Origin of the sequence: Methylobacterium organophilum, from assembly GCF_022533465.1 — a bacterium.
In the GTDB taxonomy this organism is placed as follows: Bacteria; Pseudomonadota; Alphaproteobacteria; order Rhizobiales; family Beijerinckiaceae; genus Methylobacterium; species Methylobacterium organophilum.
The window spans coordinates 5158059-5213952 of record NZ_CP092848.1 but is presented as its reverse complement, the minus strand read 5'-3'; the positions used below and the strand labels follow the sequence as shown (position 1 = coordinate 5213952).

Here is a 55894-nt window from a genome sequence, read left to right as displayed (position 1 = left end):
CATGCGCTCGAAGGGCTCGGTCGAGACCGTCGAGCCGAGATAGGGCGTCAGCGGCCGGGCGGCGGCGGCAGGTCCGCGCCACTCGGGATGATCCTCCGCATAGGCGAGCCAGGCCGCGCCGATGGCGTTGCCGTCGTCGGCGGGCGCCGAGGGCACGTGCAGCCGCCGGAAGCCGGAGCGCCCGAGCACGCGGCCATTGTAGGAGGAATTGAGCCCGCAGCCGCCGCCGATCACCAGATTCTCCGAGGGGGCCAGCCGCTCGGCTTCGGCGACGAGCACGTCCATCAGCTCGCAGAAGATCTCCTGGCCGCTGCGGGCAAGGTCGGCCCAGCCCTGCTCGGTCAGGTCGGGCGGGCGCCGGGCGAGGATCTCCGCCGTCACCGCCTGAACGACCGGCGTGTCGGCGAATTTCAGCCGCCCGTCTTCCACGCTGTAGAGGCGGCGCAGCAGCTCCATCAGATCGGGATCGGGCGTGCCGTAGGGGGCGAGCCCCATGATCTTCCATTCCTCGCCCTTGATCTGGTCGAAGCCGGCCAGGTCGGTGACGAGACCGTAGAGGAAGCCGACCGAGCCGCGGCCCCGGTGCCGGCGCACCTCCTCGATGCGGCCCTCCGCCAGCCGGTAGAGCGCCGCCGCACCCGTCTCGCCCATGCCGTCCACGATGAGCGCCGTGGCCTTGTCGAAGGGGCTGCCCCAGAGAGCGTAGGCCGCGTGCGCGAGATGGTGGGGGTAGCGCCTCTGCGCGGCCAGGCTCACCCGAGGCGTCCCGCCGAAGCCGCGGGTCTCGTTGTCGAGCGCCATCAGCGTGCCATGCCCGATCCGGGCCTGCATGGCGTGGAGATCGGCCACCAGGATGCGCTCGGCCCGCTCCGGCACGAAGGAGCGGTTGAGGGTCGAGGGATGGCGGCTCAGCGCCATCAGGTCGAAGGCGCCCGCCGCCGCCTGGCCCTTCAGGAACTCCGTGAACTGCTCACCCCAGGAGGAGGCGATGACGAGCTCTGCCCCCTCCGGCACATGGGCCTTCAGAAGGCCGACCATGCGGATGCCGGTATCGGGCTCGCAGTTCGGGGCCCGCTTGTATTGCAGGAAGCGCTCCGCGCCCTCCGCGAAGAGCACGGTCCCGTCCGGTCCGACGAGGGCGAGGGCCGGATCGTGGAAGGTGGTGGCGAGGCCTAGATAGTAGCGCATGGCGCGCAGTTACAACTGGTGCGCGCGCGGGACAACGCGGCTCAGGCCCGCGCCGCCTCCTCCACCCGCCGGGGGGCGCGCGCGAGCAGCAGGGCGCCGGCGAGCCCCGAGAGCAGGGAGCCGCCGAGGACGCCGAGCTTGGTCTCCGTCTCGTGCAGGCCGTCCGTGAAGGCGAGGCCACCGATGAACAGGCTCATGGTGAAGCCGATGCCGCAGAGCAGGGCGACACCGTAGACCTGCCGCCAGCTCGCCCCGGCCGGCCGCGCCGCGATGCCGGTCAGAACCGCGAGCCGCACGCTCGCGAAGACGCCGACCTGCTTGCCCAGGAACAGGCCGAGCCCCACGCCGAGGGTGACGGGATCGACCAAAGCCGAAGGCGGCAGGCCGAGGACACCGACGCCGGCATTGGCGAAACCGAAGACCGGCACGATCAGGAAGGAAACCCAAGGGCTCAGCCCATGCTCCAGCCGGTGCAAGGGCGAGGTCTCGTCCTCCGGCCGGCCCGGGCTCGGGCGGATCGGCACGAACAGGGCGAGCAGCACCCCGGCGACGGTGGCGTGCACGCCCGAGCGCAACACGAACACCCAGAGCACGAGGCCGAGCAGAAGATAGGGAAAAAGGACCCGCACGCCGAAACGGTTGAGGGCGAGGAGCGCGAGCAGCACGCCCCCCGCGCCGGCCAGCATCGGCAGGTCGAGGGAGCTTGTGTAGAACAGGGCGATGATGAGGACGGCCCCGAGATCGTCGACGATCGCCACCGCCGCGAGGAAGATCTTGAGGGAGACCGGCACCCGCGGGCCGAGCAGCGCAAGCACGCCCAAGGCGAAGGCGATGTCGGTGGCGGCGGGAATCGCCCAGCCGCGGGCGGTGCCGGAACCGAGATTGAAGGCGAGATAGACGAGGGCCGGTGCCGCCATGCCTGCGGCGGCGGCGATGCCGGGCAGCACCCGGTCCGGCCAGGTCCGCAAGCGTCCGTCCAGCCCCTCGCGCTTGATCTCGAGACCCACCAGCAGGAAGAACACGGCCATCAGGCCGTCATTCACCCAATGCAGAAGGCTGAAGGGCCCGAGCTTCGTATGCAGGGCGTGGGCGTAGTGCGCGCCGAGGGGCGAATTCGCCACAACGAGCGCCAGCGCCGCCGCCACCATCAGAACGATCCCACCCGCGGCCTCGTTGGTGAGGAAGCCGCGAAGAGCAGAGAGCGGACGGCGCGTGGACGGGGACGGAACGGTCATCGAGGGCGGAGTGCCCGGCTCGGACGCGGAGCGCAAGGAGGACCGGCCGGTGCCGCGCATGGTTGCGACGCGATGGCCTTACCCCCTTCCGCGATAGACGCTGCCGCACGCTTCAGACGTGGAAGGGCCACGTCGTTTCAGTGGGCCAAGGTCGTGCCGGGATCGCGCTTCGGCACCTGCGGAGCGGACCCGAAGCTCAGGGACATTCGCGAAGAACCGCGTTCGAGATCCGGATCGTCCGTGTTGCGCAGCTCGCAGGCAACCTGGGCGAAGGTGTCGTCCATAGGGACGTTCGCCAAGGCGAACTCCACCAGTTCCGTGTCTTGTCGCAGCCCCGCTCGTGCGTTCACCCGTTCGATTGGCTCGGGGGAGACGTGCACCGAAACGCACGCCTCCTTCCCGGCGCCATCGCGGTCGGTCAGGCATCGCATTGCCGACCTGCGATTGTCGCTCACATCCGAGACGATGCCGCATTCATTCAACCGCCGATCCAGGTGGCATGGAATCGCCCGGCCATGCGCCGAGCAGGATCGCGGCGGTTCCCTGCTCGACTTCGGTCATGACGCAACCTATCGCGCGTCCGTCGGCCTCGTGCGGCTGACGGCAAGAGGCGCCTACCTCCGCAGGATCTTGGTCACCAGCCGGCCGATCGGCGTGCTGGAGCCGGCATTGCGGTCGTCGCGGGCAACGGGGCGGTCCTCGGTGCCGAGGATCTTGGTGACGAGGCGTCCGATCAGGCTCATGGCAGACCTCCGGCAAGGGGCTGAGACGGCGCATGCCGTCTCTCGGGCAGCAGCTTGAGCGTATAACGGCTCCAGGGGAGCGCCCGTTCCAGAATGTGGCGCTCAGGCGCCTCTTCCGGAAGAGCGGGCGAGGTTACGGATCACCACCAGCACATAAGCCAGGAACGGGATCGCGAGCGCCACCGCGAAGCCGTGGGGCTTGGCGAGGTCCATGCCCCCGCCGATCACGGGCGGCCCGAGCATCAGCCCGACATTGTAGAGCATCACGAAGGCGGCGTTGGCGCCCGCGAGATCCGGTCCGCGCAGGGTCGCGCCGAGATGGGCGAGGCCGACCGTGTAGAGCGTGCCGGCAATACCGCCCCAGGCGAAGAGCAGGCCCGTCAGCCACGGTAGCGAACCGGAAAGCGCCGGGATCGCGGCTGCCCCGGCAGCGCCGAAAAGGCAGGCACCGAGCAGCACCCAGCGTCGGTCGATCCGGTCCGCGAGCAGACCGACGGGGATCTGGAAGGCCACGTTGCCCAGTGCCACGGCGCTCACCAGGGCCGCCGCCGTCTTCGCGTCGAAGCCGACATGGAGCGCATAAAGCGGCAGGATGGCGAAGCCGCCGGCTTCCACCGCCCCGTAGAGCGCGGCGGCGAGCACCGCGACCGGCGCGGTGCGCAGATAGGCGAGCACCTTGCCGCCGCCGCCATGGCCGAGACGCGGGGACAGGTTCCGGGCCAGCAGCAGCGGCGTCAGGCCGAGGAAGAAGAGGCCGGAGCCGGCGAGATAGGGAGCCCAGCCCTCCGTGCCGAACACGGCGAGCAAAGCCGGCCCGATGGCGAAGCCGATGGCGAGCACCGTGGCGTAGATGCCCATCACCAGCCCGCGCCGCGCGGGAGGCGCCGCGTCGTTGATCCAGTACTCGGACAGCACGAACAGCACGCCGAGCGTCGTCGAGAAGACGAAGCGCAGGGGAAACCACCAGGCCAGCCCGTAAAACAGCTTGAAGCCCGAGAGGCAGAGGCCGCCTACGAGGATCGCCAGCACGAGCAGGCGCACCACGCCGATGCGGGCGGCGAGCCGCGGCACGAAGGGCACGGTGAGGATGCTGGCGAGCCCGGCCACAGCGGTGTTGACGCCGATGAGCCCGCTGGAAGCCCCCATCCGCTCCATCTCGAGGGAAAGGAGCGGGATCGACAGGCCGAGCCCGGTGCCGACCACGGCCACGCAGGTGATGGCCGCGGCCATGGCGCCGAGGCGTTCGCGGTCGGACCGGGGGGAGGGGGCGAGCATGACCTTCACGGGCACGTGAGCGGACGGTCGCGCTGCCTCATCAGGCTTCACGGGCCGGAGCAAGCCGGGATGGAGCGGGTCAGCCCTGCCCGAACGGCGTTCCGGTCACGCGGCGTGCCGATCCGCACTCGCGCCGAAATGGCCGATATAGCGGGCGGCGATCGCCGAGACCGGCAGCACCACGAAGACGTCCGTGGTGCCGAACTGGCGGTCGACCACGGCGCCGTCGCCGAAGGTCGCGCCGACGCGCAGATAGCCCTTCATCAGCGGGGGCAGGGCGTTCAACGCCTTCTTCGGGTCGATCGCCTCCGGCGCCAGCCGGTCCATGGCGACGTAGCGCTCGGGCAGGGCCCGCACCCGCCAGGACTCCGGCGCCCGGGCATGGTGGTGCAGGAAGCTGAGCGGCAGGGCGAGCCGCTCGGGATCCGTGCCCTCCAGGCTGGCGCAGCCGAGCATCGCATCGATGCGGTGATGCAGCACGTAGGTCCAGATGCCGTGCCAGAGCAGCTCCACCGTGCGCTTGGTGCGGTAGGGCTTGAGCACGCAGGAGCGGCCGAGCTCCAGGAAGCGCTTGCCGGGATGGCGCTCCAGCAGGGGGGCGAGGTCGTATTCCCCGGCCGAGTAGAAGCCGAAGGCCGCATCCGCCCGGTCCTGGCGGAGCAGACGATAGGTGCCGACCACCTTGGGCCGCGCCTTGCGGAAGGGCTTGGCCTCGGTCGCGGCGTGGTCGATCACCAGCAGGTGGTCGCAGACCGCGTCGTAGGCGTCGATGTCGCGCCGCTTCAGCGCCGCCATGCCGGAGGGGATCGCCGACATCTCCTCGTAGAACACGCGGAAGCGCAGGCGCTGCGCCCGGCGGATCTCCGATTTGGTGGTGGCGAGGCGCACCTCCAGCGTGCCGATGCGGCCGAGGCAGGGGTCGAGGCCCGGATCGACGACAAGCTTCTTCGCCCGGGGCTTCAGGAGGATCGGCGCGCCGCCGGGCAGCATCAGGTCGCCGCCCTCGAAGGTCTGGCGGAAGCGGGCGAAGGGCGCCTGCACCTTCGTCTCCCAGCCGGCCTTCCACGCCGCGGTGGCATCACGCGCGGAAAAATTCGGCAGCATGGTCGACCCGTCCCGTCGAGGCCCGGGGCCGGGCGAACATCGTCCGCGCCCCCTCGTTGCCGGCGACAACAACACGAAGGCCGGCACGCTTTTATGACGGGAGAATGCGTGTTTGGACAAGGGGTTGGACCGATGGCCGCGCGGCGATTCCGGCGACTCTCCCCTCCCGCCTGCCACGTAGCCGACGAACGAAACCGGCTAAGGATTTCAAGGCGTTGCGCAGGGGCATGACGCGTCGCTGCGCCTCGCCATCCGGCTCCGCGGCGACCCGCCCCTTGCCAGCGACCATCCGGGCATGGTTCCTCCGGCAGCCTTGAGGCCGGACGGGAGCGTCCGCCCGCCCGCGAAGGCCCGACCATGGCTCTGTCCCCCCGCACGCGCCGCCTGATCCTGCCCGTCGGCGCCTTCCTCCTCGGGCTGGTCGGCGTCAGCGCCGCCGCGGTGATCATGCTGGTGCCCCAGGCGCATCAGGCGACGAGCGGGATCGGCGGCCCCTTCACCCTCACCGACCAGAACGGGAAGACCGTCACCGACCAGGACTTCCGCGGCGCGACGCATCTCGTCTTCTTCGGCTTCACCCATTGCCCGGATGTCTGCCCGACCACGCTGCAGCAGATCTCCGACGTGCTCGCCGCCCTCGGCCCGAAGGCGGAGGGCATGAAGGTCGCCTTCGTGACGGTCGATCCCGAGCGGGACACGCCGGAGGCGCTGAAGGACTACCTGTCGAGCTTCGATCCCCGCATCGTCGGCCTTACCGGCAGCCCGGAGCAGGTCGCCGCCACGGTGAAGGCCTATCGCGGCTACGCCAAGAAGGTGCCGGGCAAGGACGGCGACTACGTCATGGAGCACACGGCGCTGGTCTACGTCATGAATGCCCGCAACGACTTCGTCGGTGCCCTCAACCTCAACCGGCCGGCGCAGGAAACGGCGGCGGAGCTGACGAAGCGGCTCTGACCGTCCCCGTCCGCCGCCGCAGGTGCAGGGCGCCGCTGCGGGAGGTCCGCGAGAGGCCGTGCTCGGTCTTGTTCCATCGGAAGGGATGGTGGACCAGCTCGAACAGCGCGAGCCAGGCGGCGAGCCCGACGAGCAGGAAATACACGGGCATCAGCGGGACGCGCGGCAGCAGGTCGATCCAGCCGCGGCGCAGGCAGCCGAGAAGGCCGGGCAGCAGCATCGCGCCGGCGCCGCCGAGGAACACGGCATAGCTGCCCAGGCTGGTCAGGGTCGCGAGCAGCCCGAACTCCGCGCGGGCCGGCCCCGCGATCATCTCGTAGAGGCTCGCGAGCATCAGGAACGGATAGAGCAGGGCGGAGGCGACCGTGCCGGGCAGGAGCGCCCCGGCATAGAGGAAGCCCAGGGGCCCGAGCCGCCGCCACGCCTTCCGCAGCCCGCGGCCATGGGTGAAGCTCGTCTGCAGGTAGCCCTTCATCCAGCGCGTGCGCTGCCGCAGCCAGGCCCCGACGCGCTTGGGCGCCTCCTCGTAGGTGGAGCTCGGCAGATCGCCGACCGTGTAGCCGGCGAGCGCCAGCCGGATGCCGAGATCGGCATCCTCGGTCACGTTCCAGGGATCCCAGCCATGGAGCCGGCGCAGCACCGGCGTCCGGAAATGCGTGGAGGTGCCGCCGAGCGGGATCGGCATGCGCCAGCGGGCGAGCGCCGGGCCGAGCACGTCGAAGAGGGCCGCGTATTCGATGGCGAAGAACCGCGTCAGCCAGCCATCGGCGGCATTGTCGATCACAAGGCGGCCCTGCAGGCAGGCGATCGTGGCGGGGGAGCGGGCGAACTGGGCCGCCGCAGTCCGGAGCTGGCCGGGATCGACCACGTCCTCGGCATCGTAGACGACGAGATGGTCGCCCCTGGCGAGGGGCAGAGCGATGTTGAGCGCCCGCGGCTTGGTCCGCGGCAGCCCCGGCGGTGCGACGATCACCTCGAACCGGGCCGGCAAGGGGGCCGCCGCCAAGGCCGCCGCCGTTTCGGAATCGCCTTCCTCGATCAGGAACTTGATGTCGAGCTTGGCCGCCGGATAGTCGAGCTTCGACAGGGTGTAGATCAGGCGCGGCACCACCGCCGCCTCGCGGTAGAGGGCGACCAGGACCGTGTAGGTGGGCAGCATCGCGTCGGCGAGAGGCCGCGCCTCGAAGCGCCGCGGCTCCAGCGAGGCGGCGACGCCGACCGCCGCGATCCGGATCGACAGCATCGCGATCAGCAGGATCTGCGTCGCCGCGAGCACCAGATGGCCGATGAGAAGGGGCAGCCGCGCGGTCACGAGCCCGAGCAGGATCGTGAAGCCGACGAGGGCGAGATGCGTCAGATGCGGACCGGGTCGGCAGGACCATTCGGGATGGTGGCGGCCGAGATCGTCCGAGGCGTCCGCGGCGATCCTGTCGGCATGCAGGGCGAACACCGCCGCGCGCAGGCGCGTCGGTGTCGTGATGGCCGGGGGCGAGGCCAGTTCGCGATGCACGTCGAGCAGCCGCGCGACGGCGTAGCCGCGGGGCGCCGCAACCAGGGCATGGGCCGATCCCGCCGCCAGCGGGGCCGCACCGGCGCGGAGGGCCTGCGGGTAGGGTGTGTCCTCCGAGAGCGCGAAGGCCTCCCCGAGGAAGGTCACGCCGAGATGCCGCGCGAGCGCCCGGTAGAACGCCTCCTCGGAGAGCAGGCCGGTGTTGAGGAGGGTCGTCGCGGCATCCGCGCCGCCCTGGCGGGCCTGCTCCGCCGCCTTCTCCAGAATCGCCCGCGACACGCCCTGCGCAGCGAGGAAGGCGATCTCCGGCGGGAGCAGGAGGGAGGCATGCTCCGGCGGCGCGAGCAGGGACACGGGACCGGCTCCCGGCGGCTCCGCGACGTGCTAGGGAGAGGCGTGAGCCCGATCCGCCCCACCGCCGTCCATCGCACGCCGCCGCCTCGCCGGCGGTCAATCCGCGCCCGCGCGGCGCGCACCATGCTGCTGGGGTTGCTCGCACCTTTGCTCGGGGCTGCGGCAGATCCGCAACAGGACAAGAAACCGGAGGTCGCGCCCGGCGCCGAAGTCACAATTCCCAATATGTGGAACCCGCGTGCCCGCGGCGAGCGGATCGATGCCCCGCAGCTCGGACGCGCGGTCCGATTCCTGACGGACGACGAATTTCCGCCGCTGCATTTCGCCGGGCCGGACGGCACGCCGACCGGCTTCTCCGTCGAGCTGGCCCGGGCGGTCTGCGAGAAGCTCGCCATCGCCTGCACGGTGCAGGCGCGCCGCTTCGACACCCTGCTCGACGCGCTGGCGGACGGCCAGGGCGACGTGGTGGCCGCCGCCGTGCCGCTCACCGGGGGTCTGCGGGCCCGCTTCCTCGCGACGCGTCCCTATTTCCGCTGGCCGGCCCGCTTCGCCGCGCGCACCGGCCGCGACCTGCCCGAGCCCTCCGCCGCGGCGCTCGCCGGCAAGAAGGTCGGGGTGATCGAGGGCAGCGCCCACCAGGCCTATCTCAAGGTGTTCTTCCCCAAGGCGGAGGCGAAACCCTTCACCGACCTCGCGGCCATGGAGGGCGGCCTCAAGCGCGGCGAGATCGACTACGCCTTCGCCGACGGCCTGAGCCTCGCCCTCTGGATCGGCGGCCAGGATTCGGAGAATTGCTGCGCCTTCTTCGGGGGCGACTATCTGGAGAACCGCTATTTCGGCGAGGGAATCGGCCTCGTGACCCGGAAGGACGACGCCGCCCTTTCGCGCGCCCTCGACGACGCGCTCCAGCGCGTCTGGGACGACGGCCGATACACCGAACTCTACCTGCGCTTCTTCCCCGTCAGCCCGTTCTGAGCACCGGCCCGCGTTGACCGGGCCGGCCGCGCTCCATAGTTTGCGCCCCTCGCGACGCCCTCCGTGCCGCCCCGCACCGCGCGCCTTTCGCCGCTTCCATCAAAAGCTTGCCGATCATGACGACCCCGTCCGCCTTCGATCCCGCCATTCTGGAGGCCGCCGCCACGGCGGCCGCGTGGCCTTTCGAGGAGGCGCGAAAGCTCGTCGCGCGGCTGGAGAAGAAGCCGAAGGCGGAGGTGCTGTTCGAGACCGGCTACGGCCCCTCGGGCCTGCCGCATATCGGCACCTTCGGCGAGGTGGCCCGCACCTCAATGGTGCGTCACGCCTTCCGGGTTCTGACGAACGACAGCGTGCCGACCCGGCTGATCGCCTTCTCGGACGACATGGACGGCCTGCGCAAGGTGCCGGACAACGTACCGAATCGCGAGAAGCTCGCCGAGGCGCTCAACCTGCCGCTGACCAAGGTGCCCGATCCGTTCGGCACGCATGAGAGCTTCGGCCACCACAACAACGCCGAGCTGCGCCGCTTCCTCGACGCCTTCGGCTTCGACTACGAGTTCCGCTCGGCGACCGACTGCTACAAGGCCGGCCTCTTCGACGACACGCTGCGCCTCGTGGCGGAGCGTTACGAGGCGGTGATGGCGATCATGCTGCCCTCGCTGCGGGCCGAGCGCTCGGCCTCCTACTCGCCCTTCCTGCCGATCCACCCCGTCACCGGCCACGTGATGCAGGTGCCGATCGACGAGGTGCGGGCGTCGTCCGGCACCATCGTCTGGCGCGATCCTGCCACCGGCGAGGCCTACGAGACCCCGGTGACGGGCGGCCACGTCAAGCTGCAATGGAAGCCCGACTGGGCCATGCGCTGGGTCGCGCTCGGCGTCGATTACGAGATGGCCGGCAAGGACCTGATCGATTCGGTGAAGCTCTCCGGGCAGATCGCCCGGGCGCTCGGCGCCGAGCCGCCGGAAGGCTTCAACTACGAGCTCTTCCTCGACGAGAAGGGCCAGAAGATCTCGAAGTCCAAGGGCAACGGCCTGACCATCGACGAATGGCTCGCCTACGGCACGCCGGAATCGCTGGCCCTGTTCATGTACAACAAGCCCCGCGAGGCCAAGCGCCTGTTCTTCGACGTGATCCCGCGCCATGTCGACGAATACGGCAATTTCCTCGAGCGCTACGCGAAGCAGGACGCCAAGCTGCGTCTCGGCAATCCGGTCTGGCACCTGCATGCCGGGGAGCCGCCCGCCCCGGAGACGATCGACGCCTCGGGCACGACCATCTCTTTCGCGATGCTCCTGAACCTCGTGGCGGTCGCCAATGCCGACACGCCGGAGGTGCTGTGGGGCTTCATCCGCCGCTATGCGCCGAATGTCGGCCCGGAGACCCATCCGGGGCTCGCAGCGCAGGTCGCCGGGGCGCTCGCCTATTACCGGGACTTCGTCCGGCCGGAGAAGCAGTACCGCGCGGCGACCGACGAGGAGGCCGCGGCCCTGCGCGACCTCTCGGAGACGCTGGGCGCCTATGACGGCGCGATCGATCCGGAAGCGCTTCAGGCCATCGTCTACGAGGTCGGCCGGCGCCATTTCCCGGACCTGTCCGGCAAGGCCAAGAGCCCGGACGGGCGCCCGGGCGTGTCCAAGACGTGGTTCGCCTCGATCTACAACGTGCTGTTCGGCGAGGCGCAGGGGCCGCGCTTCGGCTCCTTCATCGCCCTCTACGGCGTGCCAGAGACCCGGGCGCTCCTGGAGAAGGCGCTGGCCGGCGACCTCGTCGCCGAGCACGCGGCCTTCCTCGAGAGCCGGAAGGCAGCCTGACCCGATCCATCCGGAACGACGGTACGACAAGAAAGGGACCGGATCGGTGCGATCCGGTCCCTTTTTCTTTGTTCACGCCGCGAAGTAAGTCGCTGCGGCAGCTCGGCCGGGCCGCTTCAGCCGTTCACCCGCTCCACGCGGCTGACCGAGCGCTTGGTGCGCAGCTCCGAGATGATGGCGTTGAGCTGCTTCAGGTCCCAGACCGAGAGGTCGATGCCGATCTCGGTGAAGTCCTGGGTGCGCCGCTTCATCGAGACGTTGTCGATGTTGCCGTCATGCTCGGCGATGACATGGGCGATCTGGGCCAGCGTACCGGGCTCGTTGATCGATTCGAGGGCGAGGCGGGCGGGGAAGCGCTCCTGCGAGCCCGCCTCCACGTCCCATCGCACGTCGAGCCAGCGCTCGGGCTCGTTGTCGAAGGCCGCGAGCGCCGCCGACTGGATCGGGTAGATCGTGATGCCGACGCCGGGCGTCAGGATGCCGACGATGCGGTCGCCGGGCACGGCGCCGCCGTTCGGGGCGAAGCTCACCGGAAGGTCGCCGGCGAGGCCGCGGATCGGGATGCCGCTGATGCCCTCCCGCTCCGCCTCGGGCGTCCCGCCCTCGGCGGGGGACATGACCCGCATGGTCTGGTCCTTCCGGCTGAGCCGCCAGGCGCCGTTGGCCGGCGAGGACTGCGTGCCGGGGGCGCCGACGCGCCGCTCGTCCTTGTAGTCGGGATAGACCGCCTTCACGACGTCGCCGGAGAACATCTCGCCCCGGCCGACCGCCGCGAACACGTCCTCGGTGCTGGCCCGGGCGAGCCGGGGCAGGGCCCCCTTCAGCTTCTCCTCCGAGAAGCTGCGGCCGGCCCGCTCGAAGGCGCGGTCGAGGATCTGGCGGCCGAGACCGGCATATTGCCGGCGCACCGCCACCCGGGTCGCCCGCCGGATCGCGGCGCGGGCCTTGCCGGTGACGACGAGGGATTCCCAGGCGGCCGGCGGCGAGGCCCCGTCGGAGCGCGCGATCTCGACCTCGTCGCCGTTCTGGAGCTGGTGCAGCAGCGGCACCATGCGGCCGTTCACCTTCGCACCGACGGCGGTGTTGCCCACATTCGTGTGGACGGCATAGGCGAAATCGATCGGCGTCGCGCCCCGGGGCAGGGCGATGAGCAGGCCCTTGGGCGTGAAGCAGAAGACCTGGTCCTGGAACAGCTCGAGCTTGGTGTGCTCCAGGAACTCCTCCGGGCTGTCGCCCTCGGCGAGCAGTTCGATCGTGCGGCGCAGCCATTGGTAGGCGCCGCTCTCGGTGGCGAGCCGCGGATGCACGCTGCCGTCCTCGGCGCTCTCCGGCTCGTCCTTGGAGAGCTCCTTGTAATGGGCATGGGCCGCGATGCCGTATTCGGCGATCTCGTCCATGGCGGCGGTGCGGATCTGCAGCTCCACGCGCTGCTGCTTGGGCCCGATCACCGTGGTGTGGATCGAGCGGTAGTCGTTCTGCTTGGGCGTGGAGATGTAGTCCTTGTAGCGGCCCGGCACCATCGGCCAGCTCGTATGCACCACGCCGAGGGCGCCGTAGCAGGCCGCCACCGTCTCGACCACGACGCGGAAGCCGACGATGTCCGAGAGCTGCTCGAAGGCGATCGACTTGCGCTCCATCTTCGACCAGATCGAGAACGGCTTCTTGAGCCGGCCCTTCACCGCCGCGCGGATGTCCTGCGCCGCGAGTCGGGCCGTCAGGTCCTGCTCGATGGTCTTGATGAGCTCGCCGGACTTGGCCGAGAGGTCCTCCAGCCGGCGGGTGATGGTCTCGTAGACCTCCGGCTTCAGGTTGCGGAAGGACAGGTCCTCCAGCTCGTCGCGCAGCTCCTGCATACCCATGCGGCCGGCGAGCGGCGCGTAGATGTCCAGCGTCTCCTCGGCGATGCGCGCGCGCTTCTCCGGCGTCATGAAGTGGAGCGTGCGCATGTTGTGCAGGCGGTCGGCGAGCTTGACGAGCAGCACCCTCACGTCGTCGGCCACCGCGAGCAGGAGCTTGCGGAAGTTCTCGCCCTGCACCGCCCGCTTCGAGACGAGATCGAGCCGCTTCAGCTTGGTCAGGCCGTCGACGAGAGCCCCGATATCCGGCCCGAACAACTCATTGATCTCGTCGACGGTGGCCGCGGTGTCCTCCACCGTGTCGTGCAGCACCGCGGCGACGATGGTCGCGTCGTCGAGCCGGAGGTCGGTGAGGATCGCCGCCACCTCGAGCGGGTGGGCGAAGAAGGGATCCCCCGAGGCACGCTTCTGCGTGCCGTGGGCCTTCATGGCGTAGATGTAGGCGCGGTTGAGAAGGGCCTCGTTGGTCGCCGGGTTGTAGCGCTTGACCCGTTCGACGAGTTCGTACTGGCGCATCATCCGCCGGGAAGACCCTTCACGCTCGACCTGAGACACTCGCCGATTGTCCTGCATCGCCGCCTCCCGCGCCAGAGGCGCGATGCGTCATGTCGCAGATGGGAAGCGGGGCCGGCATGCGCCATGCGCGCCTCGCGCATCCCGGCACGAAAAAGCCCGGCCGGAGCCGGGCTTCCCGCGATCGTCGCAGGGCTGGGGCCTTATTCGGCCTCGTCGTCCGTCTCGGTCGGCGGAGCGAGGTTCTCGAGGCCGCGCAGGAGATCCTCCTCGCTCATCCGGTCGAAGGCGATGTCCTTGTCGTCGGAGCTGGACTGGGGCGCCACGGCGGCGGCGGCCGGCGAGCTCGACAGCAGCGGCACGGTCTCGGCCTCGGGCTCGTCCACCTCGACGTATTTCTGCATCGAGTGGATCAGCTGCTCCTTGAGATCCTCGGCGGTGATGGTCTCGTCGCCGATCTCGCGCAGGGCCACGACGGGGTTCTTGTCGCGGTCGCGCTCGACGGTGAGCGGGGCGCCGGCGGCGAGCAGCCGGGCGCGGTGGCTGGCGAGCAGAACCAACTCGAAGCGGTTCTCGACCTTCTCGATGCAATCTTCGACGGTGACGCGAGCCATGCGAAGCGGCTCCTTCTCGAACGGCGTACGGATTTTGGCGAAATCAACCGGCTCCTTACACCGCATCGCCGCGAAGGAGCAAGCGGATGCCGAAATCCCGCGCCACCCTGCGCGCGACGTCACGAAGATTTCTTGTCGACACGGCAGAGCGAACCGGTCGGCGGACACGTTAACCTCCGATAAGGAGAGGCCGCTTCGCCCGTCATCACAGGCCGCTTCGCTCATGGAGACGCGAATGGACCGCCCGCCGAGCCGCCGTCGCCTCATGGCCTGCGCCTGCCATTGGGGAGCGGCCGCCTTCGCCGCGACGGCTCTGCCCGCCTCTCTCCACGCCACGGAATTCTCCAGCCGCAAGACCGAGATGACGCCCGACCAGGCGCTCGCGACCCTGCGCGAGGGCAACCGCCTCTTCCGCACCGACAGCCCGGTCCGGGCCGGGCAGACCCGGGAGCGCCGCATCGAGATCGCCCTGGGCCAGACCCCGTTCTGCGTCCTCGTCAGCTGCTCTGATTCCCGCGTCTCCCCCGAAACCCTGTTCGGGCGTGGGCTCGGCGAGCTGTTCATCGTGCGCAACGCCGGCAACGCGGTCGACCTCGCCGCGCTCGGCTCCATCGAATACGCGGTCGCGCAGCTCGGCATCCCCCTGATCCTGGTGATGGGCCATAGCCGATGCGGCGCCGTCGAGGCGGCGGTGGAGGTGGTCAACCGCAACACCGTCTATACCGGCGCGATCGGGCGGATGATCGAGCCGATCCTCCCCGCCGTCCTCTCCGTGAAGGACAAGCCGGGCGACCTCGTGGAGAACGCCATGCGCGCCAATGTGGACCGCATCGTCACGCGGCTGCGCACCGCCTCGGAGCCGGCCCTTCTCGATCCCCTGCGCCAGGGCCGGCTGCGCATCGTCGGCGCCTCCTACAGTCTCGACACCGGCACCGTGGACTTCTTCAACGAGGCCTGACCGGCATGTCCGCCAGGGCCAAGATGTTGTGCGGCGCATTGTTGACACCCGCGCCCGACGATGCGAGTGCGCCGCGCTCCCCCTTCGCAGACGTCCGGCCAGGTTCGAGCGTCCGCGCATCGCGGAATCGGCTTTCATGACGCGCGCTTTTCTCTTTCCCGGTCAGGGCAGCCAGGTCGTCGGCATGGGCAAGGCCCTCGCCGAAGCCTCCTCGGCGGCACGCCACGTCTTCTCCGAGGTGGACGACGCGCTCGGCGAGAACCTGTCCAAGGTGATGTTCGAGGGGCCGGCCGAGACCCTGACGCTCACCGCCAACGCCCAGCCGGCCCTGATGGCGGCGAGCCTCGCCGTGCTGCGGGCGCTCGAGGCGGAGCGCGGCCTCGATCTCGCCCGCGACGCGGCCTTCGTGGCCGGCCATTCGCTCGGCGAATATTCCGCCCTCGCGGCCGCTGGCACCTTCTCCATCGCGGACACGGCCCGGCTGCTGCGCATCCGCGGCGAGGCGATGCAGAAGGCGGTGGCGCCGGGCCTCGGCGCCATGGCCGCGCTGATCGGCGCCGATCTCGCCACCGCCCACGCCATCGCCGAGGAGGCGGCGCGCGACGGCAGCCAGCAGGCGGTCTGCGACATCGCCAACGACAACGGCGCCGGGCAGGTCGTGCTCTCCGGCCACCGCGAGGCGGTGGAACGCGCCGTCGCCCTGGCCCAGGGCCGCGGCATCAAGCGCGCCGTGATGCTCAACGTCTCCGCGCCCTTCCACTGCGCTCTGATGGGGCCGGCGGCCGAGGCCATGCGGGAGGCGCTGCAGAGCGTCTCCATGAGCGCCCCCAAGGTGCCGGTCTACGCCAATGTCACTGCCGGTCCGCTCAGCGATCCGGCCCAGATCCGCGAGGCCCTCGTCGCCCAGGTCACGGGCACCGTGCGCTGGGCGGAGAGCGTCGCCGCCATGGCGGCCGCCGGCGTCGACCGCTTCCACGAAGTGGGCGCCGGCAAGGTGCTGACCGGCCTCGTCAAGCGCATCGCGCCCTCCGCAAGCGCCAACGCCATCGGCACGCCCGACGACGTCGCCGCCTATTCTTGAGACTCAGACGGATCAGCCCATGTTCGATCTCTCCGGCCGCAAGGCCCTCGTCACCGGCGCGACCGGCGGCCTGGGAGGCGCCATCGCCCGGGCGCTGCACGCCCAGGGGGCCCATGTCGCCCTGTCCGGCACCCGCCGCGCCGTGCTGGAGGAGCTCGCCGCCGAGCTCGGCGGCGAGCGCGTTGCGGTGGTCGAGGGCAACCTGTCCGACAAGGACGCGGTCGAAGCCCTGGTCCCGGCGGCGGAAGCCGCCCTCGGCGGCCTCGACATCCTCGTGAACAATGCCGGCATCACCCGGGACAACCTGTTCATGCGCATGAAGGACGACGAGTGGGATGCGGTCATCGCCGTCAACCTCACCGCGGCTTTCCGGCTCTCCCGCGCCGCGGTGAAGGGCATGATGAAGCGCCGCCACGGCCGCATCGTGAATATCGGCTCGGTGGTCGGCGCCACCGGCAATCCCGGCCAGGGCAACTACGCGGCGGCCAAGGCCGGCCTCGTCGGCATGACGAAGGCCCTCGCCGCCGAGGTCGCGAGCCGCAACATCACCGTCAACTGCATCGCCCCGGGCTTCATCGCCTCGGCGATGACCGATGCCCTCAACGAGAAGCAGCGCGAGACCATCCTCACCCGCGTGCCCATGGGACGGCTCGGCGCCGGCTCCGATATCGGCGCCGCGGCGGTCTATCTCGCCTCCGACGAGGCGGCCTACCTCACGGGGCAGACGCTGCACGTCAATGGCGGCATGGCGATGTTCTGAGGGCGGACGCCGCTCTGCGATCGCCGCATTGCGGCGGCCGCCACCCCTGCGTTAACCCGACTTGTCGACCGAAAAACCACGCCGATGAACGGTTTCTGAACCTCCCCTCGCCAGCGCCGGAACGCTGTGTTAACACCCGCGCAGCCGTGCAAGGGGAGTTGACGTTCGGCGGGTTGCGGCACTTCGACGACGCGCGTTCCGACACCGGCCTGTCCTGCGAAAGAAGCCCGAACAAGGGTTAGGGCGGCCACGGCGCCTTCACCACACGCAAAACCATCACGACCCAAGAAGACGAGGACCAAGAACGATGAGCGATATCGCTGAGCGCGTGAAGAAGATCGTCGTCGAGCATCTGGGCGTCGAGCCCGAGAAGGTTACCGAGGGCGCGAACTTCATCGACGATCTCGGTGCCGACAGCCTCGACACCGTCGAGCTCGTGATGGCCTTCGAGGAGGAGTTCAACGTCGAGATTCCGGACGATGCCGCCGAGACGATCCAGACGGTGGGCGACGCCATCAAGTTCCTCGAGAAGAACTCGGCCTGAGTTCGGCAGGTCCGGTGTTCGAGCGGGGCGGCAACGCCTCGCTCACGTCGGACGTTCCTTCCCTCCATGGATCGGTATTTCAGGACAGCGCGATGCGTCGGGTAGTGATCACGGGTCTGGGCATGGTCACGCCGCTGGGAAGCGGCGTGGAGCATACCTGGAGCCGCCTGATCGCCGGGGATAGCGGCGCCTCCAAGGTGACGGGCTTCCCGGCGGACGATCTCGCCTGCCGGATCGCCTGCACCATTCCCTTCGGCGACGGCTCGGAGGGGACCTTCAATCCCGACACCTGGATGGAATCCAAAGAGCAGCGCAAGGTCGACCCCTTCATCGTCTACGCGATGGCGGCGGCCGGCCAGGCCCTCGACGACGCGGGCTGGCACCCGAAATCCGATGAGGATCAGTGGGCCACCGGCGTGCTGATCGGCTCCGGCATCGGCGGCATCGGCGGCATCTACGACGCCTCCGTCACCCTCCACGAGAAGGGTCCGCGCCGGATCTCGCCCTTCTTCATTCCCGGGCGCATCATCAACCTCGCCTCGGGCCAGGTCTCCATTCAATACGGGCTGAAGGGCCCGAACCATGCGGTCGTCACCGCCTGCTCCACCGGCGCCCACGCCATCGGCGACGCGGCCCGGCTGGTCGCCCTGGGCGATGCCGACGTGATGGTGGCCGGCGGCGCCGAATCACCGGTGAACCGCCTCTCGCTCGCGGGCTTCGCCGCCTGCCGGGCGCTTTCCACCGGATTCAACGACGCGCCCACCCGCGCCTCGCGTCCCTACGACAAGGACCGCGACGGCTTCGTCATGGGCGAGGGCGCCGGCGTCCTGGTGCTCGAGGAATACGAGCACGCCAAGGCCCGCGGCGCCAAGATCTACGCCGAGGTCATCGGCTACGGCCTTTCGGGCGACGCCTACCACATCACCTCGCCCTCGCCGGACGGCGACGGTGCTTTCCGCTGCATGAGCGCGGCGGTGAAGCGGGCGGGCATCGACCCGGCCCAGATCGACTACATCAACGCCCACGGCACCTCGACGCCCATGGGCGACGAGCTGGAGCTGAAGGCCGTGGAGCGCCTGCTCGGCGACGCCGCCGGCAAGGCGTCGATGTCCTCGACCAAGTCGGCGATCGGCCATCTGCTCGGCGCGGCCGGTGCGGTGGAGGCGATCTTCTCCGTGCTCGCGATCCGCGACAACGTGATGCCGCCGACCCTCAACCTCGACAATCCCTCCGTCGAAACGGCGATCGACCTCATTCCGCACGAGGCCAAGCGCAAGCCGGTCGACGTGGTGCTCTCGAACTCCTTCGGCTTCGGCGGCACCAACGCCTCGCTGGTGATGCGCCGCGTCGCCTGACGCCGGCGGCCCCCTCCGGGGCTGCGGACGGGAATTCAGCGAACCGAACGACGGCTCGGCCCGAAAGGCCGGGCCGTTTCGTTGTGAGCGCGGTTCCTCTGTAGGGATCCGCGTCCCGGGGGGCGCTCTCTTTCCGGGGGGCGCTCTTGCAACCAGGGGACGGTCAGGGGGCGTAAGCCCTCACCCGCTCGGACAGGCCGGGAATCGCCGCCGTCGGGACGGGACGCCGCTCGAACGCGCCGCTCAGCGGATCGGTGTCGCTTCCCCCTTCCCGATGGACGCGCTCGACGGCGACCGCGTCCCAGGGGCCGCCGATCGCGAACAGGGTGGCCGGGCGTCCCGCACCCTCCGCACCCCGCGGCTGCAATTCGGCCTCGGCGCTGAGGCGGCGGTCCGGCAGGGAGATGCGGCCCCTCAGGGAGGCCTCCAGCGCCCGCGCGGACAGCACCCCTTCGGCGATCTCGCCGATCCCGTCCGCGAAGCGGATCGAGAGGGCGGCGCGCTCGAAGGGCGTGCGGCCGTTGCGGCGGGCCAGCGCCCCCTGCGCCACGGCTCCGCCGCGATGGACCACGTCGTTCAGATCGAGCCCGGTAAGCGTGCCCGATTCCACGGTCAGGGTCGTGCGGCCGTTGAGCCTCCCGCAGAGCGCCGCCACGTCGGCGCCGCGTCCCTCGAAGGCGAAGCTGCCACGGGTCTCGCCGGCCATCCAGGCCGGGGCGCCGCTGAGCTCCAGCAGGGCGCCGAGATCGATTCCGTCGACGGTGCCGACGGTGCGCAGATCGGTGTCCCCGTCACGGCCCTGCGCCAGGATCAGCCGGCCCTTCAGCGTGCCGCCGCGGAGGCCGGCCCGGGCGAGGGAGGCCTCGATCCCGTCCTCGCGCACCAGGATGCTGGAGGCGAGATCCTCGAGAACCAAGGGGCCGAGCCGGGCGCTTCCCGCCGAGATGCGCAGGTCGAGGTCGCCGCGGGTGAGGGGAGCGAGCGCCAGGGACTGGCGGGTCCAGCGGCCGTCCTCGGCGGCGTTGTCGAGCCCGGTCAGGTGCATCAGGCCGGCGAGGAGGGGCGAGAGGTTGAGCGTGTCGGCGGCCAGGGTCGCCTGAATGCCAGCGCGGCTCGCCCCGAAGGTGGCGGATCCGGCGCCTTCCAGGACGTTGTCGCCCGCACGGACGCGCAGGTTCGGCACCTCGAAGCTTCCGCTCTTCGCCTCGAAGCTGGCTTCGAGGCCGAGATCCTCGACCAACGGCGAAAGCGCGAGGCCGCCGCCGGCCCAGGCCAGCGTCTCCGGCACGGACCGGACATCGATCGACGCCTGTCCTTTGGCGTGCCATCCGCCCTGCCAGCCGAGACTGCCCTCCGCGTTGAGGGTGCCGGCGGGCCAGGTCGCCAAAGCCATGAAGGGGCTCGTCTGGCCCAAGGCGAGCTCGCGCGGATTGACGCCCTTCAGCACCAGCCGGACGGCCGCGCCGTTCCAGGTGAAGCCGGCCGCGATGTCGAGGCTGTCCCGCAGGAGAGGCCAGGAAAAGGCGAGATCGACCTCGCGCGCGGTCTGCGGCGAGCCGTCCCGCGGGTCGCGGCCGACGAGCGTGGTGCGCCCAAGGGTGATCCGGCGGGGGGCCGCGGCACTGTTCCCCGAGACATGCTCGCTCAGCCGGGCGAGCGGCCCGACCCAGCGGTCGTCACCCTCGTGGGATTGCAGGATGACCGTGCTGCCATCGAGAGCCAGCGCAGCGACTTCGATCCGACCACCGAACAGGGCGAGCAGTGAGAATTGTAGAGAGAGAGTGCCGTCCCGGGCGATGAGCGGCCCGCTCGGCCCGGCGGTGAGGCGCACACGTGATGCGTTGAGCCGCGGCAGGGGCAGCAGCGCGATCTCTGCCGGCCCATCGGCTTCAAGGGCGAGGCCGTATTCCTCGCTCAGGCCATTGCTCACGAACTGTAGGAGAGCTGGAGAACGAACGGACCAAGGCAGGCAGGCCGCCAGGAGCCCGAGGGCCGCCGTCACCAGGCAGAGGGCGGAGAGGGCAGGTCGCTTCAGCACACCGACTCCAGACGCCGGATCGCGGGCGCCGCGCAGATCCCCCAAGCGCGGCCTAGTCATTCGGAGGTACCTCGTCCGAGAACGCGGAGACCGCAGAACGCCTTCCCATAGCCGTTGCGCAGAGGTTTGTCTCGCGCAGCAGAAGCGCCGCCCCGTCATTCGGCACGCGATCCAAGCGTTTCATGGCCCCGAAACGACACGCGAATTCGACGCGAGTGGGGCGCGAGGCGCGGCCAAGCCGCAAAAACGGTGCATAAACCGCGGGATCGGGTCCGGCACACCCGAAGTCAAGCTCGAACTAAAGCGATCTCTCAAGCGTTACTTCTGAAAATCAGGAGATCAGCCAGGAGATCAGCTATGCCGATACGCGCGACCATCGCGGCGCTCGCTTTCGCGGCCCTCCTCACCACCCCTGCCGGGGCTCAGACCCCAAGCGAGACCGGGACCGGCGGCGGTCCCTCCTCGACCTTCTACGCCCCTAACACCTCCGCGGTCGGCCGCGTGATGCCGCCGAGCCGAGGTTCAGCCCCGGATGCTGACGTGTCCTCGACGGCGCGGACGCCGCGGGAAAAGCAGGCCGACAACATCATGCGCGGCATCTGCATCGGCTGCGGCGCTCAGTAAGGCCTCTTACCCCTCCGTAATCGGGTTCGCCCCGGCGCCAAGAGCGCGTTTTTGCGTCCTCCGCGCGTTGAGCGACGACACGGAACAGGTTCTTAGGAAGCGCCCGGATCACACGAACCGAGCAGAGGATCGCTGGTACGAGGATCCCGGACAGGATCGTCGGGTACAGTAAGCCGACGATCCTCGCGATCGCCATCAGGGAGTGCATTCACCTCCAGGGCCGATCGCCGGCACAGCCGGTATCGTGTCAGCTATCATGAGCACGTCGATCACCGAACGATCGCCTTCCTGCGCGACCGGCTCTGCTTGCGCCACGGCGCATTCCCGTGCGCTCTGCAGCCAGGAACTGGATGATCGGCAACATCCGCGGCACGTCCCTCTCTCGATGCCTTGGGCGATACGGTTCTAGCGCGCCTGCCGGCAGGAAAGGGCTTGCGGGCACCCCTCCACGTCGAGCCCCCGCCCGCGAGGCATGATCGGTCTTCGGCGGCGAGCCCGTGTGGGCGGAAGGCCACGCGATCGGTCGGGCGGGGGCCTCAAAGGTCTTGCATCCGCCCGAATTTCTGTCGAAGAGGGCGCCCGTTCACTTGAAACTTGCAGGCAGGACGTGCGGCTCTCCGGCGCCGACGGACGTGTGCACGGGGACTTTACGATCGATGAGTGAGACGCCGCGGGAACTCGGGTCGGCGGACATCCAGAAGGTTCTGGAGCTTCTGCCGCATCGCTACCCGTTCCTGATGATCGACAAGATCATCGAGATCGACGGCGACGACAGCTGCATCGGCATCAAGAACGTCACCGTGAACGAGCCGCAATTCACCGGCCACTTTCCCGGCATGCCGGTCTTCCCCGGCGTGTTGCTGATCGAGGCCATGGCCCAGACCGCGGGCGCGATCTGCTGCCGCCACATCATGACGAACGACCTCAAGACCAAGCAGGTCTTCTTCATGACCATCGACAAGTGCAAGTTCCGCCGGCCGGTGGTGCCGGGTGACCAGGTGCGCTTCCACATGAAGAAGCTGAACCAGCGCAAGACGATGTGGTGGTTCCGCGGCGAGGCCCGGGTCGAGGGCGCCCTGGTCGCCGAGGCCGAGGTGGGTGCCATGCTGGTGACGGAATGAGCGCCGTGCATCCCGGCATCCATCCGAGCGCGGTCGTCGAGGACGGCGCGAAGCTCGGCGCAGACGTGCGCATCGGCCCCTTCTGCCATGTCGGCCCCGAGGTGACGCTCGGCGACGGCTGCGAGCTGATCAGCCACGTCGTCGTCGCCGGCCGCACCAGCATCGGCGCACGCACCAAGATCTTCCCCTTTGCCTCCCTGGGCCACCAGCCGCAGGACCTGAAGTTCCGCGGCGAGGAATCCACCCTGGTGATCGGCGCGGAATGCCTGATCCGCGAAGGCGTCACCATGAATCCCGGAACTGCCGGTGGCGGCCTGGAGACGGTGGTGGGCGACCGCTGCGCCTTCCTCGCTAACAGCCATGTCGGCCACGATTGCCGGGTCGGCGATAACGTCGTCTTCTCGAACAACGTTATGCTCGCCGGCCATTGCACGGTGGGCAACTTCGCGATCCTGGGCGGCGGCGCCGCCGTGATCCAGTTCGCCCGCGTCGGCGCGCATGCCTTCGTCGGTGGCCTCTCGGGGCTCGAGAACGACTGCATCCCCTACGGCATGGTGCTCGGCAACCGCGCCGCGCTCTCCGGCCTCAACATCATCGGCCTGCAGCGCCGCGGCTTCTCCCGCGAGGACATCCACGCCCTTCGCCGAGCCTACCGCCTGCTTTTCGCCCCCGAGGGCACGCTGATGGAGCGGGTCGAGGACGTGGCGGCGGAGTTCGACACACATCCGGCCGTTCAGGAAATCCTGGCCTTCATCCGCGAGGGCGGCAAGCGCTCGATCTGCACCCCGCGCGGCACGCCGGCGGCCGCTTGACGGAGGCCGTGGCGGCGCCGGCGCGCGCGGACGCCATCGCCCTCATCGCGGGGGCCGGACGGCTGCCGCAGCTCGTCGCGGATTCCCTCGACCGGGCGGGCCGCGCCTATCGCGTGCTGGCCGTGCGCGGCTTCGCGGAGCGGTCGATGCGGGCGCGGGCCGACGCCACCGTCGACCTTCTCGACATCCCCGGCGCCCTCGCCATCCTGAAGGATTGGGCGCCCGCGGGGATCGTGCCCGCGGGTAGCGTCGCCCGGCCGAACCCGGCGGCCCTCCTCAACGCCGCCCATGCCCTGCGCAACCGCGACATGCTCAAGGCCATTGCCGGGGGCGACGACCGGCTTCTGCGGGGCGTGCTCTCCCTCCTGGAGGAGAACGGCCATCGGGTGATGGGCGTGCACGAGGTCGCCCCCGATCTCCTGAGCCCGGAAGGGCGCCTGGGCCTCTACGCGCCCGATGCGGCGGCGGAGACCGCCATCGAGACGGGCCGGACGCTCCTCGCCAGCCTCTCGCCCTTCGACGTCGGGCAGGCGGCGGTGCTCGCCGGCGAGCGTGTCCTCGCCATCGAGGGGCCGGAGGGCACCGACCGGATGCTCGCTCGCGCCCGGCGCCTCGGGCGGCGCGCCTTCGGCTTCGGCCCGGCCACCCGGGCGAGCGTTCTCGTCAAGCTGCCGAAGCGCGGCCAGGACCTGCGGATCGACCTGCCGGCCATCGGCCCGCGCACCGTGCGCAACGCGGCGGCCGCGGGCTGCGTCGGCATCGCCATCGGGGCCGGCTACACGCTGGTCGTCGACCGACCCGAGACCGTGGCGGCGATCGACCGGCACGGCATGTTCCTGATCGGTTTGAAGGTCGATCCGTGACGCACCGGCGCATCTGGCTCGTGGCAGGCGAGGATTCCGGCGACCAGCTCGGCGCCAAGCTGATCCGCGCCCTGCGCGCCCTCTCCGACGGGCCACTCGCCTTCGGCGGCGTGGGCGGCGAGGCCATGGCGGCGGAGGGCTTCGCCTCGCTCTTCCCGATCGACGACGTGGCAGTGATGGGCTACCTGCCCGTGCTCGCCCGGGCCCGCACCCTGTTGCGGCGTATCCGCGAGACGGTCGAGGACGTGGTCGCGGCCAAGCCCGACGTGCTCGTCATCATCGACAGCCCCGGCTTCACCCACGCCGTTGCCTTACGCGTGCGCAAGAAGCTGCCGGATCTGCCGATCGTCGACTACGTCTCCCCGAGCGTCTGGGCCTGGCGGCCATGGCGTGCCAGGGGCATGCGCCCCTATATCGATCACGTGCTCGCCCTGCTGCCCTTCGAGCCCGAGGCCCATCGCCGCCTCGGTGGCCCACCCTGCAGCTATGTCGGCCACCCCCTGATCGAGCGCCTCGCCGACCTGCGCCCGACCCCAGAGGAGGAAGCGGTTCGCGCGGCCAAGCCCCCGACTCTGGTGGTGCTGCCGGGCTCCCGCCGCTCCGAGATCGAGCGGCTGATGCCGGTCTTCGGACAGACGCTCGCCGAGCTCGCCCGGCGCGCGGGTCCATTCGAGGCGGTGCTGCCCGCGGTCAGCCGCCACCGCGCCCTGATCGAGCGCCTGGCCCTGGCTTGGGAAAGGGCGCCGCGCATTGTCCATGGCGAGGCGGCCAAGCTCGCGGCCTTCCGCCGGGGGCGGGCGGCGCTCGCCGCCTCCGGCACCGTGACGCTGGAGCTCGCTTTGTCCGGCATGCCGATGGTGGTCGGCTACAAGGTCTCGCGGATCGAGGAGGTCGTCGCGCGCCGCCTGATCCAGGTCCCGACCATCGTGCTGCCGAACCTGATCCTCGGCGAGAATGCCATGCCGGAATTCGTGCAGGCGGAGTGCGAGCCGGGCCGACTCGTCCAGGCGCTGCTGCCGCTCCTCACTACCGGGCCGGCCCGCAACGCGCAGGTGAGGGCGCTCGCCCGTCTCGACGACCGCATGCGCTTGCCCGGTGACGAGGAGCCGAGCCGGGCCGCCGCGCGCATCGTGCTTTCGGCGACACGCGCACGCTGACGCCGAAAACACTGCCTGCTTCGACGCGCTTTCTTTCGCCGATCCGAGAACGACTTCGGCGGTGAGCGCTCTAGCGAGTCGGGTTCAATCCGGCGACGAGGCGGACGAGGTCGACCTGACCCTTGGCACCGGTCTTGGCGTAAGTGGCCTTGAGCTGCTTGCGCACGGTGTCCTCGCGGACGCCCTGGACCGCTGCGATCGTCTCGATACTCTTGCCCTCGCCGATGCCGCGGGCGACCCGCGCCTCCGCCGGGGTGAGGTCGAACAGCCCCTGAAGCAGGTCGGCTCCCGGCACCGAGGCCGGCAGCACCGGCACCAGGGTAAGCAGCACAGCGCTGCCGGAAAAGATGTCCTGGGCGGCCCCGCGGATCGGCACGAGATGGGCGACCATGGCCGGGTCGCCGTCGCTCTCGGGGATCGGGATCGAGCGGGCCACCCGCGCCCCGCCGGCCGCGAGCGCCCGCTCCAGCACCTCGTCGGCATCCGGATGGGACAGGCCGACGCGCTGGCGCCCGTCGCGCACCACCCGCGGGATCATCAGCTGGAGCTGCTCGTTGGCGGCCTGGATCCGGTTCTCGTGGGATAGGATCGCGGAGGGCAGGCCGACCAGGGCCAGCGCCTCCACCGCCGCCTGGACCAGGCGGAGCTGCAGCCGCGCCGAGAGCATCGCCGCCCGGCCGAGATGCGGGCGCAGCAGGTCGAGCACCTCCACCGCCGAACGCGGCACCGGGCCGTCGGCGAAGCGGCGCTCGATCGAGAAGACGAGGGTATCGCCGGTGGAGATGGGGAAAGCGGTGCCGGTGGCCCAGCCGAGCCCCCGCGGCCGCAGGAAGTCGCGTATGAAGATGTCCTCCTCGATCTCCCGAGGGGTGTAGACGTCTTCTTCCAGCAAGAAGCCCGGATGCTGCTTGGACAGGAGCCGCCCGGTCCGCTGGTTGATATCCGCCCAGCCGCCCTCGGCGAATTCCCGCATGAAACCGTCGAGACTGGCGGAATTCAGGGAGCGCAGGTTGTGCAGATCGGAGGCGACGAACACCGTACCGACCCCGCCCGCGACGTCCGCCATCATATCGAGCACACCCGGCCAGCGCTCCGGCAGCACCGAGGCCTCATAGATTCGGTCGGTCATGGCCTCGTGGTCGAGGCTCTTGCCCAAGTAACTCAACACGCCTCCGAGATCCTTAACCGCACGACAGGAGATCTGGCACGAACAAGACGCGCCGTTCAATCCTTCGTTGCATTCCGTTCACTCGAAACGACGGAAATCGAGATCCGACCGAAAAAGCCGCCGGCCTTCGAGGCCGACGGCTGCGAGTCGCATGCGATCGGGTGGCCCGTCAGGCGCCCATCGCCACCTTGAGGTTCGAATCGACCTTGTCGAGGAAGCCCGTGGTCGAGAGCCACTTCTGGTCCGGCCCGACGAGGAGCGCGAGGTCCTTCGTCATGAAGCCCGACTCGACGGTGTCGACGCAGACCTTCTCGAGCGTGCTCGCGAAGGTCGCCAGATCGCCGTTGCCGTCGAGCTTGGCCCGGTGGGACAGGCCGCGGGTCCAGGCGAAGATCGAGGCGATGGAGTTGGTCGAGGTCTCCTTGCCCTTCTGATGCTCGCGGTAGTGGCGCGTCACGGTGCCGTGGGCGGCCTCGGCCTCCACGGTCTGGCCGTCCGGCGTCATCAGCACCGAGGTCATCAGGCCGAGCGAGCCGAAGCCCTGGGCCGCCGTGTCGGACTGCACGTCGCCGTCGTAGTTCTTGCAGGCCCAGACATAGCCGCCCGACCACTTGAGGCAGGAGGCGACCATGTCGTCGATCAGGCGGTGCTCGTAGGTCAGCCCGAGGGACTGGAACTTCGACTTGAACTCCTCGTCGTAGACCTTCTGGAACAGGTCCTTGAAGCGGCCGTCATAGGCCTTGAGGATGGTGTTCTTGGTCGACAGATAGACCGGGTACTTGCGAGCGAGGCCGTAGTTCATCGAGGCACGGGCGAAGTCGATGATCGACTGGTCGAGGTTGTACATCGACATCGCGACGCCGGCCTCGGGGAACTTGAACACTTCTTTCTCAATGACGGTGCCATCGTCACCCTCGAACTTGATGGTCAGCCGGCCCTTGCCGGGCACCTTGAAGTCGGTGGCGCGGTACTGGTCGCCATAGGCGTGGCGGCCAATCACGAAGGGCTGCGTCCAGCCGGGCACCAGGCGCGGCACGTTCTTGCAGATGATCGGCTCGCGGAAGATAACGCCGCCGAGGATGTTGCGGATCGTGCCGTTGGGCGACTTCCACATCTCCTTGAGGTTGAATTCCTTCACCCGGGCCTCGTCCGGGGTGATGGTGGCGCATTTCACGCCGACGCCGTGGCGCTTGATCGCTTCCGCCGCGTCGACCGTCACCTTGTCGTTGGTGGCGTCGCGGTGCTCCACGCCGAGGTCATAATACTCGAGGTCGAGGTCGAGATAGGGGTGGATCAGCTTGTTCTTGATCTCCGCCCAGATGATCCGGGTCATCTCGTCGCCATCCAGCTCGACGACCGGGTTGGCCACCTTGATCTTCGCCATGTCGCTTCCTCGCGTCCCTTATTCTCGCTCGCGCGCCGGCTCCCGCCGCCCGCGACCTGCCGTCAAGCCGGATCGCCGCCCGCTATAACGCGCTGCAGCATCCCGACAAAGCCGTGGCCGGGCGGGCCGCTTTCGCTTGCGCCCGCCTGTCACCCCTCGCCCCGCGCTTTCCAAGCGAAACCCGTGCAACCCCGCCCCCCGCCGGAGCGGGTGGACAAACCAGCCTCCGACAGCACTTTCGCCCCCGGAAACGAAAGCCCAAGGAGACACCATGAGCGACCGCATCATCCTGCGCGCCGGCGAGGCCCTCGTCGCCGGCGGCCCGCCCAACACCGCCTCCGAGCCGGAAGTGATCATCGGCGAGCTCGACGGGCCGGTCGGCACCGCGCTGGCCACCCTGACCGGCGATCAGGTCGTCGGCCATTCCCGCGTCTTCGCGCTCCTCAACACCGACATCATGGTCCGCCCGGTGACGCTCTGCGTCTCCAAGGTGAGCGTGACCGAGAACAAGTACACCTCGATTCTGATGGGCACGGTGCAGTACGCCATCGCGAACGGCGTGCTCGACGCCGTCCGGGCCGGCTACATCCCCAAGGAGAAGGCCAACGATCTCGGCATCATCTGCTCGGTCTGGCTGAGCCCCGGCGTGATCCAGGCCGAGACCGTCGACCACAAGGCGCTGTTCGAGATCCAGCGCAAGGGTATGACCGAGGCGATCCGCAAGGCCATGACCAACGAGCCCTCGATCGACTGGCTCCTCGAGAACCAGGACAAGATCGTGCACAAGTACTACCAGATGGGCATCGACGGTAAGATCTGAGGCGGGATCGGCGCCCTCGGCGGGGCCGGGGGCGCTTTTCGGCTCAGGCGCGACATGCGAGAGGGGGCGCATGAGCGCCCCCGTCGTCATCCTGGTCGAGCCGCAACTCGCCGAGAACATCGGCATGACCGCCCGCGCGATGGCGAATTTCGGGCTGTCGGAGCTGCGCCTCGTCGCCCCCAAGAACGGATGGCCGAAGAAGGGCGTCCGGGAGGCGGCCTCGGGCGCCACCTTCGTCCTCGACGACGCCAAGGTCTATGCCACCGTGCCGGAGGCCATCGCCGGCCTGAACTACGTGCTCGCCACCACCGCGCGCGAGCGGGGCCAGATGAAAAGGGTCTACGGGCCCGACGAGGCCATGGCCGACGTGGCGACCCGGATCGGAGGCGGGCAGGGCGTCGGGCTGATGTTCGGCCGCGAACGGGTCGGCCTGACGAACGACGAGGTGTCCTTCGCGGACGCGATCGTGACCTTCCCGGTGACGGAGGCCTTTCCCTCCCTCAACCTCGCCCAGGCCGTCCTGCTCATGGCCTATGAATGGCGCCGGGCGGCCGGACTCGCGAGCCGGCGCTTCTCCGGCGAGATGCTGTCGCCGCCGGCCCCGCGGGAGGCGCTGCTCTCCCTCTTCGCGAGCCTGGAAGAGACCCTCGACGGAGCGGGCTTCTATCCGCCGGAGAAGAAGGCGGTGATCGCGCGCAACATGCGCGACATGCTCCACCGCATGGCCATGACGGAGCAGGACGTGCGCACCTTCCGCGGCGCCCTCAAAGCCCTGTCCCGCCGCATCGACCGGGGAGACCGAGCCTGAGATCAGCGGCGGCGCAGCTCCTCGGAGGCCAGTGCGACCGCGCGGGCGAATTCGGCCGCGGCCGCGCGGGCCTGGATCGGGCTCGGATAGCCGGCCTCCGAGCGCGCGATCGGGATCGCGTCGCCGAGATAAAGGGACCAGGCCCAGTGCCCCGGAGAATTTTCTCGGACTTCGAACCGCATGCTCGCCTCCGTGATCCGCGGACCTCCTCGCGGTGCAGAACGGGCGAGCCTTGCAAACGGATGACCGCCGCCGGCTAAGGACGGCACTTGCCCTCGCTATCCTCGTTTTCCACAAGCCTGGGAAGGGAACTGAGACACGGATCGCAGGAATTGCGCACAGAATTACAACCCACGATTTTGTGATCGCTGTTTCGTCATTTCTCCCGCCGGCGACGTCCCTTCGGAGCCGGCCGTGTCCTCCGCGCCACCTCGCGAACTTTCTTAACTGTCATGCTGGACGCTCGGAAATGGGCGTCCCGATCCCGAGCCGGAAGACACCACCGGCCGGCTGTCGGAGCCAGGCGTCCACGCGAAGGACCACTTCGGATGACGGGCGGTCCATCAAGAGGGGGCGGGATGGCCACCGATTACATGCTCGAAGGCCCCAAATGGGGCGGCTCCGCGGACGGGACCCCGGGTGGCACCGTCACCTACGCCTTCGACTCCTCGGTGCCGACCACCTTCTACAACGACATCCGCACGTCCCTCGGCAATTGGTCGAGCTACGGCAACATCCAGTTCCAGCAGGCGGGCTCGACCTCGGACGCCGACATCGTTTTCCATGAGGCGCCGCTCACGGCCGCCAACGGCTCCCCCGACGGGCCGGGCAACACGCTCGGAATCACCAACTACTCGTACTACACCTCCGGCAGCGCGAGCGGGACCTTCGTGCCCGGCGTCACGGTCACCTTCGATTCCGCGGAAGGCTGGACGCTCTCGGGCGACGGCCACGTGACGAGCGCGAGCGGCGTCCGGCTCGACCTGCTATCGACTCACGAAGTCGGTCACGCGATCGGCCTCGACCATTACGATGCCACGCCCGCGGTCATGAATTCGGTCTATAGCAGGACCGGGTTGACGAGTTCGGACATCCACGGCGTGCAAGCCCTCTACGGCGCGGCGGTGCTCTGCTTCGCCGGCGGGACAGCGATCCGCACGGCCCGCGGCGCCGTCGCGGTCGAGGATCTCCGCGTCGGCGACCGGGCCGTCACCGCCTCCGGAGCGCTGCGCCGGGTCACCTGGATCGGACATCGCACGATCCACTGCCGGATGCAGGCCCTTCCCTCGGAGAGCTGGCCGGTGCGGATCCGCCGGGACGCCTTCGGCCCGGGCCTGCCCGTCAAGGACCTCTTCCTCTCTCCCGGCCACCCGGTGCTGGTCGGGCAGGATGCGGACGGGGAGGGCGGCGTCCTCGTGCCCGTCATGTCCCTCATCAACGGAACCACCATCGCCCGCACACGCCGGGATCGCGTCACCTACTGGCACGTCGCCCTAGAGGAGCACGACATCCTGCTCGCGGAGGGCCTGCCGGCAGAGAGCTTCTTCGATCTCGGCCAGCGGGCTTGGTTCACCGGACACGAAGAGGGCGGCCTGCTCGATCCCGACATGGCCCTGGTCGGCGGCTCGCGCTGCCGCCGGGTTGCTGTCGACGGTCCGCTGGTCGAAGCCGAAAGACGGCGCCTCGACGCCGTCTTCGCGGAGAGCCTCGCCGCCCATTGCGGCTGGCCCTCGGAGGGCGCGCTCTGGCGTGCGGCCTGACCGGACGCGCGGCACTCCCCGCCGGCGCCGCCGTCAGGCCAAGCCAATCTGCTTCAAGCTCAGCTCCCAGACACGCTCCTGCAGGGCCTCGTCGCGGCTCGTCCGCGAGGATCTCTGTTCGCCACGGCGGGTGAAGTAGCGTCCGCTCACGCCCTCGAGCTCCGGCGCGCTGGCGGCGCGCAGGCTGTTCCGGGCGCCCTCGACCGGCGTGATCATCAACGGCTTGATCAAGCGCCAGCCGAAACCGAACAGCCCGCCGGCCTCGCTGGCGAAGCGGCTGGCCACCACGCCCGGATGAAGGGCGTTCACGGTCACCCCGCTGCCCGCCAGACGCCGGGCCAAGGCATAGGTGAAGAGGACGTTACCGAGCTTGGCCTGGGAATAGTTCTTCATCGCGCCATAGGCGCGTTCACCGCCGAGATCGTCGAGGTCGATCACGCCCCGGCGATGTGCCTCGGAGGCGAGGTTGACGATGCGGGATGGCGCGCTCCGCTTCAGCAGGTCGAGCAGCTCCAGAGTCAGAAGCACATAGGCGAGGTGGTCAAGGGCCCAGGTCCGCTCGAGGCCGTCCTCGGTGAGTCGACGCTCGGAGAAGATCGCGCCGGCATTGTTCACGAGCACATGCAGGCACTCGTAGCGCGCCTGCACCTCGCCGGCGAGCCGGCGGACCTGCGCCTGCGCGGCGAGATCGGCGACGAAGACGTCCGCCTCCGCCCCCGTCTCCCTGCGGATGCGCTCGGCGATCGCCTCCGTCCGGCCGCGGTCGCGCCCGACGACCCCGACCCGCGCGCCCAGGCGCGCGAGGCCGAGCGCCGTCTCGGCGCCGATACCCGAAGAGGCGCCGGTGACGAGGCAGGTCCTGCCCCTCATCGCTCGGCCCTCCGGATCACCCGGCATGTCGGGCTCAGAACACCGCCTGCCCGATGGCGACGGCCACGATCACGATGATGATCGCGATGGCGAGGAAAAGGCCGAACAGGATGCGCGAGATCGAGCGCGCGCCCGACGCGATGCCGGTGAAGCCGAGGCCGCCGGCGATGATCGAGATCACGAAGGCGATCAGCGCCCATTTCAACAGCTTCATGTCGTCCATTCCTCATACGCCGGTTCGGCTCCAAAGACGCATCGTCGCGTCTCCGAAGCGTAGCGATAACCGCCGATCCTGGGAACGCGTTCCGTAGCTGCCTCATGCCGGCGAGGGCGGGTTCGCCTGCGCGCTGCGCAGCACGATGCCCCGGGCGAGCGCGTGGTAGAGCCCTTCCCGGCAGACCAGCTTCGAGACAGCATCCGCGATGAGCGCAGCGATCATCAGCGGAATCATCATGGCATGGTCCTGGGTCATCTCGGTGACGATGACGAAGGCGGTGATCGGCGCCTGCAGCACACCGGTGAGGTAGGCGACCATGCCGATCAGCACGAGCGCCCCGATCGGTAGGCCGGCGAAGAGCGGATGCAGCGCGGCACCGAGTCCCGCCCCGACCGCGAGGGAAGGGGCGAACAGCCCGCCGGGAATGCCGCTGATCGAGGACAGCACCGTCGCGGCGAGCTTCAGGGGGGCGAAGTCGAGCCGGGCGGCCTCCTCCCCGTGCAGGATGGCGCGGGCCTCCTCGTATCCCGTGCCGTAGATCGTTCCCCCCGAAGCCGCGCCGCAGAGGGCGACGCCGAGCCCGCACAGGGCGGCGAAGAGCACGGGCCGGCCGCCCGCGAGCGCGCCGAGCCGCCCGGGCAGGCCCGTGCCGAACAGGATCACGATGCGGCTGAACACACCGCCGAGCAGGCCGCCGAGAACTCCGATCACGGGCACGGCGAGCCAGCCGGCGGAGAGCGGCATCCGGGCGTCGGTCGTGCCGAAATACGTGTAGTCGCCGAGGATCGCGAGCGAGGTGAGGCCGGCGGCGATCACCGTGGCCACGATGAGCCCGCTCGACTTGCTCTCGAAGGAACGGGCAAGTTCCTCGATGCCGAAGACGATGCCGGCGAGCGGCGTGTTGAAGGCAGCGGCGACGCCCGCCGCCCCGCCGGCCAACAGAAGGCCGCGCATGCGCTCGGGCGTGAGGTGCCCGACCGCGGCCATGATCGCCGCGCCCACCTGCACGGTCGGCCCCTCGCGGCCGATCGAGGCCCCGCACAGCAGGCCGAGGCACATCACCACGATCTTGCCGAAGGCGACCCGCAGCGAGACCAGGGAATGCCGCAGCGCCGGCGCGTCGATGGCCCGGGCAGCGATCACCTGCGGGATGCCCGACCCCTGCGCGTTCGGGAAGACGGTGCGGGCAAGCCAGGCGGCGAGCGCGAAACCCGCGGGCGCGAGGAGGAAGGGGATCCAGGGCCAAGCGTCCCGCATCTGCCGGAACAGGCCCTGCGCCCCATCGGCGAGCTTCGCCATCACCACCGCCGCCAAGCCGACGCAGAGGCCGCCGAACAGGAAGAGCAGGCGGTGGCGCCAGGTGGGATAGGCGGCGCGGGAGGCCTGCGCCAGCCGGGCAAGGGGCCGTCGCAGGGACGGGGAGGGCAGCGGCATGGTCTCGGATTGATGGAGGGGAACGGTGGAGGCCTTCGAGAACCTCACGATCTCATCAAGCGTGGCCGGCGCAAGCGCGAATCATGCCGCTCAGCCCTCCACCTTGCAAAGTCTGTCGACCGCCGCCCCGTAAGACTTGGCATCGAACTTCCTGAGGGAGTTCTCGCTTTGGTAGCGGACCGTGCCGAAGATCGGGCGCTTCTTCCAGGGCCGATCGTGCAGACCATAGATCCAGGCGACGTTGGTGAAGGAGTTCGCGTCGCGCCCATCGAGGAAGTAGCGGTTGTTGATCCGCAGGGTGGTCGCGAAGCCCTCCTCCGGCGAAGGGGACCATTCGAGGATCTTCTTGCCCCAGTACATCCGCAGCTGGTTGTGCATGTAGCCGGTCACACGCATCTCGCGCATGGCCACGTTCCAGTAATGGTCGTGCGTTTCGCCGGCCGTCAGCTCGGCCTCGGAATAGGTCCTGGGACGCGGATCGTCCGCATGCTCGGCCAGCGTCTTGCGCGCCCATTCGGGGATCGCCGTTTCGTAGCGGTCGTAGCCTTGTGTGAAGAACACGTGGTTCATCGCCAGCTCACGGCGGACGATCAGCTCCTCCAGATAGGCCGAGCGGTCGTCCTTCGACGCCGCCTTCGCCCTGGCGACGGCGAGCGCGATCTCGACCGGTGAGAGCTGCCCGAAATGCAGGTAGGGACTCATATGCGAGGCCGCGCCGGCCTCGGGCTTGTTGCGACCGGCGCCGTAGCCCGCGAAGGCGTTGTTCAGGAAAGCCCCGAGGCGCTTCAGCCCCTCCTTGCGGCCGCCGGAAAAGCGTTTGACCGGCCCGACGCCGGTGTCGAGATGCATCCGCCCGAGCAGCGTGTCGGGATCGGAGACATCGATCTCGCTCTCGAGCCTCAGCCCGTCGGCCCGATGCGCGACGATGCGTGGCTTCACCGGGTCAAGGTAATCGTCCCAGAGCCGTTGCAGCTTCGGGCGGAGGGTGCGGGCGGCGTATTCGTGCTTGGCCGAGACCGTCTCGACGGGCACGACGACGTCGCCCTCGACCTGGAGGATCCGGCAAGCAGCCCGATTGACGATCGTCTCGTACCAGCGCCGCTGGATGGTGAGATAGCCGCGGTCGAGGACGAGGAGCTTCGCCTTCTCCGCGAGTGAGAGGGCCACCTCGGCGGGCGTCGCCTTGCGCACCACGAAACCGATACCGCGCTCCTTCAGCCCCGCAGCGCATTCGGACAGGCCCTGCAGCAGGAAGGCGTAGTGCCGCGCCGTCGCCTCGGGGAAGCCGCTCTTCCCGTCGAGCAGGCCGTAACAGGCGACCACGGGACAGCCGAGGCGGTTCGCCTCCTCGATGGCGAGTTCGAGAGCGGGGTTGAACGCCGCACGGCAGGATTGCTGGAGGAGGTAGAGCACATAGGCGCCCTCCGACCGCGGCTCCGCTTCCTTGAGAACCCTGATTCGTTCGCGCTGGATCGCCATGCTCGTCCGTTCCGAAGATTGCCGGAGGGAAAGCTAGGGCAGCCGAGGCGCCACGCCGACCGGTTTTCGAAAACCCAATCGAAGCGTGAAAACTGAGGCATGGAAAGATCTTAACCGCGCCACTATTCGCGTATGCCCTGCAAAGATTGACGATCGGCCAACCGGAAGCTCTGCGACATTTTGGATACAGACGTGCACCCGTGTGCGCCGGCGCACGAGAAATGTCAGTGATCCTGTCCCAAACCGCTTGCAATTTCCCGACGAGGGATCAGATTGTGCATTGCGAGATCACGATGGCGTCGCGGTCTCGCTGCCCTCCTTGGGCGTTTCCTCCCTAGACTTCGGGCCGCTCCTCGGGGCGGCTTTTTTTTGCCTTCAGGTCAGCCGCGGGCGCGGGCGCGGATCATGAAGTTGTCGTAGGTGTACTCCGCGACCTGGAACCAGAGATATTCCTCGTTCCGGAAGGTCTTCATCGCCTCGTAGACACGCTTGAAGTCCGGGCTCTTGCCGGAGATCTCCCCGTAGACGTCGTTGGCGTTCTTCAGTGCTGCCTCCATCACATCCTGAGGGAAGGGGCGCAGCTGTGCGCCGCCGGCCACGAGCCGGCGCAGGGCCTGCGGATTGCGCGCGTCGTACTTCGCCTGCATCTCCGCGCCGGCCTGGGCTGCGGCCGCTTCGAGGACGGCGCGGTATCCCTTGGGCAGGGCCTTCCATTTCTCGGCATTGAACCAGAAATGCATGAGCGCACCGCCCTCCCAGAAGCCGGGATAGTGGTAGATCGGCGCGACCTTCTGCAGGCCGAGCTTCTCGTCGTCATGCGGGCCAATCCATTCGGCGGCGTCGAGCGCCTTCGATTCGAGCGCCCCAAAGATCTCCGCACCAGGCGTCGTCTGCGGCTGGACGCCGAATTTGGCGAGCACCTGGCCGCCCAGGCCGGCAACGCGGAACTTGAGGCCCTGGAGGTCAGCGAGGCTCTTCACCTCCTTGCGGAACCAGCCGCCCATCTGCGCGCCGGTATTGCCGCCGGGCAGGGAGGCCAACCCGTGCTTGGCGAAGATCTCGGAGAAGAGCTCCGCCGCGCCGCCCTGGCGCCACCAGGCGTTCTGGCCGCGGGCATTGAGGCCGAAGGGCATCGCGGTGGCTAGGGCGAAGACCGGGTCCTTGCCCAGGCCGAGGGTCGCGGGCCCATGCCCCATCTCGACCTTACCCGAGCCGACCGCGTCGAGAAGCTGCTCGGCGGGCACGCTTTCGCCGACGCCTGCCGGCTGGATCTGGAAGCGGCCGTCCGTCGCCTCGGTCACGATCCGGGCGAAGGTCTCGGTGGCGCCGAACAGGATGTCGAGGCTCTTCGGATAGGCGGAGGAGAGTCGCCAGCGCAGCTCCGGAGCGCCCTGCGCGATCGCCGGAGCGGGGAAGGTCGCGGCCGCGAGGCCCGCGGTAAGAAGGGCGCGCCGTCCAAGCGACTCAGCCATCGAGCGTCTCAGCCATGCGGTTCCATTCGTCGAAGAGCCGATTCCCGGGGGCGGGCCTCGGCGTCGCGAGGCATATACGCTCGAACCCGGGCTGAGGAAGCCTCCTACGGCTTCGCCGCCGCGCCGGCCTGTGCTAGCGCAGCCCCGTGAACACCTCCGCCATCACCCTCCACACCGTCTGCGGCCTGGACGAACTCGTCGAACACGAGGCGCGGGGCGTGAGCCACGTGCTCTCGATTCTCGATCCTGACACGCCGGACCCGACCGCCTTCACCGCCTACGGAACGCACAAGCGCACGGTGCTGCGCTTCCACGACGCGATCGAGCCGGGACCGGACGTGGTGCTGCCGGAGCGGGAGCATGTCGCCGCGATCCTCGATTTCGGCCGCGCGGTGGCGGAAGAGGGGGCACAGGACGCCCATATCCTCGTCCACTGCCATGTCGGCATCTCCCGCTCGACCGCGGCCCTGCTCACGCTATTCGCCCAGGCCGAGCCGGAAACCTCCGCAGAGGCGCTGGTGGCGCGGCTGCACGCGCAGCGGGAGAAGGCCTGGCCGAATGCCCGCCTGGTGGGCTTCGCCGACGCGATGCTCGGGCGGGAGGGAAGCCTGATCGAGGCGACGCGGCAGCTCCACGCGCTGCAACTGCGCAAGCGCCCGCATCTCGAGCCGCTGATGCGCGACCTGAAGCGCGGCGCGGAGATCGACGCGGCGCTGCGCGGCTGAGGCGCGCCTCCGCCTGCCTTCAATTGGACTTGGCGGGGGTGAAGGCGCCGTTCTGCCAGACGTAGAGCACGTAGCCTTGGGCGGTGACGTCGCCCTTGGCATCGAAGCCGACCGCGCCGAGCACGAGGTCGAAGCGCTCCGTGTGCAGGGTGCGGGCGATCTTCGGAGCCTCCAGGGAATGGGCGAAGTTCGCGGCCTCCACCAGGGCCTGGAGCGCCGCGTAGCCGTAGATCATCGAGCCGTCCGGCTCGATGCCCTGTCCCTTGAAGGCGGCGACCACGCCCTGCGCCTCCGGCTTGCGGCTCGGATCGAGGTAGAAGGTCATCAGCACGCCGTTGCTGGCGCCCCCGGCGATCTTGGCAAACTCCGGTGTGGCGATGGCCGAGGTGCCGAACCATTGCGGCTTGTAGCCCCGCTCGGCCGCGATCCGCACCAGACGGCCCATCTCCTGGGCGTCGCCGCCATAATAGACCACGTCGAGGCCGGCGCTCTTCAGCCGGTCGGCCAGCGCTGCGTCGTCGGCGTCGCTCGGCTGGAAGGCCGCGAACAAGGCCTCGTTCACGCCGATCCGGTTGAGATTGTCCTTGGTCGCCGCGGCGAGGGTGCGGGCGGCCGGGGAAGGATCGTAGAGGATGGCGATCTTGCGGTCGCGGAACCGCTCCGCCAGCACCGCCGCGGAGAGCCGGGCCTGGTCGTCGTCGCGGCCGCAGACGCGGAAGATCGTCGGAAGCCCGCGGTCGGTGAGTTTGGCCGCCACGGAGGCCGCCGAAATCATCACGACGCCGTTGGCCGCGTAGATGTCGGAGGCCGTCAGCGAGGCGTTGGAGCAGACATGCCCGACGACGAGGCGGACATTGGCCTGGACGTAATGGTTGGCGACCGCCGTGGCCTGGTTGGAGTCGCAGGCATCGTCCTGCACGTCCAGGACGATGGTCTCGCCGTTCATGCCGCCCTTGGCATTGGCATCGCGCGCCGCCGCCTGGACCCCGCGCAGCACCTGCTCGCCGACGCCGACATAAGGGCCGGACCGCGGCACGGCCACGCCGACCACGATATCCGCCCGGGCTGCAACGGGCAGGCAGGCCGCGGACAGAGCGAACAGGAATGCGGCGAGCGGCGCGCGCGGCAGGCGTGTAGCGGTCATCCCGCCCCCTATAACGCCTGAAGCGGCCCGTCCAAGTCTCCGCGTCTCGAGTCGTGCGATGGAGAACACGTGGTTGCTCGCGAAGGCGACCTCCGCACGGCCCTCGGTCGCCGCGGGGGCACGGCGCCGCCGATTCGTGCCGCCCACGGCAGCCATGCCGCCGCCATGGAAGACGCGGGGTGCCCAGCTTGGCAAGCCGTGGCGACGACGTGCGACCCTCGGTCCAGACGTTTCGAGAGGCAGCGGCCTCTGCCTACCGCACGGCGGTTGCGATGCCGGCGCCTGCGGCGACGGGGGATGTGACGGTCGAGAAGACGGAAAGGACCTTCTGGAGTTCGACCAGGGGGGCGTTGGAGACGTAGATCAGGTCGCGGTTGCGCATGCGGAAGGCCTGCTGCAGGAACAGGCTGTTGGGGTCGCGCATGTTGAAGCGGTAGACCACCGGCACGAGCTTGGCGTTGAGCAGGGGCGAGCGCGGGCGGATCCGGCGCACCAGCGAGGCCGGCTCGAAGCGGAAGATGAAGGCGCCTTCCGGATCGGCGGCGAAGGTGGAGAGCCCCGAGGCCCGGGCCAGCGCCTGGGCGAGGGAGATGCCCTCGGCCCGGAACTCGATCTCGGTGGTGTTGCCGAGCGCGCCCACCGCCAGCACCGTCTGCGGATCGCGCACCAGCGTCAGCGTGTCGCCCGGGCGCAGGTAGATGTTCTCGCGCGGGTTGGCCACCACCGCCGAGAGCGGCACCGTCACCGTGGTGCCGTTGCGCGACAGGCGCACGAACACCTCGTGCACCGGCGCGCGGGTGCCCCCGGCCGAGGCCAGCACGTCGAGCAGCCGGTCGCCCTTCTGCGAGAGCGGGATGCGCGCCCCGGCCACCACCTCGCCGTTGACGGTCACGCTCTGCGACAGGGGCCGCGACACGCTCACCAGAACCTGCGGCTGGATCGCCTTGCCGGACAGCTCGTTCTCGATCAGCGTCTGCACGTCCTGGGCGCGCCGGCCCGCCACCGGGATGCGCCCGGCATAGGGCACCGAGATCGTCCCGTCGCGCGCCACCGGCTGGTCCGGGATCATCGCCGACTTGGAGCCCGCCGAGAACCGGTCGGCCACCAGCGGGCCGGAGAACAGACCGCCCGAGCCCGCCTCCCAGATCTGCACCGAGACGGAATCGCCCACCCCGATCAGCGGCTCGGGCGCACCGCGATTGTCCCCGAAGGTCGAGAGCAGGCTGTCGAGCGGGCGCGCCCGCAGGGCCTCCACCACCGAGGCATCCACGTCCACGATCTCGTAACGCGCGAACAGACCCTCGCTCGTGGCAATGTCCGCCCCCTCAACGACCGCGCTCGTCGTCGGCCCAGAAGCCGGGAGCACCGAACACCCGGACACCGCGAGGGCGGTGACCAGGAGAAATGGGATCGCGCGCATCCAGGCTCGCCTGTGGTTGCTCTTTGGTTCCGTGCCTAGCTCAAAGGCACGGCACTGTCCGTGGCGGGTGGGACACAGTCCCTCGGAGAGCCCTGCCGTCTGCCGGCCGTCCCCGCTGACCACAGGAGGCGATGTCGTTCAGGAATTATTGATGTTTCTTTGTGCTAAGCGTGCGGATGTGTTGCTGAAGATTGCGTTGCGATCTTCGGCAACGGGAGATACTGCCTTTACATGTCGCCGGGGCGGGCGCGTGGGCTGAGAGCATGCAGAAAGCAATCGGCTACACGCCTCCGCATCTTGCGGATCCGCGCCCCGGTCGCGTTTGCCGACGCAGGGTCTTCTACCTGCCGGGCTACGACCCAGAGGCCCGCACCCGCTACCGCCTCCTCTTCGTCCGCGAGCTCAGCCGCCGCGCCAAACGCTTCGGCGAGCCCAAGCCGGAGATCGGCCCGGCGAAGCTGAGCGCGGACGGGCTCGTCCAGAGCTGGACGGTGAAGGCGGGTCCCTCCCTGGGCGATACGCAGACCCGCTACGACGTGCTCCTCTGGGACGACATCGTCATGCGGGATTTCGCGCGCTCGAAATTCGCGAGCGCCGGGCTTCTGCTGGCCGGCATGCTGCACGCCCTCGCCGCCGGCAAGCTGTTCCAGTTCTACCGGCTGAACTGGAAATACGGGAACGTCATCGTCTACCCCTTCGTCATGCTCGCCGCGCTCGGCCTCGCAGCGGCGGGCCTCGTGGCCTTCGCCCACGGCCATCTCGGCAACGGGTACGACCACAGCCTCGGCCTGCCACCCTGGCTGTCGATCTCGCTCGGCATCGCCCTGGCGATCGGCGCCGTAAAGGCGGTCGAGGTCTTCCTGAATCGCATCTTCTTCTGGCAGCTCGTCAACGACTGGGTCTTCAACTGGCAGCATGGGCAGGGCTGGCGCCCCGATTACGAGCGCCGCCTCGACGTGTTCGCCGAGATCATCCTGGCCGAGATCGCAGCGGATCCGCAGGTCGACGAGATCCTGATCGTGGGCCATTCCACCGGCGGCCTGACCGCGGCGGAGTTGGCCGCCCGCATCCTCGCCCGCGATCCCGGGCTCGGCGGGGAGGGCAATCCCCCTCTGGCGCTCGCCACCCTCGGCTCGGCCCTGCCGCTCGTCGCCCTGCAGCCCCAGGCCGCGCGCCTGCGCGCCGAGATCGCAAGCCTCGTCGCCTCGCGGCGCCTCGTCTGGATCGACTACGCCGCGCCCCAGGACTGGATGAACTTTCCCGGCTTCAACCCCGCCTTCGACCTCGAAGCCCCCCGGGGCGGCCCCATCGCCAACCCGACGCTGCGCTCACCCTGCTTCAAGGACATCATCGACCCGGCGATCTATCCGAGGGTCCGCTGGCGCCCGTTCCGAATGCATTTCCAGTTCCTGATGGCCAATGACCGACCTGGAGAATACGACTTTTTCGCCATGGTTCTGGGGCCGCAGCGGCTGCGCGAACGCGCCTGCGCAACCAGCCTCGCCGCCTCGCCGAAGGCGGGCTCGCCCTTGACGGGCGCCGCTTGAGCTTATCTCCCCGGGCAGGATCAGGCTCCAGGGGAGGGTAGGTGGACGGGAAGGCCGACACGCCGCAGGTGCTCTTGGTGATGGGCGTCTCGGGCTCCGGGAAGAGTACGGTGGCAAGCCTGCTGGCGCAGCGCCTCGCCTGGCCCTTCGTCGATGGCGACGACCTGCATTCCGCCGACCATATCGCGAAGATGCGCTCCGGCCACGCCCTCGACGAAGCCGACCGAACGCCCTGGCTCGCCCGGATCGGCGCTTGGATCGACGCCCGGCTGAAGGCGGGCGAATCCGGCGTCATCGTCTGCTCGGCCCTTCGGCGGGCCTATCGCGATACCTTGGTGCGGGACCGCGCGGTGCGCATCGTCTATCTCGAAGGAAACCGCGGCCTGATCGCGGAGCGGCTCGCCGCCCGGCGCGGCCATTTCATGCCGGGCTCCCTCCTCGACAGCCAGTTCGCCGCCCTGGAGCCGCCCGGGCCCGACGAGGATCCCATCACCGTCTCGATCGAAGACCCGCCCGACGCGATCGTGGCCGCGATCTGCGCCCGGCTGGACCTTCCGGCTGGTGATACAGGTTGAGGCGGGCACCCGTTCCGAAACCGCCTCTCGTCGAAGGTCGCGCATGGACATCGCCCTGGTCGTCTCGGACGTGGACGGGACGCTCGTCACCACCGACAAAAGGCTGACGCCGGCGACCGTCGCAGCGGTTCGGCGGCTGCAGGCGGCCGGTATCGCCTTCACGCTGGCCTCGAGCCGGCCGCCGATCGGCCTTAAGGCGCTCGTCGAAGCCCTGGACCTCAGCCTGCCGCTTGGTGCGTTTAATGGGGCTGCGATCGTGCGACCGGACCTCAGCCCTGTCGCACAGACGCTGCTGCAGGAGGATACGGCCCAGGCGGTCGCCGGGCGCCTCGAAGCCGCCGGGGTGGATCTCTGGATCTTCGCGCAGGGCGCCTGGATCCTGCGCGATCCGGACGGCGCCTACACGGATCTGGAAGCCCGGACGGTCGGCGCCGCCCCGCGGGTGGTCCCGGACCTCGCGCCCTTCCTGGCCTCCGCCTCCAAGCTCGTCGGCGTCTCCCGCAACGTCGGGCTGCTGCATGACCTCGAGCGCGATCTGTCGGACGCCTTCGCCGGGCGGGCCGCCATCCACCGGTCGCAGCCCTATTACCTCGACGTCACCCCGCCCCATGTCGACAAGGGAAGCTTCGTGAGTTGGATCGCCGAGAGCCTCGGGATCGGCCCGGACCGGATCGCCACCCTGGGGGATGCCGGCAACGACGTCGCCCTGTTCCGGCGCGGCCGGCTCTCCATCGCCATGGGCAACGCGGCGCCGGAGGTGCAGCGGGCCGCCTCCGCCATCACCGCCTCCAACGATGCCGACGGATTCGCCGAGGCGGTCGACCGGCTGATCCTGCCGCGCCGCTGACGGGCGGGCGGCCTCGATTCGGACCGCACCGAGGGCCGAAGCTGTGCCATTCCTGCGACAGCCTCCCCCGAAACCGCCACGCCTCCACAGCCGAGCCTGCCCGAACCGCTTTCTCGCCTCATTTGCCCGCGACCCAGGCGAGAGAACTGAGCCGTTAGAAACAAACCCGGGTCGACCATGCTCCAACGCGCCCTGCTCGCTGCCTTGATCGCCGCCGCCACGCAGGTGCCCGCGACGGTCCAGGCCCAGGACGGCACCCGGGACAACATCAACCAGCTCATCGAGGAGCAGGCCCGCGCCAACAAGGTGCCCGCCGCCTTCGTGCACCGCGTGGTCAAGCGCGAGAGCAACTACAACCCGAAGGCCAAGGGCGGCTCGGCCCTCGGCCTCATGCAGATCAAGCACGCCACCGCCCGCGGCATGGGCTATTCCGGCGATGCGGCCGGCCTGTACGATCCGGCGACGAACCTCAAATACGGCATCGCCTATCTCGCTGGCGCCTATCGCGCCGCCCAGGGCGACCTCGATCAGGCCTATCGCTACTACAATCGCGGCTACTACTACGTCGCCAAGCGCCTCGGCATCGTGAACGAGACCGCCGAGGTCGACACGGCCTCCCCCCCGGCCGCCACGCAGGTCGCCGCAGCGCAATCCGCCTCCGGCTTCGACGGCCTGTTCGGCCCGAAGGCGCAGCCCGCCTCCGCCGCGGCCAATCCGAACCAGGCCCTGGCCTATGCCGGCGGCGCGATGCCCGCTCAGGCAGTCGAGGTGCCGCTGCCGCCGATGCGGCCCGCCGCGCTGGTGGGTGGGGCCGTCTATGCCGCGCTCGAGCCCGCCGCCGCGCCCCAGGCTGCTCCGGTTCCGTCCGCCCCCGCGCCGATGCCGGCCGCCTCCGCGGCAGCCGCGCCCGTGGTCGTGGCCGCCGCGGATGCGGTGGAAGTGCCCCTGCCGCCGGTGCGGCCGAGCAACATGATGCTGGCCGCGGTCGCCAAGCCCGCTCCGGTCGCTCTCAGGCCGCGGACGGACATGCCGGTTCTCGAAGCCGCCGCTCTTCCCGCAGCGCAATAACGATTGTATGGGAGCAACCGCGCCTGTAATCGTTTTCAAGCGATTGTCGGCGCCGCACCCGATTCTTGTCGCCGGCTTTCCTCGGATCGGCTTGATCCCAGGAACGGACGACCTCAGATGGGGATCGAGCGCGGCCCGCTCGCGTGAAATTGGTCCGGTGGTTGCAGGAGACGGCGCGTATTGCCTTTCCGAATGCCGGATCGGGGCGATATTCTCCATCGGCCGCCGGCGGTCGACGCCGGCAACGATTCCCGTTCCGGCGCCTCATGAGTAACGAAGTGACGGACGACGCCATGACCGGCGCCATCGATCAAGAAGCCGCCTTCCTGAGCGAGCTCGGACGCAGGGTACGCAATGCCCGCACCGTGCGCGGCCTCTCGCGCAAACTGCTCTCCCAGACGTCCGGCCTGTCGGAGCGCTATATCGCGCAGCTCGAGGGCGGGCAGGGCAACGTCTCGATCATCCTGCTGCGGCGCGTCGCCAACGCCATGGGCGTTCGGCTGGACGATCTCATCGCCGGTCAGGACACGCCGGCCGAGTGGCGCATCGTGCGCGATCTGCTCGAACACGCCACGACGGACCAGGTGGCCGCGGCCAAGGCGGCCCTCGCCGGGACGCCCGCCCTCGGGGCAGGCGGCGGGCAGCCGCGGGTCGCCCTGATCGGCCTGCGCGGCGCCGGCAAGTCGACGCTCGGCAAGCTCGCCGCGGCGCGCCTCGGCTGGACCTTCGTCGAGCTCAACGCCGAGATCGAGCGGGAAAACGCCCTCTCGGTGAAAGAGATCTTCGCGATCTACGGCCAGGAAGGCTATCGCCGCCTGGAGCAGAAGGCCCTGCGCCGCCTCACCGAACATCCCGGCCCGGTCATTCTCGCCACCGGCGGCAGCATCGTTGCCGAGCCGCTCACCTACGATCTGCTGCTCCAGTCCTTCTTCACGATCTGGCTGCAGGCCCGGCCGGAGGAGCATCTGCAGCGGGTGCGCGACCAGGGCCATCTCGCCGCCACAGGCGACCAGGCCTCGGCGCTGGAGGATCTGAGGGCCGTGCTGCTCAGCCGCGAGCCGCTCTATGCCCGCGCCTCGGCCGCCGTCGATACCTCGGAGGTCCCGGTGCCGCAGATGCTGGAGCGGGTCGTGGCGGCGATCCAGGCCCGCTTCGGCATCGCCGCCCCGGGCAGCGCCTCGGGTCTCGAGCAGGAGTCGGCCTGACAGGCACCGCCCCCTTGATGCGGGGGCGGGGGCGCACCACGCTAAGCTGCAAGGCACCGCGGCAGGGAGGACAATCCCTTTCCCGGCGGCCAGGAACGGCGATCCGTTCTCCGAGCGGGCGCGTGCGGCACAGGATTCGACCGGATCTTCGCAAAGCGTTACTCCGGTCGTGGCATGCTGACCTCCCTGCCGGGGTCCCATGCCCCAGGTCGAGGAGGAGCTCATGTCCGCCAGCGCGTCCGTCAACCCGACCCACCGGGGGACGGAAGGCATTGCCGGCGTCGTCGATCCGCTCTGGAGCCGCGTCCGCTCGGAGGCGGAATCCGTGCTGCGGGACGAGCCGCAGCTCGCCTCCTTCCTGGTCTCGACCATCCTCAACCACCCGACGCTCGAGGCCGCGGTCTCGCAGCGGGTGGCGGCCCGCCTCGGCCATCCCTCCCTGCCGACCGACCTCGTCGCCCACGGCTTCCATGAGGCGCTCGCCGACGATGCCCGGATCGGGCAGGCCCTGCGCGCCGACATCGCCGCGGTGCTGGACCGCGATCCGGCCACGACCCGGGCGCTGGAGCCGGTGCTCTATTTCAAGGGTTTCCACGCGATCCAGGCGCATCGTCTCGCCCATTGGTACTGGGGCCACGGGCGGCGCGACCTCGCCCTCTACCTGCAGAGCCGCTCCTCCGAGGTCTTCCAGACCGACATCCATCCGGCGGCCCGGATCGGCCGCGGCGTCTTCCTCGACCACGCCACCGGGCTCGTCGTCGGCTCCACCGCGGTGATCGAGGACGACGTGTCGATCCTGCATGCGGTCACCCTCGGCGGCACCGGCAAACATGGCGGCGATCGTCACCCGAAGATCCGCCACGGCGTGATGATCGGTGCGGGCGCCAAGATCCTCGGCAACATCGAGGTCGGGGAATGCGCCCGGGTCGCCGCGGGCTCGGTGGTGCTGCGGGACGTGCCCGCCCACACCACCGTCGTCGGCGTGCCCGCACGGGTCGTCGGCGCGGCCGGCTGCGCGGAACCCTCCCGCTCCATGGACCAGCTCGTCGCGATGAGCGACTTCATCGACATCGCCGGCGGCATCTGAACCCGGATCCGCCTGCCGGGGATCTCGCGGATGTCCGAAGGCGTCTCGTCTCTCGGCCGGACGCGCTTGCCCGCCGCGCCGCATCATGGCAAGCCGCCGCCATCCCCGCACGTCCCCGGCTGCCGGAAGATCCCGAGGCCGCCGGTGCGAGCCGTGCCGCATGCCCTCCCGAACCCGAAAGGCCGAAGCGTGAACAAGACCGACATCGCGAAGGTGCAGAGCTACCTCCGCCGCACCTTCGCCAACACGAACATCCGCGTCGTCGGCCGCCCGAAGAAGGACGATTCCGCCGAGGTCTATATCGGCGAGGAGTTCCTCGGGGTCGTCTCCGAGGACAAGGAGGACGGCGACAACTCCTTCCAGTTCAACATGGCGATCCTCGACATCGACCTCGACGAGGAGTGAGCCGGAGGGGCAGCGACCTGTGGGCAGCGTTTACCCTGCCCACGGGTTTTGCTTAACACTTCGTTAAAGGGGCGGCAGAGTGCACGCGTCGGCAAACGCGGAGCGTGCACCATGGGTCTTTCCCCCTCGTCCATCGAGTCGATCCAGACCCTCTGCATCGGCCTGGCCCTGGCGGGGCTGCTGGCCAGCGCCTTCGAGCTCGTCACCGAACGCCGGGCGAGCTTCACCCTTCTGGAGAGGGGCGGCGTCTTCGCGGTGGCGGCGCTGCCGATGCTGGCCTTCAGCGCGCCCTTCATCATCCTGCGCAACACCCTGCGCGGACGCCGCATCGAGCGGCGGCCGATGCCCTTCGTGATGATCGCGACGATGATCGCCTGCGGCTGGAGCCTCGTCTCGGGCCGCGTCGCCCTCGACCTCGCCCATCTCGTCGTCGGCGGCTGAGGCGGTCTTCGCCCGGCCTTCCGGAGAGAGGAGGCCGCCCCGGTCCCGACCGGGCCCGGAGACGACGCTCCCTACCGGTTGGCGGTGGTGACGGGGGAAGCGCCGTTGTTGAGGGAGACCCAGGCCTTGCCCTCCTGGCCCTCGCGCTTGATGAAGCTGTAGCCGGTGTTCTGCCAGGCCAGCACGGCATTGGTCTTGTTGTCGAGGATGAAGTCGCCCCGGTCGGTGCGGACCATCAGCACGGCGTGGCCCTCGCCGATATCGTCGATCACCACGGTCATGCGCAGCGCCCGGCGCGGCAGGCCGCGCTCGACCAGCATGCGGCGCTTGAGCAGCTGCATGTCCTCGCAATCGCCGAAACCGTCATCGGGATAGTCCCAGCGGTCGACCACGCCCCAATGGGCCATGTCGGTGATCGGCTTGATGCGGGCGTTCACCCGGCGCGTCACGCCGGAGAGCATGCGCCACACCGCGGGCGTCAGGGTGATCTTCTCCGGCTCCGCCGTGTTGACGGTGCATTCCGCGGGCATGCGGTTGCAGAAGTCGTTCCAGGCCGCCACCGGCCGGGCGGCCGCCCCCTCCTCCGCGACGCTGCCATGGTCCGGAAGCGCCGCCACCGTCCGCGCCTGGGTGGAGGCGCCACCGATGAGAAGGAGGCTGGCGACCACGCTCAGATGCGCGGTGCGGCGGAGGCGGTTCCGGAGGGCGGCGCGCCCGATCGCCGTGCCGCCATCGACGCAACGCAGAACCGCGTACCGCATGATCCGGAGCCCAGCCGCCACTTCCCGATCATGAAGCTGGCATGACGGTCGCCGGAGCTCAACACGAAAGTTAAACCAAGGGTAACGCGCGACACTGGCTACCCGTTCCACGATAGGACGCCCCAAAATGATGAGCCGCCCTCGTGAGTCCTGCGCTTAGCGATTGGCAGTTGTCGTCGGCGGTGTGACTCCGCCTAGCGAGACCCATGCCACCGCCTCCTGCGACTCGCGCTTGATGAAGGTGTAGCCGGTCTCCTGCCAGGACAGAACCGCGCTGGTCTTGTTGTCGAGGATGAACTCGCCGCGGTCGGTGAGCAGGGTGAGGACGGCGTGGCCCTCGCCCTTCTCGTCGATCACCACGGTCATGCGCATGGCTCGCCGCGGCAGGCCGGCATCGGCCAGCAGACGGCGCTTGAGCAGCTGGAAATCCTCGCAATCGCCGCGGCCGTCCTCGGCGAGATCCCAGTGGTCGGGCCGGCCCCAATGCTCGGGGTCCGTGACCGCCTCGATGCTGCGGTTGATCCGGCGGTTCACCGCGTTGACCATCGACCAGACCGCGGGGGTGAGGACGATGCGCGTGGGCTCGGCGGTGTCGACCGCGCATTCCGTGGCATAGGCCTGGCAGAAATCGATCCAGGCGGCGAGCGGCTTGGCGGCGCCGAGCACGTCGAGGCTCATCCGAGGCGTGGGCAGGGCCGCGACGGTCTGCGCGGATGCGGTCACCGGGACCAGGGCCAGCGCCGCCGCGAGCCCCATGCCGAGAACCTTGAGAGAGAAGACCGCCTGCTGCATCGCCGCCATCCGCTGGAATGGGGCGAGAATGCGTTGGGCCCTGCTCCGGCGGCCTGAAGCCGATCCGAACAATTTTATCGAATTTCGGCCTGGACCGGGGCGCTTGGGAGCAGGGGCAACGACACCGTGCGGCTTTTCTTAAAACCGTCCCGGCCGGATTCAGGATCGGTGAACCATCCGCACGGGGGAAAAGGCATGCGGGGCGGCGGGCCGCCCGGCGGAACGCGTCAGAGCGTCAGGCCTTCGTGGAAGTCGTCGGCCGGGATCGGCAGCATGAACTGGGCGCCGATGCCGCCCTCGAAATAGCGCACCACCCGGCCCGGCGTGTTGCCGACCATCACAGGCGTGCCGAGCGGCGGCGCGATGCTGGTGGCGAGCGCGACGCCCGACATCGACACGTCGATGATGCGCGCCGGCGCCTCGCGGCCATTGTCGAGGCGCAGCAGAACGGCGCTGCGGGTCGGCACCAGACGCTCGTGGGTCCGGCCCTCCGGCAGGCCCAGCATCTCGCGATTGGCGAGCCAGGTCAGCTGCGAGGCGATCTTCTCGCGCTTGCGCGCGGTGGCGACGATGCGCGCGGCGAGCCCGGTGCGCGTGTGGCGGACGATCACGCCCTCGATGCGGCCAATCTGCTCGATATAGAGCACGATGCGCTCACCGAGCGCGCCGACGACCGCGCAGGTGATGCGGATCCCGCCGGGCGACATGTCCACGGTCTGGCAGGGAAACTCGCGCCGATCCGACAGCATGTAGCGGCCGAGCAACGCCACCGGCACCCGCTGGTGGCGGCGCTGGTCTGCCGCTCCCACCGGGGCGGGGGCGAAAGCAACGGCACGGGCGGCAGCCTCGATCATGTCGTCTCTGCGTTCGAGGGGCGCGGGATCACACCCTCGAACGTTGCACGACAGAAGTTACCAAAGGCTTGAACCAAAGGAAGTTGGTAACCCTAGATTATAATCGGTTGTACACTTCAAGTCCTGCCGCCGGGATGCACCATCAGATGCCCCCGACGCCAGGGACGCGAATCGTTGGCCGGCGGCGGGATCGTCGCGATCAGCGGCATCCGCTCGCCCGGCGGCGGGTCGAGGGGGACGAAGGCGGGGAGGGGGCCCCTCAGGACGCGCTGGGAGACCGCCTCCAGCCGCACGATCGGGCGCAGGCCGAACCAGTGCGGCACGTGGAAGGGGCTCAGGGCCCCGAGCAGCCGCGATCGCGTCCGGCCCCGGTGCCGCAGCGGCAGGAGCAGCAATTCGAGATCGAGCGCCTCGCCCTGCCTGGTCCGGCCCTTCAGCCCGGCGATCAGACCGACCCTGTCGCAGGCGACGGTCTCGACCAGGTGCTGGGGATGGGCGAGGGAGGAGGGCGCCATGCCGTCCCCCCACAGGCCGGCGAAGGCGGTGTCGCGCAGCTCGCGCCCGAACATGGCGCAGAGGCGCGTGCCCCCGATCCGGATCACCGCCTCCTCCGCCGGGGCCTCGATCTCCAGGATCAGGCTGTCCGCCAGCAGGTTGCGGATCGCCCCGGGCTCGATCTCGCTGCGCTCCGGGGCGCTGCGCTCGCCCCGCAGGCGATCCCAGTAGGCATGGAGCAATCGGCTCGTCGGATGCTTCATGTCGTTCCGAATCGTAAGGGCCGGCGGCCCGACCCGACGAAGACTCGATTCCCTGCGGGATGGGCGCCGCCAGCGGCCCGCCTCCTCAAGCTCTCGCACAGGCAGACGCCCGAACGGAACCTCGGCTCCGGGACGCCAACAATTAAGTTTCTGTTAAGGTTAACAGCCGGTTGACGTTGCCAGAGCGAGGGCAGCGGGCGACTATGCCTCATCGGATCGGAGCGCGGATGCCGCCGAGATCCACGATGGTGATGACCCGAGATTGCGAAGTCTTGACAGAGGAGGGGCCGCGTCGCGGTCCACGCCAATCCCAAGGTCCGGTCGGCGTGCCGCAGCGTTCGTGCGGCGATCCTTTCTGAAAGGGAGAGCGGAAACGCTCTCCCTTCTTTTTTTCTGGAATCCGGCGGATTTCACATGGCCCGCAGGCCGGGATGCGGCGCCTGGAGGGCTTGCGGCGGCGGCGCGAGGCCCGACATGGTGACGGCATGGATGCCTCCCCCGATTTCCCGCGCCAGAGCCGCGTGCCCGTCTTCAACATGCCCGGCATCGTCACGGCGGCGATCGCGCTCCTCCTGGGGCTCCATGCCTTGCGCACGGTCCTCCCGGACAGCTGGGACATCGCACTGCTGCTCGATCTCGCCTTCATCCCCGGCCGCTGGACCGCCGCGATCGACCCCTCCCGGGCCGCCGACATCATCTCCGCCGCCGGGACGGGGAGCGGCGGGACCGAGATCGCCGCGGCGCGGGAGGAATTCGCGCGCTATCTCGTCGCCCAGCCCTCGGCGAGCCCCTGGACCTTCGCGACCTACGCGCTGCTGCACGGGTCCTGGATGCACGTGATCTTCAACACGGTCTGGCTCGCCGCCTTCGGCTCGCCCGTGGCGCGCCGCTACGGCTCCCTGCGCTGGCTGGTGCTGGCGATCGCGGGCGCCGTGGCCGGCGCGCTCCTGCATCTCCTGATCGATCCCTTGAGCACGATGCCGCTGGTCGGAGCCTCCGCCGGCATCTCCGCGCTGATGGCCGCCGCCGCCCGCTTCGTGTTTCAGCCGCCGGCCCGCTTCACGCCTTCCGTGCCCTGGCAATTGCCGCCGGAGCCGCGGCTCCAGACCCTGCCCGAGCTGATGGGCAACCGCACCGCCGTGCTGTTCCTGGCCGTCTGGCTCGTCACGAACCTGCTGTTCGGCCTCGCCGCCATCCCGCTCGGGGGCGAGGACGGGCCGATCGCCTGGGACGCGCATCTCGGCGGCTTCGCGGTCGGCTTCTTCCTGCTTCCCCTGCTGGAGCGCCGGATACGCACTTAAGTGCATTATTCCGCAAGATTAGGCATGATTTTGCTATCCACATCGTGAAGACCGCTTGCCAGGACGGTGCGGTCGACCCACAATCGTGGATGAGATCGGGAGAAACCCGGCCTGCAACCTGCGCCGCAGGGGCTGGCGGCGCGTCTGTCCAGGGAGGGACATTCATGAGCGTCGCTCGCATCCTTGCCGAGAAGGGGAATGCCGTCGTCACGGTGCCGCCACACCGCACCATCGACGAGGCGATCCATCTCCTGGCCGAAAAGCGCATCGGCGCCCTCGTCGTGACCGGCGCCGAAGGACGTGTCCTCGGCATCCTGTCGGAGCGTGACGTGATGCGGGCGCTCGCCTCCGATGCAGGCAGCGCCTTCGACCAGCCGGTCTCCCGCTACATGACGAGCAAGGTCGTCACCTGCACCCGCCGCGCCACGGTGGAGGAGGTGATGGAGACCATGACCGAAGGCCGTTTCCGCCACCTGCCTGTGGTGGAGGAGGGACGCCTGCTCGGCGTCGTCTCCATCGGCGATGTGGTCAAGCGCCGGATCGCCGCCGTCGAGGCCGAGCATCAGGCGATGCGCGACTACATCACCATGGCCTGACCCGGCCGCGATCGCCGCGACACGAGCCGCAGCCCCCGGGCCGCGGCTCTTTCCGTTTGCGAGGGAGGCGTCAGTTCGCCCACTCGCCGGCGCGCATCACCGGCACCGCCGCGCCGTCGGCGGCGAGGCCGTCCACGTCGATCTCGGCCGAGCCGATCATCCAGTCGATATGGATCAGGCTGCGGTTGGCGCCGCGGGCGGAGAGGTCGTCCTCGCTCAGGCCCTCGCCACCCTCCACGAAGCACTTCGAATAGGCCTGGCCGAGGGCGATGTGGCTCGCGGCGTTCTCGTCGTAGAGGGTGTTGTAGAACAGGAGCCCGGAGGCCGAGATCGCCGAGGAGGCGGGCACCAGGGCGACTTCGCCGAGGCGGGCCGCGCCCTCGTCGGTCTCCAGCACCTTGGCGAGCACGTCCCCGCCGGTGCGGGCACTCGCCTCGACGATCCGGCCGCCTTCGAAGCGGACGCGGATGCCGTCGATCAGGGTGCCCTGGTAGGACAGGGGCTTGGTGCTCGAAACGAAGCCCTCCACCCGCGCCTTGTGCGGCGTGGTGAAGACCTCCTCCGTCGGGATGTTGGCGTTGCAGACGATGCCGTTCTTGGCCCGGGCCGCACCGCCGCACCAAGCATGGTCGTCGGCGAGCCCGACCGTGAGGTCGGTGCCCGGCCCGCGGAAGCGCAGGGCCGAGAAGCGCCGCGCGTTCAGCCATTCCGTGCGGGCATGGAGCGCCCGGTTATGCGCCTCCCAGGCCGCGATCGGATCCGGCCCATCGACCCGCGAGGCCTTGAAGATCGCGTCCCACAGGCGCGCGACCGCCTCGTGCGGGTCGAGATCCGGGAAGACCGTCCGCGCCCAGGCCGGGGTGGCGGCGGAGATGATGGTCCAGTTGATCGAGAAGCCCGCGATCAATTCCAGGGCCGGCACATAGGCCTTGGAGCGGGCCCGGTTCGCGCGGGAGACCTTTCCGGGATCCTGCCCGGCCAGCAGGGAGGGATCGTCGCCGGAGATGGCGAGGCGGGCGGCCCCGTTGCGATAGGCTTCGGCCATGCCGCCATAGAGCCAGCCGGCCGCCGCATCGAAGGCCTCGTCGGGGGCGTGGGCGAAGCGCGCCAAGGTGGCGGCCTCGTCCGTGTAGAGCGTCGTCACCAGGGAGGCGCCGGCCTTGTAGGCCTGCTCGGTGACCGCGCGTGCGAGGGGAACCGCGTCGAGGGGAGCGGTGACGATGAGTTCCTGCCCCGGCTCCAGTCCGAGACCGACCCGAACCGCGACCTGCGCGAGGCGGTCGAGCCGCTCCTCGAAGGCAGCGGCCGCCACCTTCCCATCGAACGCAACGTTCATTCCTCAAGTCCCAGGCTGATGGCGATGCGCCATCCTAGCCGATCGGGGCGGAATCGCGCAGGGCGGCGCCATCATTGTCTCGCGAGCGCGCCGAACCGTCACAGGCTCCGCGCAACCGGCCCGCGATGGGCCGCCGAAGGGGCGGCGTCCAGCCGCCTCAGGCGGCGCGCGACCAGATGATCTCGCCGAGATGCTCGCGGAAGGCGAAGCGCAGCAGATGATCGGCGACCACGTTCTCGAGCCGGGTCAGGCCGGCGGCATCCGGGGTGGCGACCTTCATCACCAGGGCGTCGGGGCTCGCATCGAAGGTGCAGATGCGGTCCTCGCCGAAGGGGACGACGCCGTGATCGCCGGTCTCCTCGACGGGAAACTTGTGGCTCCAGTGGCGGCAGAGCTGTTTCAGGTAGCGGTTGGCTTCCGAGGTCGGCACACGCGCCTGAGACGTCGGCATCGGTAGGGTCTCCTCATCAAATCGCGAATCGGGGGCCGCTCACGACGGCCCCGTCGTCATGGGCCGCATCTTCCAACCGCGCGCGGCGATATTGCGGCGCAAGAGGATTCGCGGCCCTCGAAGGGCGATGCTGGCCCAGGGCGGTGCCGAAACGGTTAACGTGCGTATAATTCACAGGCACGCCCCCTGTGTTCCGCGCATCGTCCCAGAGCGTTGCGGCCGGCGGCTTCCCGCGACCGCATTGCAGCATCATGAGAGGATTTTGTGCGATGCACAACACACGTCAATGCCTGCCGGGGGATTAAATGAGCCGGCGCGTCAGTGGGGAATGTGCGGGCTCACACAGGCAGCGCCGGGGGCGCCTCGTCGGAAAGGGCCACGACCTTGCCGGGATTGAGCAGGTTCTGCGGGTCGAACTCCCGCTTCAGGCGCCGCATCAGGTCGAGGCCGACCGGATCGCCATAAAGAACAAGCTCGTCGCGCTTGATCAGGCCGATGCCGTGCTCCGCCGAGATCGACCCGTCCATGGCATGCACAATGTCGTGAACGATGCGGTTGAACTGACCCCATTCCGCCAGGAAGGCCGGGCGATCCATCCCGACGGGCTGGCTCAGGTTGAAGTGCACGTTGCCGTCGCCGAAATGGCCGAAGGCGCAGACGCGCAGGCCCGGCATGGCCGCCTCGCAGGCGGCGCTCGCGGCCTCGATGAAATCGGGCAGGCGCGAGAGCGGCACCGAGACGTCGTGCTTGATCGAGCCGCCCTCGGCCTTCTGCACCTCGGGCAGCAGCTCGCGCAGGCGCCAGAGGCCGGCATTCTGCGCCTCGCTCCCGCCGATCGTGGCATCCTTGGCGAGCCCCGCCTCGAGCGCCTCGGCGAGCAGGGTCTCGAGCTCCGCCCGGGTATCGGCACCGGGGCGGGCCGAGGAAAGCTCGACGAGGGCATAGGCGCCGTGGTCGCCGGCCAGGGGCCGGGTCACGCCTCGGCCATGGGCGAGCACGATCTCCAGGCCGAAGCGCGGCATGAACTCGAAGGCGGTGAGGTCACGGTCGGCCGCCCGGCGCAGCCGCTCGAACAAAGCGAGGGCCTCGCGCGCCGAGGCCAGCCCGACGAAGCCGACGCTGCGCGAGAGCGGCTTCGGAAAAAGCTTCATGCAGGCGGCAGTGATGATGCCGAGGGTGCCCTCCGAGCCGACGAAGAGGTGCTTCAGGTCATAGCCGGTGTTGTTCTTGCGCAGGCGCTTCAGGCCGTTCCAGATCCGCCCGTCCGCCAGGACCACTTCGAGGCCGAGCACGAGGTCGCGGGTATTGCCATAGGCGAGCACGGCAGTGCCGCCGGCATTGGTGGCGAGCGCCCCGCCGATGCGCACCGAGCCCTCCGCCGCCCAGGACAGGGGGAACAGCATGCCCGCGGCCTCCGCCGCCGCCTGCATGTCGGCGAGCACCGCGCCGGCCTCGACGGTGATGCTGGCATCGATCGGGTCGACGGAGCGGATGGCGTCGAGCCGGGCGAGGGAGAGCACGATGCCCCCCAGCGGCAGGCCGCCGCCGACGAGGCCGGTATTGCCGCCCTGCGCCACCACCGGCACCCCGGCCTGAGCACAGGCGGCGACGGTGAAGGCGACCTCCGCGGTATCCTTCGGGCGCACGGCCGCCAGCGCCTTGCCGCGATAGAGCCCGCGCGATTCGACGAGATAGGGCGCGAGATCCTCCGGCGCCGTGAG

At 69.5% G+C, this 55894-nt stretch carries 54 protein-coding genes (2 of these 54 only partly in view); 27 read left to right on the top strand and 27 right to left on the bottom strand.

Translation table 11 applies throughout. The features are described from left to right. From MMB17_RS24690 to olsB, 6 genes are all read right to left on the bottom strand, one after another. Positions 1-1188, bottom strand: partial view of a carbamoyltransferase family protein gene (locus MMB17_RS24690; RefSeq protein WP_241100600.1) — the 5' portion only. Its footprint begins 588 nt before the window's first position; the window shows 1188 of its 1776 coding nt (coding positions 1-1188); the start codon lies at positions 1186-1188; its stop codon lies off the left edge, out of view. Positions 1189-1229: 41 nt separating this feature from the next. Further along, positions 1230-2423 (bottom strand): Na+/H+ antiporter NhaA, encoded by a 1194-nt coding sequence (nhaA, locus tag MMB17_RS24685; RefSeq protein WP_241100599.1) that lies wholly within the window; start codon positions 2421-2423, stop codon positions 1230-1232. A gap of 137 nt (positions 2424-2560) precedes the next feature. Further along, the gene (locus MMB17_RS24680; protein WP_241100598.1) at positions 2561-2905 is read right to left on the bottom strand and encodes a hypothetical protein; all 345 of its coding nucleotides are present in this window, start codon (positions 2903-2905) and stop codon (positions 2561-2563) included. 132 nt (positions 2906-3037) lie between these two features. After that, entirely contained in the window at positions 3038-3166 is a 129-nt protein-coding gene (locus tag MMB17_RS24675; protein WP_238309960.1) for a TFIIS helical bundle-like domain containing protein, read from the bottom strand. 102 nt (positions 3167-3268) lie between these two features. Next, entirely contained in the window at positions 3269-4441 is a 1173-nt protein-coding gene (locus tag MMB17_RS24670) for an MFS transporter (RefSeq protein ID WP_241102291.1), read from the bottom strand. A gap of 105 nt (positions 4442-4546) precedes the next feature. Next, positions 4547-5545, bottom strand: a complete 999-nt coding sequence (gene olsB / locus MMB17_RS24665) for a l-ornithine N(alpha)-acyltransferase (protein WP_241100597.1) — start codon at positions 5543-5545, stop codon at positions 4547-4549. Positions 5546-5902: 357 nt separating this feature from the next. Here olsB and MMB17_RS24660 point away from each other — a divergent pair, with 357 nt between their 5' ends. Continuing rightward, entirely contained in the window at positions 5903-6499 is a 597-nt protein-coding gene (locus tag MMB17_RS24660) for an SCO family protein (RefSeq protein ID WP_238309962.1), read from the top strand. On the opposite strand, the gene MMB17_RS24655 is transcribed toward MMB17_RS24660, so the two are convergent. Next, the gene (locus MMB17_RS24655; protein ID WP_420847387.1) at positions 6450-8288 is read right to left on the bottom strand and encodes a glycosyltransferase family 2 protein; all 1839 of its coding nucleotides are present in this window, start codon (positions 8286-8288) and stop codon (positions 6450-6452) included. The two genes, MMB17_RS24660 and MMB17_RS24655, sit on opposite strands and share 50 nt — an antisense overlap. Before the next feature lie 198 nt (positions 8289-8486). Between MMB17_RS24655 and MMB17_RS24650 the strand changes: the two genes are divergently transcribed. After that, positions 8487-9338: a transporter substrate-binding domain-containing protein gene (locus tag MMB17_RS24650; RefSeq protein WP_420847386.1), complete on the top strand. Its 852-nt coding sequence runs from the start codon at positions 8487-8489 to the stop codon at positions 9336-9338. A gap of 116 nt (positions 9339-9454) precedes the next feature. Further along, complete coding sequence (locus tag MMB17_RS24645) at positions 9455-11152, top strand: lysine--tRNA ligase (RefSeq protein WP_238309965.1); 1698 nt, start codon at positions 9455-9457, stop codon at positions 11150-11152. Between the two features lie 116 nt (positions 11153-11268). Here MMB17_RS24645 and MMB17_RS24640 read toward each other — a convergent pair whose 3' ends face one another. Together MMB17_RS24640 and rpoZ are read right to left on the bottom strand one after the other, a co-directional pair. Beyond that, positions 11269-13527 carry a RelA/SpoT family protein gene (locus MMB17_RS24640; protein ID WP_241100594.1) on the bottom strand — a complete coding sequence of 753 codons (2259 nt, stop codon included), beginning with the start codon at positions 13525-13527 and terminating at the stop codon, positions 11269-11271. Between the two features lie 197 nt (positions 13528-13724). Next, complete coding sequence (rpoZ, locus tag MMB17_RS24635; protein ID WP_238309967.1) at positions 13725-14135, bottom strand: DNA-directed RNA polymerase subunit omega; 411 nt, start codon at positions 14133-14135, stop codon at positions 13725-13727. A gap of 235 nt (positions 14136-14370) precedes the next feature. Here rpoZ and MMB17_RS24630 point away from each other — a divergent pair, with 235 nt between their 5' ends. The 5 genes from MMB17_RS24630 to fabF all read left to right on the top strand — a co-directional run bounded on the left by MMB17_RS24630 (position 14371) and on the right by fabF (position 18833). Next, positions 14371-15093, top strand: a complete 723-nt coding sequence (locus MMB17_RS24630; RefSeq protein WP_238309968.1) for a carbonic anhydrase — start codon at positions 14371-14373, stop codon at positions 15091-15093. Between the two features lie 136 nt (positions 15094-15229). Then, entirely contained in the window at positions 15230-16174 is a 945-nt protein-coding gene (gene fabD / locus MMB17_RS24625; protein WP_241100593.1) for an ACP S-malonyltransferase, read from the top strand. A gap of 19 nt (positions 16175-16193) precedes the next feature. Then, positions 16194-16934, top strand: a complete 741-nt coding sequence (gene fabG, locus MMB17_RS24620; RefSeq protein WP_238309970.1) for a 3-oxoacyl-[acyl-carrier-protein] reductase — start codon at positions 16194-16196, stop codon at positions 16932-16934. Positions 16935-17241: 307 nt separating this feature from the next. Further along, complete coding sequence (locus tag MMB17_RS24615) at positions 17242-17478, top strand: acyl carrier protein (protein WP_147045707.1); 237 nt, start codon at positions 17242-17244, stop codon at positions 17476-17478. A gap of 92 nt (positions 17479-17570) precedes the next feature. Continuing rightward, complete coding sequence (gene fabF / locus MMB17_RS24610; protein WP_241100592.1) at positions 17571-18833, top strand: beta-ketoacyl-ACP synthase II; 1263 nt, start codon at positions 17571-17573, stop codon at positions 18831-18833. A 163-nt stretch (positions 18834-18996) separates the two neighbouring features. On the opposite strand, the gene MMB17_RS24605 is transcribed toward fabF, so the two are convergent. Beyond that, the gene (locus MMB17_RS24605; protein WP_241100591.1) at positions 18997-20871 is read right to left on the bottom strand and encodes an AsmA family protein; all 1875 of its coding nucleotides are present in this window, start codon (positions 20869-20871) and stop codon (positions 18997-18999) included. 357 nt (positions 20872-21228) lie between these two features. Between MMB17_RS24605 and MMB17_RS24600 the strand changes: the two genes are divergently transcribed. The 5 genes from MMB17_RS24600 to lpxB all read left to right on the top strand — a co-directional run bounded on the left by MMB17_RS24600 (position 21229) and on the right by lpxB (position 25448). Next, positions 21229-21495, top strand: coding sequence for a hypothetical protein (locus tag MMB17_RS24600; protein ID WP_238309973.1), 267 nt, complete (start codon positions 21229-21231; stop codon positions 21493-21495). 656 nt (positions 21496-22151) lie between these two features. Continuing rightward, complete coding sequence (gene fabZ, locus MMB17_RS24595; protein ID WP_238309974.1) at positions 22152-22616, top strand: 3-hydroxyacyl-ACP dehydratase FabZ; 465 nt, start codon at positions 22152-22154, stop codon at positions 22614-22616. Further along, a complete protein-coding gene (gene lpxA, locus MMB17_RS24590) occupies positions 22613-23428 on the top strand; it encodes an acyl-ACP--UDP-N-acetylglucosamine O-acyltransferase (protein ID WP_241100590.1) in 816 nt (271 codons plus the stop codon). Before fabZ ends, lpxA begins: the two co-directional genes overlap by 4 nt. An 8-nt stretch (positions 23429-23436) precedes the next feature. Further along, positions 23437-24291, top strand: coding sequence for an LpxI family protein (locus MMB17_RS24585; protein WP_241100589.1), 855 nt, complete (start codon positions 23437-23439; stop codon positions 24289-24291). Continuing rightward, positions 24288-25448 carry a lipid-A-disaccharide synthase gene (gene lpxB, locus MMB17_RS24580; protein ID WP_241100588.1) on the top strand — a complete coding sequence of 387 codons (1161 nt, stop codon included), beginning with the start codon at positions 24288-24290 and terminating at the stop codon, positions 25446-25448. Before MMB17_RS24585 ends, lpxB begins: the two co-directional genes overlap by 4 nt. Before the next feature lie 70 nt (positions 25449-25518). On the opposite strand, the gene MMB17_RS24575 is transcribed toward lpxB, so the two are convergent. Together MMB17_RS24575 and MMB17_RS24570 are read right to left on the bottom strand one after the other, a co-directional pair. Next, entirely contained in the window at positions 25519-26616 is a 1098-nt protein-coding gene (locus MMB17_RS24575) for a helix-turn-helix transcriptional regulator (RefSeq protein WP_241100587.1), read from the bottom strand. A 169-nt stretch (positions 26617-26785) separates the two neighbouring features. After that, on the bottom strand, positions 26786-28000 hold the full coding sequence (locus MMB17_RS24570; RefSeq protein ID WP_238309979.1) for an NADP-dependent isocitrate dehydrogenase: 1215 nt from the start codon (positions 27998-28000) through the stop codon (positions 26786-26788). A gap of 271 nt (positions 28001-28271) precedes the next feature. On the opposite strand from MMB17_RS24570, the gene MMB17_RS24565 reads away from it, so the two are divergent. Continuing rightward, on the top strand, positions 28272-28820 hold the full coding sequence (locus tag MMB17_RS24565; RefSeq protein WP_076643331.1) for a formaldehyde-activating enzyme: 549 nt from the start codon (positions 28272-28274) through the stop codon (positions 28818-28820). Positions 28821-28890: 70 nt separating this feature from the next. Then, complete coding sequence (locus tag MMB17_RS24560) at positions 28891-29628, top strand: RNA methyltransferase (RefSeq protein WP_241100586.1); 738 nt, start codon at positions 28891-28893, stop codon at positions 29626-29628. 2 nt (positions 29629-29630) lie between these two features. Here the strand turns inward: MMB17_RS24560 and MMB17_RS24555 are convergent, their stop codons facing one another. Next, positions 29631-29810: a YegP family protein gene (locus tag MMB17_RS24555; protein ID WP_238309981.1), complete on the bottom strand. Its 180-nt coding sequence runs from the start codon at positions 29808-29810 to the stop codon at positions 29631-29633. Between the two features lie 396 nt (positions 29811-30206). Between MMB17_RS24555 and MMB17_RS24550 the strand changes: the two genes are divergently transcribed. Further along, complete coding sequence (locus MMB17_RS24550; protein ID WP_241100585.1) at positions 30207-31388, top strand: Hint domain-containing protein; 1182 nt, start codon at positions 30207-30209, stop codon at positions 31386-31388. A gap of 33 nt (positions 31389-31421) precedes the next feature. Here the strand turns inward: MMB17_RS24550 and MMB17_RS24545 are convergent, their stop codons facing one another. The 5 genes from MMB17_RS24545 to MMB17_RS24525 all read right to left on the bottom strand — a co-directional run bounded on the left by MMB17_RS24545 (position 31422) and on the right by MMB17_RS24525 (position 36860). Next, positions 31422-32258: an SDR family oxidoreductase gene (locus tag MMB17_RS24545; protein ID WP_241100584.1), complete on the bottom strand. Its 837-nt coding sequence runs from the start codon at positions 32256-32258 to the stop codon at positions 31422-31424. Between the two features lie 34 nt (positions 32259-32292). Further along, positions 32293-32472: a DUF1328 domain-containing protein gene (locus MMB17_RS24540; protein WP_238309984.1), complete on the bottom strand. Its 180-nt coding sequence runs from the start codon at positions 32470-32472 to the stop codon at positions 32293-32295. A gap of 102 nt (positions 32473-32574) precedes the next feature. Then, a complete protein-coding gene (locus tag MMB17_RS24535; RefSeq protein WP_241102290.1) occupies positions 32575-33909 on the bottom strand; it encodes a chloride channel protein in 1335 nt (444 codons plus the stop codon). Positions 33910-33999: 90 nt separating this feature from the next. Beyond that, on the bottom strand, positions 34000-35388 hold the full coding sequence (locus tag MMB17_RS24530; protein ID WP_241100583.1) for a deoxyribodipyrimidine photo-lyase: 1389 nt from the start codon (positions 35386-35388) through the stop codon (positions 34000-34002). A 380-nt stretch (positions 35389-35768) separates the two neighbouring features. Then, a complete protein-coding gene (locus MMB17_RS24525) occupies positions 35769-36860 on the bottom strand; it encodes a TRAP transporter substrate-binding protein (protein WP_241100582.1) in 1092 nt (363 codons plus the stop codon). A gap of 146 nt (positions 36861-37006) precedes the next feature. On the opposite strand from MMB17_RS24525, the gene MMB17_RS24520 reads away from it, so the two are divergent. Then, the gene (locus tag MMB17_RS24520; RefSeq protein WP_241100581.1) at positions 37007-37585 is read left to right on the top strand and encodes a tyrosine phosphatase family protein; all 579 of its coding nucleotides are present in this window, start codon (positions 37007-37009) and stop codon (positions 37583-37585) included. A 19-nt stretch (positions 37586-37604) separates the two neighbouring features. On the opposite strand, the gene MMB17_RS24515 is transcribed toward MMB17_RS24520, so the two are convergent. Continuing rightward, positions 37605-38729: a branched-chain amino acid ABC transporter substrate-binding protein gene (locus MMB17_RS24515; RefSeq protein WP_241100580.1), complete on the bottom strand. Its 1125-nt coding sequence runs from the start codon at positions 38727-38729 to the stop codon at positions 37605-37607. A 253-nt stretch (positions 38730-38982) separates the two neighbouring features. After that, positions 38983-40149, bottom strand: a complete 1167-nt coding sequence (locus MMB17_RS24510; protein ID WP_241100579.1) for a polysaccharide biosynthesis/export family protein — start codon at positions 40147-40149, stop codon at positions 38983-38985. A gap of 263 nt (positions 40150-40412) precedes the next feature. Here MMB17_RS24510 and MMB17_RS24505 point away from each other — a divergent pair, with 263 nt between their 5' ends. From MMB17_RS24505 to MMB17_RS24470, 8 genes are all read left to right on the top strand, one after another. Beyond that, positions 40413-41696 carry an alpha/beta fold hydrolase gene (locus MMB17_RS24505; RefSeq protein ID WP_241100578.1) on the top strand — a complete coding sequence of 428 codons (1284 nt, stop codon included), beginning with the start codon at positions 40413-40415 and terminating at the stop codon, positions 41694-41696. A gap of 80 nt (positions 41697-41776) precedes the next feature. Further along, the gene (locus MMB17_RS24500; protein WP_241102289.1) at positions 41777-42271 is read left to right on the top strand and encodes a gluconokinase; all 495 of its coding nucleotides are present in this window, start codon (positions 41777-41779) and stop codon (positions 42269-42271) included. A 43-nt stretch (positions 42272-42314) separates the two neighbouring features. After that, positions 42315-43118 (top strand): Cof-type HAD-IIB family hydrolase, encoded by an 804-nt coding sequence (locus tag MMB17_RS24495; RefSeq protein ID WP_241100577.1) that lies wholly within the window; start codon positions 42315-42317, stop codon positions 43116-43118. 177 nt (positions 43119-43295) lie between these two features. Continuing rightward, a complete protein-coding gene (locus MMB17_RS24490) occupies positions 43296-44186 on the top strand; it encodes a transglycosylase SLT domain-containing protein (protein WP_241100576.1) in 891 nt (296 codons plus the stop codon). Between the two features lie 293 nt (positions 44187-44479). Next, the gene (locus tag MMB17_RS24485) at positions 44480-45391 is read left to right on the top strand and encodes a helix-turn-helix transcriptional regulator (RefSeq protein WP_241102288.1); all 912 of its coding nucleotides are present in this window, start codon (positions 44480-44482) and stop codon (positions 45389-45391) included. A gap of 223 nt (positions 45392-45614) precedes the next feature. Further along, positions 45615-46478 carry a serine O-acetyltransferase gene (gene cysE, locus MMB17_RS24480; protein ID WP_238309994.1) on the top strand — a complete coding sequence of 288 codons (864 nt, stop codon included), beginning with the start codon at positions 45615-45617 and terminating at the stop codon, positions 46476-46478. A gap of 189 nt (positions 46479-46667) precedes the next feature. After that, the gene (locus MMB17_RS24475; protein WP_238309995.1) at positions 46668-46883 is read left to right on the top strand and encodes a DUF3126 family protein; all 216 of its coding nucleotides are present in this window, start codon (positions 46668-46670) and stop codon (positions 46881-46883) included. A 111-nt stretch (positions 46884-46994) separates the two neighbouring features. Further along, positions 46995-47324 (top strand): DUF6949 family protein, encoded by a 330-nt coding sequence (locus MMB17_RS24470; RefSeq protein WP_241100575.1) that lies wholly within the window; start codon positions 46995-46997, stop codon positions 47322-47324. 71 nt (positions 47325-47395) lie between these two features. Here the strand turns inward: MMB17_RS24470 and MMB17_RS24465 are convergent, their stop codons facing one another. The 4 genes from MMB17_RS24465 to MMB17_RS24450 form a co-directional block, all read right to left on the bottom strand. After that, entirely contained in the window at positions 47396-48085 is a 690-nt protein-coding gene (locus MMB17_RS24465; protein WP_241100574.1) for a transglutaminase-like cysteine peptidase, read from the bottom strand. Positions 48086-48241: 156 nt separating this feature from the next. After that, positions 48242-48877 (bottom strand): transglutaminase-like cysteine peptidase, encoded by a 636-nt coding sequence (locus tag MMB17_RS24460; protein WP_241100573.1) that lies wholly within the window; start codon positions 48875-48877, stop codon positions 48242-48244. A gap of 227 nt (positions 48878-49104) precedes the next feature. Then, entirely contained in the window at positions 49105-49731 is a 627-nt protein-coding gene (locus MMB17_RS24455) for a PilZ domain-containing protein (protein ID WP_241100572.1), read from the bottom strand. Between the two features lie 116 nt (positions 49732-49847). Then, the gene (locus MMB17_RS24450; RefSeq protein WP_241100571.1) at positions 49848-50489 is read right to left on the bottom strand and encodes a PAS domain-containing protein; all 642 of its coding nucleotides are present in this window, start codon (positions 50487-50489) and stop codon (positions 49848-49850) included. 485 nt (positions 50490-50974) lie between these two features. On the opposite strand from MMB17_RS24450, the gene MMB17_RS24445 reads away from it, so the two are divergent. Beyond that, positions 50975-51790, top strand: a complete 816-nt coding sequence (locus MMB17_RS24445) for a rhomboid family intramembrane serine protease (RefSeq protein ID WP_241100570.1) — start codon at positions 50975-50977, stop codon at positions 51788-51790. A 164-nt stretch (positions 51791-51954) separates the two neighbouring features. Beyond that, positions 51955-52386, top strand: coding sequence for a CBS domain-containing protein (locus MMB17_RS24440; RefSeq protein WP_238310002.1), 432 nt, complete (start codon positions 51955-51957; stop codon positions 52384-52386). 70 nt (positions 52387-52456) lie between these two features. Here the strand turns inward: MMB17_RS24440 and MMB17_RS24435 are convergent, their stop codons facing one another. From MMB17_RS24435 to MMB17_RS24425, 3 genes are all read right to left on the bottom strand, one after another. Continuing rightward, positions 52457-53722 (bottom strand): aminopeptidase, encoded by a 1266-nt coding sequence (locus MMB17_RS24435; protein ID WP_241100569.1) that lies wholly within the window; start codon positions 53720-53722, stop codon positions 52457-52459. A gap of 157 nt (positions 53723-53879) precedes the next feature. Further along, the gene (locus MMB17_RS24430) at positions 53880-54173 is read right to left on the bottom strand and encodes a DUF2218 domain-containing protein (protein WP_238310004.1); all 294 of its coding nucleotides are present in this window, start codon (positions 54171-54173) and stop codon (positions 53880-53882) included. Positions 54174-54511: 338 nt separating this feature from the next. Beyond that, positions 54512-55894 carry the 3' portion of an FAD-binding oxidoreductase gene (locus MMB17_RS24425; protein WP_241100568.1) on the bottom strand. The gene runs 72 nt beyond the window's last position, so only the last 1383 of its 1455 coding nucleotides appear in the window; its start codon lies beyond the right edge, outside the window; it ends in the stop codon at positions 54512-54514.

Bases quoted from the DNA above. Each gene is read 5' to 3' on its own strand.
- nhaA (WP_241100599.1), bottom strand. From the start codon at position 2,423: ATGACCGTTCCGTCCCCGTCCACGCGCCGTCCGCTCTCTGCTCTTCGC.
- MMB17_RS24675 (WP_238309960.1), bottom strand. From the start codon at position 3,166: ATGAGCCTGATCGGACGCCTCGTCACCAAGATCCTCGGCACCGAGGAC.
- MMB17_RS24670 (WP_241102291.1), bottom strand. From the start codon at position 4,441: ATGCTCGCCCCCTCCCCCCGGTCCGACCGCGAACGCCTCGGCGCCATG.
- olsB (WP_241100597.1), bottom strand. From the start codon at position 5,545: ATGCTGCCGAATTTTTCCGCGCGTGATGCCACCGCGGCGTGGAAGGCC.
- MMB17_RS24660 (WP_238309962.1), top strand. From the start codon at position 5,903: ATGGCTCTGTCCCCCCGCACGCGCCGCCTGATCCTGCCCGTCGGCGCC.
- MMB17_RS24650 (WP_420847386.1), top strand. From the start codon at position 8,487: ATGCTGCTGGGGTTGCTCGCACCTTTGCTCGGGGCTGCGGCAGATCCG.
- MMB17_RS24645 (WP_238309965.1), top strand. From the start codon at position 9,455: ATGACGACCCCGTCCGCCTTCGATCCCGCCATTCTGGAGGCCGCCGCC.
- MMB17_RS24640 (WP_241100594.1), bottom strand. From the start codon at position 13,527: ATGATGCGCCAGTACGAACTCGTCGAACGGGTCAAGCGCTACAACCCG.
- rpoZ (WP_238309967.1), bottom strand. From the start codon at position 14,135: ATGGCTCGCGTCACCGTCGAAGATTGCATCGAGAAGGTCGAGAACCGC.
- MMB17_RS24630 (WP_238309968.1), top strand. From the start codon at position 14,371: ATGGACCGCCCGCCGAGCCGCCGTCGCCTCATGGCCTGCGCCTGCCAT.
- fabD (WP_241100593.1), top strand. From the start codon at position 15,230: ATGACGCGCGCTTTTCTCTTTCCCGGTCAGGGCAGCCAGGTCGTCGGC.
- fabG (WP_238309970.1), top strand. From the start codon at position 16,194: ATGTTCGATCTCTCCGGCCGCAAGGCCCTCGTCACCGGCGCGACCGGC.
- MMB17_RS24615 (WP_147045707.1), top strand. From the start codon at position 17,242: ATGAGCGATATCGCTGAGCGCGTGAAGAAGATCGTCGTCGAGCATCTG.
- fabF (WP_241100592.1), top strand. From the start codon at position 17,571: ATGCGTCGGGTAGTGATCACGGGTCTGGGCATGGTCACGCCGCTGGGA.
- MMB17_RS24600 (WP_238309973.1), top strand. From the start codon at position 21,229: ATGCCGATACGCGCGACCATCGCGGCGCTCGCTTTCGCGGCCCTCCTC.
- fabZ (WP_238309974.1), top strand. From the start codon at position 22,152: ATGAGTGAGACGCCGCGGGAACTCGGGTCGGCGGACATCCAGAAGGTT.
- lpxA (WP_241100590.1), top strand. From the start codon at position 22,613: ATGAGCGCCGTGCATCCCGGCATCCATCCGAGCGCGGTCGTCGAGGAC.
- MMB17_RS24570 (WP_238309979.1), bottom strand. From the start codon at position 28,000: ATGGCGAAGATCAAGGTGGCCAACCCGGTCGTCGAGCTGGATGGCGAC.
- MMB17_RS24565 (WP_076643331.1), top strand. From the start codon at position 28,272: ATGAGCGACCGCATCATCCTGCGCGCCGGCGAGGCCCTCGTCGCCGGC.
- MMB17_RS24560 (WP_241100586.1), top strand. From the start codon at position 28,891: ATGAGCGCCCCCGTCGTCATCCTGGTCGAGCCGCAACTCGCCGAGAAC.
- MMB17_RS24555 (WP_238309981.1), bottom strand. From the start codon at position 29,810: ATGCGGTTCGAAGTCCGAGAAAATTCTCCGGGGCACTGGGCCTGGTCC.
- MMB17_RS24550 (WP_241100585.1), top strand. From the start codon at position 30,207: ATGGCCACCGATTACATGCTCGAAGGCCCCAAATGGGGCGGCTCCGCG.
- MMB17_RS24545 (WP_241100584.1), bottom strand. From the start codon at position 32,258: ATGAGGGGCAGGACCTGCCTCGTCACCGGCGCCTCTTCGGGTATCGGC.
- MMB17_RS24540 (WP_238309984.1), bottom strand. From the start codon at position 32,472: ATGAAGCTGTTGAAATGGGCGCTGATCGCCTTCGTGATCTCGATCATC.
- MMB17_RS24535 (WP_241102290.1), bottom strand. From the start codon at position 33,909: ATGCCGCTGCCCTCCCCGTCCCTGCGACGGCCCCTTGCCCGGCTGGCG.
- MMB17_RS24530 (WP_241100583.1), bottom strand. From the start codon at position 35,388: ATGGCGATCCAGCGCGAACGAATCAGGGTTCTCAAGGAAGCGGAGCCG.
- MMB17_RS24525 (WP_241100582.1), bottom strand. From the start codon at position 36,860: ATGGCTGAGTCGCTTGGACGGCGCGCCCTTCTTACCGCGGGCCTCGCG.
- MMB17_RS24515 (WP_241100580.1), bottom strand. From the start codon at position 38,729: ATGACCGCTACACGCCTGCCGCGCGCGCCGCTCGCCGCATTCCTGTTC.
- MMB17_RS24510 (WP_241100579.1), bottom strand. From the start codon at position 40,149: ATGCGCGCGATCCCATTTCTCCTGGTCACCGCCCTCGCGGTGTCCGGG.
- MMB17_RS24505 (WP_241100578.1), top strand. From the start codon at position 40,413: ATGCAGAAAGCAATCGGCTACACGCCTCCGCATCTTGCGGATCCGCGC.
- MMB17_RS24500 (WP_241102289.1), top strand. From the start codon at position 41,777: ATGGGCGTCTCGGGCTCCGGGAAGAGTACGGTGGCAAGCCTGCTGGCG.
- MMB17_RS24495 (WP_241100577.1), top strand. From the start codon at position 42,315: ATGGACATCGCCCTGGTCGTCTCGGACGTGGACGGGACGCTCGTCACC.
- MMB17_RS24490 (WP_241100576.1), top strand. From the start codon at position 43,296: ATGCTCCAACGCGCCCTGCTCGCTGCCTTGATCGCCGCCGCCACGCAG.
- MMB17_RS24485 (WP_241102288.1), top strand. From the start codon at position 44,480: ATGACCGGCGCCATCGATCAAGAAGCCGCCTTCCTGAGCGAGCTCGGA.
- cysE (WP_238309994.1), top strand. From the start codon at position 45,615: ATGTCCGCCAGCGCGTCCGTCAACCCGACCCACCGGGGGACGGAAGGC.
- MMB17_RS24470 (WP_241100575.1), top strand. From the start codon at position 46,995: ATGGGTCTTTCCCCCTCGTCCATCGAGTCGATCCAGACCCTCTGCATC.
- MMB17_RS24465 (WP_241100574.1), bottom strand. From the start codon at position 48,085: ATGCGGTACGCGGTTCTGCGTTGCGTCGATGGCGGCACGGCGATCGGG.
- MMB17_RS24460 (WP_241100573.1), bottom strand. From the start codon at position 48,877: ATGCAGCAGGCGGTCTTCTCTCTCAAGGTTCTCGGCATGGGGCTCGCG.
- MMB17_RS24455 (WP_241100572.1), bottom strand. From the start codon at position 49,731: ATGATCGAGGCTGCCGCCCGTGCCGTTGCTTTCGCCCCCGCCCCGGTG.
- MMB17_RS24450 (WP_241100571.1), bottom strand. From the start codon at position 50,489: ATGAAGCATCCGACGAGCCGATTGCTCCATGCCTACTGGGATCGCCTG.
- MMB17_RS24445 (WP_241100570.1), top strand. From the start codon at position 50,975: ATGGATGCCTCCCCCGATTTCCCGCGCCAGAGCCGCGTGCCCGTCTTC.
- MMB17_RS24440 (WP_238310002.1), top strand. From the start codon at position 51,955: ATGAGCGTCGCTCGCATCCTTGCCGAGAAGGGGAATGCCGTCGTCACG.
- MMB17_RS24435 (WP_241100569.1), bottom strand. From the start codon at position 53,722: ATGAACGTTGCGTTCGATGGGAAGGTGGCGGCCGCTGCCTTCGAGGAG.
- MMB17_RS24430 (WP_238310004.1), bottom strand. From the start codon at position 54,173: ATGCCGACGTCTCAGGCGCGTGTGCCGACCTCGGAAGCCAACCGCTAC.